Annotated in this window: 49 protein-coding genes, 1 pseudogene and 1 riboswitch; of the genes and pseudogenes, 27 read left to right on the plus strand and 23 right to left on the minus strand. The window is 40.4% G+C overall.

Annotation, left to right across the window (positions count from 1 at the left end; all coding sequences use genetic code 11):
* Positions 1-546: site-specific integrase (locus tag BM739_RS13600; RefSeq protein ID WP_175609530.1), on the minus strand; the 546-nt coding region annotated here is incomplete at its 3' end.
* 211 nt (positions 547-757) lie between these two features.
* On the opposite strand from BM739_RS13600, the gene BM739_RS13605 reads away from it, so the two are divergent.
* Positions 758-1,258, plus strand: a complete 501-nt coding sequence (locus BM739_RS13605; protein ID WP_076541523.1) for an Imm26 family immunity protein — start codon at positions 758-760, stop codon at positions 1,256-1,258.
* Positions 1,259-1,603: 345 nt separating this feature from the next.
* Here the strand turns inward: BM739_RS13605 and BM739_RS13610 are convergent, their stop codons facing one another.
* On the minus strand, positions 1,604-2,632 hold the full coding sequence (locus BM739_RS13610; protein ID WP_076541524.1) for an IS110 family transposase: 1,029 nt from the start codon (positions 2,630-2,632) through the stop codon (positions 1,604-1,606).
* Between the two features lie 100 nt (positions 2,633-2,732).
* On the opposite strand from BM739_RS13610, the gene BM739_RS13615 reads away from it, so the two are divergent.
* The 4 genes from BM739_RS13615 (at position 2,733) to BM739_RS13630 (ending at position 9,394) form a co-directional block, all read left to right on the plus strand.
* A complete protein-coding gene (locus BM739_RS13615) occupies positions 2,733-3,383 on the plus strand; it encodes an SMI1/KNR4 family protein (RefSeq protein WP_076541526.1) in 651 nt (216 codons plus the stop codon).
* Positions 3,384-4,442: 1,059 nt separating this feature from the next.
* Positions 4,443-5,036 (plus strand): bifunctional 2-polyprenyl-6-hydroxyphenol methylase/3-demethylubiquinol 3-O-methyltransferase UbiG, encoded by a 594-nt coding sequence (locus BM739_RS13620; RefSeq protein WP_076541528.1) that lies wholly within the window; start codon positions 4,443-4,445, stop codon positions 5,034-5,036.
* Entirely contained in the window at positions 4,999-8,094 is a 3,096-nt protein-coding gene (locus BM739_RS13625; RefSeq protein ID WP_175609531.1) for a DEAD/DEAH box helicase family protein, read from the plus strand. Before BM739_RS13620 ends, BM739_RS13625 begins: the two co-directional genes overlap by 38 nt.
* 316 nt (positions 8,095-8,410) lie before the next feature.
* Positions 8,411-9,394: an MDR family oxidoreductase gene (locus BM739_RS13630; protein WP_076541531.1), complete on the plus strand. Its 984-nt coding sequence runs from the start codon at positions 8,411-8,413 to the stop codon at positions 9,392-9,394.
* A gap of 108 nt (positions 9,395-9,502) precedes the next feature.
* On the opposite strand, the gene BM739_RS13635 is transcribed toward BM739_RS13630, so the two are convergent.
* The 5 genes from BM739_RS13635 to BM739_RS20365 form a co-directional block, all read right to left on the minus strand.
* The gene (locus tag BM739_RS13635) at positions 9,503-10,432 is read right to left on the minus strand and encodes a LysR family transcriptional regulator (protein ID WP_076541533.1); all 930 of its coding nucleotides are present in this window, start codon (positions 10,430-10,432) and stop codon (positions 9,503-9,505) included.
* 124 nt (positions 10,433-10,556) lie between these two features.
* On the minus strand, positions 10,557-10,937 hold the full coding sequence (locus tag BM739_RS13640) for a nuclear transport factor 2 family protein (protein ID WP_076541534.1): 381 nt from the start codon (positions 10,935-10,937) through the stop codon (positions 10,557-10,559).
* Between the two features lie 121 nt (positions 10,938-11,058).
* Complete coding sequence (locus tag BM739_RS13645) at positions 11,059-12,048, minus strand: L-histidine N(alpha)-methyltransferase (RefSeq protein ID WP_083698168.1); 990 nt, start codon at positions 12,046-12,048, stop codon at positions 11,059-11,061.
* The gene (egtB, locus tag BM739_RS13650) at positions 12,045-12,992 is read right to left on the minus strand and encodes an ergothioneine biosynthesis protein EgtB (protein WP_217697848.1); all 948 of its coding nucleotides are present in this window, start codon (positions 12,990-12,992) and stop codon (positions 12,045-12,047) included. Before egtB ends, BM739_RS13645 begins: the two co-directional genes overlap by 4 nt.
* Positions 12,993-13,307, minus strand: coding sequence for a DinB family protein (locus tag BM739_RS20365; protein WP_217697847.1), 315 nt, complete (start codon positions 13,305-13,307; stop codon positions 12,993-12,995).
* 438 nt (positions 13,308-13,745) lie between these two features.
* Here BM739_RS20365 and BM739_RS13655 point away from each other — a divergent pair, with 438 nt between their 5' ends.
* Complete coding sequence (locus BM739_RS13655; protein WP_076541536.1) at positions 13,746-14,270, plus strand: DUF3087 family protein; 525 nt, start codon at positions 13,746-13,748, stop codon at positions 14,268-14,270.
* 84 nt (positions 14,271-14,354) lie between these two features.
* On the opposite strand, the gene BM739_RS13660 is transcribed toward BM739_RS13655, so the two are convergent.
* Positions 14,355-14,777 carry an organic hydroperoxide resistance protein gene (locus BM739_RS13660; RefSeq protein WP_076541537.1) on the minus strand — a complete coding sequence of 141 codons (423 nt, stop codon included), beginning with the start codon at positions 14,775-14,777 and terminating at the stop codon, positions 14,355-14,357.
* Between the two features lie 420 nt (positions 14,778-15,197).
* Between BM739_RS13660 and BM739_RS13665 the strand changes: the two genes are divergently transcribed.
* Positions 15,198-15,797 carry a hypothetical protein gene (locus BM739_RS13665; protein ID WP_076541539.1) on the plus strand — a complete coding sequence of 200 codons (600 nt, stop codon included), beginning with the start codon at positions 15,198-15,200 and terminating at the stop codon, positions 15,795-15,797.
* Between the two features lie 127 nt (positions 15,798-15,924).
* Here BM739_RS13665 and BM739_RS13670 read toward each other — a convergent pair whose 3' ends face one another.
* Positions 15,925-16,824, minus strand: a complete 900-nt coding sequence (locus BM739_RS13670) for a TIGR03899 family protein (protein ID WP_076541541.1) — start codon at positions 16,822-16,824, stop codon at positions 15,925-15,927.
* 31 nt (positions 16,825-16,855) lie between these two features.
* On the minus strand, positions 16,856-18,055 hold the full coding sequence (locus BM739_RS13675; RefSeq protein WP_076541543.1) for an MFS transporter: 1,200 nt from the start codon (positions 18,053-18,055) through the stop codon (positions 16,856-16,858).
* Between the two features lie 370 nt (positions 18,056-18,425).
* On the opposite strand from BM739_RS13675, the gene hemG reads away from it, so the two are divergent.
* On the plus strand, positions 18,426-18,947 hold the full coding sequence (gene hemG / locus BM739_RS13680) for a menaquinone-dependent protoporphyrinogen IX dehydrogenase (protein ID WP_076541545.1): 522 nt from the start codon (positions 18,426-18,428) through the stop codon (positions 18,945-18,947).
* A gap of 57 nt (positions 18,948-19,004) precedes the next feature.
* Positions 19,005-19,535 carry a cytochrome b/b6 domain-containing protein gene (locus tag BM739_RS13685; protein ID WP_076541547.1) on the plus strand — a complete coding sequence of 177 codons (531 nt, stop codon included), beginning with the start codon at positions 19,005-19,007 and terminating at the stop codon, positions 19,533-19,535.
* 112 nt (positions 19,536-19,647) lie between these two features.
* Here the strand turns inward: BM739_RS13685 and BM739_RS13690 are convergent, their stop codons facing one another.
* The gene (locus tag BM739_RS13690) at positions 19,648-20,403 is read right to left on the minus strand and encodes a thiol:disulfide interchange protein DsbA/DsbL (protein ID WP_083698169.1); all 756 of its coding nucleotides are present in this window, start codon (positions 20,401-20,403) and stop codon (positions 19,648-19,650) included.
* 786 nt (positions 20,404-21,189) lie between these two features.
* Here BM739_RS13690 and BM739_RS13695 point away from each other — a divergent pair.
* The 6 genes from BM739_RS13695 to BM739_RS13720 all read left to right on the plus strand — a co-directional run bounded on the left by BM739_RS13695 (position 21,190) and on the right by BM739_RS13720 (position 28,538).
* Entirely contained in the window at positions 21,190-21,756 is a 567-nt protein-coding gene (locus BM739_RS13695) for a phosphoribosyltransferase (protein ID WP_076541549.1), read from the plus strand.
* A 141-nt stretch (positions 21,757-21,897) separates the two neighbouring features.
* Positions 21,898-23,868: a U32 family peptidase gene (locus tag BM739_RS13700; RefSeq protein WP_076541551.1), complete on the plus strand. Its 1,971-nt coding sequence runs from the start codon at positions 21,898-21,900 to the stop codon at positions 23,866-23,868.
* A 79-nt stretch (positions 23,869-23,947) separates the two neighbouring features.
* Positions 23,948-24,286, plus strand: coding sequence for a DUF3622 domain-containing protein (locus BM739_RS13705; RefSeq protein WP_076541553.1), 339 nt, complete (start codon positions 23,948-23,950; stop codon positions 24,284-24,286).
* Positions 24,287-24,395: 109 nt separating this feature from the next.
* A complete protein-coding gene (locus BM739_RS13710; protein ID WP_076541555.1) occupies positions 24,396-25,046 on the plus strand; it encodes a hypothetical protein in 651 nt (216 codons plus the stop codon).
* Positions 25,047-25,248: 202 nt separating this feature from the next.
* Positions 25,249-25,468: riboswitch (cobalamin riboswitch) on the plus strand.
* Positions 25,469-25,600: 132 nt separating this feature from the next.
* Complete coding sequence (locus BM739_RS13715; RefSeq protein ID WP_076541557.1) at positions 25,601-27,577, plus strand: TonB-dependent receptor; 1,977 nt, start codon at positions 25,601-25,603, stop codon at positions 27,575-27,577.
* Between the two features lie 217 nt (positions 27,578-27,794).
* Positions 27,795-28,538 (plus strand): HDOD domain-containing protein, encoded by a 744-nt coding sequence (locus BM739_RS13720; RefSeq protein WP_076541559.1) that lies wholly within the window; start codon positions 27,795-27,797, stop codon positions 28,536-28,538.
* 117 nt (positions 28,539-28,655) lie between these two features.
* On the opposite strand, the gene BM739_RS13725 is transcribed toward BM739_RS13720, so the two are convergent.
* Positions 28,656-29,567 carry a LysR family transcriptional regulator gene (locus BM739_RS13725; protein WP_076541561.1) on the minus strand — a complete coding sequence of 304 codons (912 nt, stop codon included), beginning with the start codon at positions 29,565-29,567 and terminating at the stop codon, positions 28,656-28,658.
* 346 nt (positions 29,568-29,913) lie between these two features.
* On the opposite strand from BM739_RS13725, the gene BM739_RS13730 reads away from it, so the two are divergent.
* On the plus strand, positions 29,914-30,132 hold the full coding sequence (locus BM739_RS13730; RefSeq protein ID WP_076541563.1) for a dodecin: 219 nt from the start codon (positions 29,914-29,916) through the stop codon (positions 30,130-30,132).
* A gap of 37 nt (positions 30,133-30,169) precedes the next feature.
* On the opposite strand, the gene queG is transcribed toward BM739_RS13730, so the two are convergent.
* From queG to BM739_RS13745, 3 genes are all read right to left on the minus strand, one after another.
* Positions 30,170-31,342 (minus strand): tRNA epoxyqueuosine(34) reductase QueG, encoded by a 1,173-nt coding sequence (gene queG / locus BM739_RS13735; protein WP_076541682.1) that lies wholly within the window; start codon positions 31,340-31,342, stop codon positions 30,170-30,172.
* A 179-nt stretch (positions 31,343-31,521) separates the two neighbouring features.
* On the minus strand, positions 31,522-33,477 hold the full coding sequence (locus BM739_RS13740) for a tetratricopeptide repeat-containing diguanylate cyclase (protein ID WP_076541565.1): 1,956 nt from the start codon (positions 33,475-33,477) through the stop codon (positions 31,522-31,524).
* A 3-nt stretch (positions 33,478-33,480) separates the two neighbouring features.
* Positions 33,481-35,376, minus strand: a complete 1,896-nt coding sequence (locus BM739_RS13745; protein ID WP_175609532.1) for a tetratricopeptide repeat-containing diguanylate cyclase — start codon at positions 35,374-35,376, stop codon at positions 33,481-33,483.
* Positions 35,377-36,571: 1,195 nt separating this feature from the next.
* On the opposite strand from BM739_RS13745, the gene BM739_RS13750 reads away from it, so the two are divergent.
* Together BM739_RS13750 and BM739_RS13755 are read left to right on the plus strand one after the other, a co-directional pair.
* Positions 36,572-37,006: a DUF3069 domain-containing protein gene (locus BM739_RS13750; protein ID WP_076541569.1), complete on the plus strand. Its 435-nt coding sequence runs from the start codon at positions 36,572-36,574 to the stop codon at positions 37,004-37,006.
* A 30-nt stretch (positions 37,007-37,036) separates the two neighbouring features.
* Positions 37,037-37,720: a Crp/Fnr family transcriptional regulator gene (locus BM739_RS13755; RefSeq protein ID WP_076541571.1), complete on the plus strand. Its 684-nt coding sequence runs from the start codon at positions 37,037-37,039 to the stop codon at positions 37,718-37,720.
* A gap of 289 nt (positions 37,721-38,009) precedes the next feature.
* Here the strand turns inward: BM739_RS13755 and BM739_RS13760 are convergent, their stop codons facing one another.
* From BM739_RS13760 to rpiA, 4 genes are all read right to left on the minus strand, one after another.
* Complete coding sequence (locus tag BM739_RS13760) at positions 38,010-38,981, minus strand: DUF4097 family beta strand repeat-containing protein (protein WP_083698171.1); 972 nt, start codon at positions 38,979-38,981, stop codon at positions 38,010-38,012.
* Positions 38,978-39,592: an anti-sigma factor gene (locus BM739_RS13765; RefSeq protein WP_076541573.1), complete on the minus strand. Its 615-nt coding sequence runs from the start codon at positions 39,590-39,592 to the stop codon at positions 38,978-38,980. The genes BM739_RS13760 and BM739_RS13765 overlap by 4 nt, the downstream gene beginning before the upstream one ends.
* Positions 39,589-40,134 carry an RNA polymerase sigma factor gene (locus BM739_RS13770; RefSeq protein WP_076541686.1) on the minus strand — a complete coding sequence of 182 codons (546 nt, stop codon included), beginning with the start codon at positions 40,132-40,134 and terminating at the stop codon, positions 39,589-39,591. The genes BM739_RS13765 and BM739_RS13770 overlap by 4 nt, the downstream gene beginning before the upstream one ends.
* A 335-nt stretch (positions 40,135-40,469) precedes the next feature.
* The gene (rpiA, locus tag BM739_RS13775) at positions 40,470-41,132 is read right to left on the minus strand and encodes a ribose-5-phosphate isomerase RpiA (protein WP_076541575.1); all 663 of its coding nucleotides are present in this window, start codon (positions 41,130-41,132) and stop codon (positions 40,470-40,472) included.
* A gap of 505 nt (positions 41,133-41,637) precedes the next feature.
* Between rpiA and BM739_RS13785 the strand changes: the two genes are divergently transcribed.
* The 4 genes from BM739_RS13785 to BM739_RS13800 all read left to right on the plus strand — a co-directional run bounded on the left by BM739_RS13785 (position 41,638) and on the right by BM739_RS13800 (position 45,563).
* Positions 41,638-42,627, plus strand: coding sequence for a cytochrome-c peroxidase (locus tag BM739_RS13785; protein WP_076541579.1), 990 nt, complete (start codon positions 41,638-41,640; stop codon positions 42,625-42,627).
* 197 nt (positions 42,628-42,824) lie between these two features.
* On the plus strand, positions 42,825-43,481 hold the full coding sequence (locus tag BM739_RS13790) for a cupin domain-containing protein (protein WP_076541581.1): 657 nt from the start codon (positions 42,825-42,827) through the stop codon (positions 43,479-43,481).
* Between the two features lie 102 nt (positions 43,482-43,583).
* Positions 43,584-43,955: a HopJ type III effector protein gene (locus BM739_RS13795; RefSeq protein ID WP_083698172.1), complete on the plus strand. Its 372-nt coding sequence runs from the start codon at positions 43,584-43,586 to the stop codon at positions 43,953-43,955.
* 321 nt (positions 43,956-44,276) lie between these two features.
* Positions 44,277-45,563, plus strand: coding sequence for an MFS transporter (locus tag BM739_RS13800; RefSeq protein ID WP_076541583.1), 1,287 nt, complete (start codon positions 44,277-44,279; stop codon positions 45,561-45,563).
* A 150-nt stretch (positions 45,564-45,713) separates the two neighbouring features.
* Here BM739_RS13800 and BM739_RS13805 read toward each other — a convergent pair.
* Positions 45,714-46,292: pseudogene (locus BM739_RS13805) on the minus strand (NapC/NirT family cytochrome c).
* Positions 46,293-46,900: 608 nt separating this feature from the next.
* Between BM739_RS13805 and BM739_RS13810 the strand changes: the two are divergent.
* Positions 46,901-47,656, plus strand: coding sequence for an outer membrane protein OmpK (locus BM739_RS13810; protein ID WP_076541585.1), 756 nt, complete (start codon positions 46,901-46,903; stop codon positions 47,654-47,656).
* Positions 47,657-47,910: 254 nt separating this feature from the next.
* Here the strand turns inward: BM739_RS13810 and BM739_RS13815 are convergent, their stop codons facing one another.
* On the minus strand, positions 47,911-51,465 hold the full coding sequence (locus BM739_RS13815) for a pilus assembly protein (protein ID WP_076541587.1): 3,555 nt from the start codon (positions 51,463-51,465) through the stop codon (positions 47,911-47,913).
* 326 nt (positions 51,466-51,791) lie between these two features.
* On the opposite strand from BM739_RS13815, the gene BM739_RS13820 reads away from it, so the two are divergent.
* The 3 genes from BM739_RS13820 to BM739_RS13830 all read left to right on the plus strand — a co-directional run bounded on the left by BM739_RS13820 (position 51,792) and on the right by BM739_RS13830 (position 55,077).
* Complete coding sequence (locus BM739_RS13820) at positions 51,792-52,751, plus strand: GGDEF domain-containing protein (RefSeq protein WP_076541589.1); 960 nt, start codon at positions 51,792-51,794, stop codon at positions 52,749-52,751.
* A gap of 453 nt (positions 52,752-53,204) precedes the next feature.
* Positions 53,205-54,317: a hypothetical protein gene (locus BM739_RS13825; protein WP_076541591.1), complete on the plus strand. Its 1,113-nt coding sequence runs from the start codon at positions 53,205-53,207 to the stop codon at positions 54,315-54,317.
* Between the two features lie 211 nt (positions 54,318-54,528).
* Complete coding sequence (locus BM739_RS13830) at positions 54,529-55,077, plus strand: type II secretion system protein (RefSeq protein WP_076541593.1); 549 nt, start codon at positions 54,529-54,531, stop codon at positions 55,075-55,077.
* Positions 55,078-55,237: 160 nt separating this feature from the next.
* On the opposite strand, the gene BM739_RS13835 is transcribed toward BM739_RS13830, so the two are convergent.
* Complete coding sequence (locus BM739_RS13835) at positions 55,238-55,678, minus strand: PACE efflux transporter (protein WP_076541595.1); 441 nt, start codon at positions 55,676-55,678, stop codon at positions 55,238-55,240.
* A 94-nt stretch (positions 55,679-55,772) separates the two neighbouring features.
* Here BM739_RS13835 and BM739_RS13840 point away from each other — a divergent pair, with 94 nt between their 5' ends.
* Positions 55,773-56,651, plus strand: coding sequence for a LysR family transcriptional regulator (locus BM739_RS13840; protein ID WP_076541597.1), 879 nt, complete (start codon positions 55,773-55,775; stop codon positions 56,649-56,651).
* 83 nt (positions 56,652-56,734) lie between these two features.
* Here BM739_RS13840 and BM739_RS13845 read toward each other — a convergent pair whose 3' ends face one another.
* Positions 56,735-57,079 (minus strand): TM2 domain-containing protein, encoded by a 345-nt coding sequence (locus tag BM739_RS13845; RefSeq protein WP_076541599.1) that lies wholly within the window; start codon positions 57,077-57,079, stop codon positions 56,735-56,737.
* Between the last annotated feature and the right edge of the window lie 592 nt (positions 57,080-57,671).

The following is a 57,671-nucleotide window of genomic DNA, read 5'->3' on the forward strand; positions in this document are numbered from 1 at the left end:
AAGGTACGTTGTGAAGGTACGTTGTGGTAGCGGAACTAACCTGTCCTTACCGCCTTTAGCGTTACGAATGTGCACCTGCATCATCTGTGAATCGATATCGCCAACCTGCAGTGAAATGGCCTCACCGAGGCGCAATCCCATACTGTATAAGGCGAGAAAGCACACTTGATATCGCAGCTTATGGGTAAGGCTAATGACGATAGAAACTTCAGCAGGGGTAAGAATATCAGGCAGTCTTTGGACTTGTGGTGGCTTAACAATATTAAGCCACTCCCAGTGTTGATTAAGCACATGTCGATAGAAAAACTGTAAGCCATTACGGTCGAGTTTTACGGTGCTCCATGAATGTGAATCAATCAAACTGGCAAAGTAGCGCTTCAAATCATCAGTTGAAAGGTTATCAGGACAAGCGTCGAAATAAGCACTAATGCGCCTAACGGCGCGGCTGTAGGCATCGATGGTCGCAGGCCGCTTGCCTTGCAGTGTTAAGTTGGTAAGATGTTGTTCATAAAGAAAATCAAAGCGTTGTTGCTCGTGAGTGTTCATCGTAATACTCCTAGATAACTGCCAGAGTAGGCAGGGTCTAGTAAGTATTTAGGATGGATGAATAAAGGTGAGCTTTTATCTTTTCTGCCGCAGAGCGGCTTCGTTCAACAAGGCATTAAAGCAGGACAAAAAACAGTTTGCTGTTTTCGTTCCTCAACATTTTAGCAAACTATTTTTAGCCTCTTAATGAGGCGTTAAGAGGCAAAGGGAAGTGGCTAAGAAAACTTGGGATATAGGAAATATCTTTAGTGTTGAGTTAAGTGATGGGACATTTTCTATTGGCCAAGTTGTTGGACGTGAGGCGGAAGTCCTTAACTCAATTACATGTGCTTTTTTTAAGATTAGGTTTCAGCATTATCCTTCAATGGATGAAATTTTTGAGCTAAATGAAACGAAGTTAATAGCTTGCCAATTTACAACTAAGGACCTTCTTACTAAACGTATTTGGAAAGTGCTAGGAAATAGGAAACCAGTTATATCCAGTATTTCATTTCCACATGAAGATTGCAGAGATAATGGGTGGATCGGTGCAGAAATACACGGTTCAGGAATTATGAACCAGTTTCTTAATGCGTACTATGCTCTTGAGTTTTGGGATGATTGGTTCGAACCTGATTATCTCGATACTATATTATGGAAATATGCCAAAAAACCTGAGAATTTGACGTATAAATTGCCTCTTAACAAGCTGCTAAATCCAGATTTACCATAGCTGTCATGCCATTTGCTGCGCAAATCGCCCGCCAGCACATGGTTCACTGATTAGCAGGGCTACATGGACTCCCCTTTGTCAAGCAATAGTAATCCGACAACAACAGTGGATCTGACAGCAGCTCTACATTCGGCGTTTGATTAGCTTGCTGCCTAAACAGCTTTTGGCTATCGCCCTGATGATTTGCGCTTGAGCAAAGATCTCATTCGTTAAACAGTATTACTGACTCTTTCAAGCAAGATGTACTTCCCAACTAACCAGATTTAATTGCTCTCGGTCTGACCGTGTTATCGTCAATTGCTAATGCGTCGACTCGGTGGGGTTAACCGTGTGGGTTAAACCTTTTTACGTTTTTACATAGTTAACTTGGTATTCATTACCTGATTGAAGTAATGACCAAATTAATCGTGCATTCTTTGCTGCTAGGGCGATGACAGCCCGTTTAAAGCCTCTACGCTCGATAAGCGCTTTAATCCATAAACTGGTTCTATCCATTTTGTTAGTACAGTTTGCGATGACAGCGCGAGCACCGTGTATTAATGAGGTGCGGATATGCTTCTCACCGCGTTTACTTATTCTGCCTAACGTCGGCTTGCCGCCTGTTGAATATTGCTTAGGGACTAAGCCTATCCAAGCTGCAAATTGGCGGCTAGTTGAAAAGTGTTTCGCATCACTCACTGTGGCTACAACGGCTGTAGCGGTGACTTCACCAATGCCTGGAATAGTCATTAAACGCTTCGCGTCTTTCATTTGATTAGCAAGGGCATAAAGCTTCCTATCAGACTTTAATATGTCTTGGTTTTGTAGCTTGATGCTTTGCCATAAGTCATTGAGTAGCTCTCTTGCTAAAGTGGGTAATGCGTTGTCGGTATCTTCTAAGATTCCAACAATATGCTTTTGTGCTGGATAGCGACCTTTAGGCATGATGATGCCGAATTCTGATAGCAAGCCGCGTAAACGATTAATCATGGCAGTACGGTCTTTGATTTGACCTTGCCTAATACGATGTAAGCATAAAACAGCTTGTTGTTCTTCGCTTTTAATACTGACAAAGCGTGTTTTGGGTCTTGTTACTGCTTCACATATTGCTTCAGCATCATTGGCATCGTTCTTTTCACTTTGACGGTAAGGGATAACAAATTTAGATGCCATGATACGTACGTCGTGGCCGTATTTTGTAAATTCCCTTGCCCAGTAGTGAGCACCAGAGCATGCTTCCATGCCGATAATACAAGGTGGAATGTTAGCGATTTTCTCTAACAGCTTGTTTCTTTTAACTGTTTGCTTTAGTTTGGTTTTACCGTATTCATCTACACCATGAATACTAAAAACTAATTTGGCTAAATCGATGCCAATTGCTTTAATTAAGGACATATGGACTCTCCTTGATTGAATGTTTGCACTTTCAATATGGCACATAGTGGCCATTTGGTAAGGGGAGTCCATATCATTCGTTATGCCTATGGTGTCAACTATGGAATATTGCAAAGTTGTTGAGAATTGGAAGCTCTTTGCCGACGCAGTAAAAAAGCTCGGTGGTGAAGCTAGCGTGTTGTCGATTCATGAACCTGCTACAGAAGCAGAACTCACAATTGTAGAAAGCAAGATTGGTTGCCAAATACCGCCTTCTTTAAAAGAAGTTTTAATTAACTTTTCTAAAAAAGTAGAGTTTAGGTGGTTCATGCCAGATGATTATGAATTTGAGAGCCCGCTTTCAGAAATATTTTCTGGTGACAGACATTGGTCTTTAGAGTGGTTAATTCAATTTAACGAAGAAAAAAATGGTTGGAAAGATGAAGTATTTCCAAACATTGAAGATCCATATGATGCTGTTTGGCATGGCAAGTTTGCGTTTCAGGAAGTAGGTAATGGTGATTACTTAGCCATTGATATTTCCCAAGCCGGAAAGGAGCCTGTTGTGTATCTGAGTCACGACGATGGTGATGGCCATGGAATAGAAATAGCAAAAAACTTTAAAGAGTTTCTGTTCCTATCTAGTCGTTTAGGCTGTGTTGGAGCTGAAGATTGGCAATGGTTACCATTTGTTGAAGAATCACAAGCGTACATTAACCCTGATTGTGAAAATGCAAAAAAATTCATGTTAGCATTGGGTGTTAAGGCATAACAGATAAGGATAGGCCGCGCGTAGCCGCGTCCTTATCCCAAGTGTTGAACAAGCCCGAGTGATACCTTTATAGTGTAAATATCGGCGTAAGAGCTTACGCTTTTTAGGTGTGTGCTGAGCAGTAACACTTTTTGCCAGTCTCATTGTAATGCGCTGTGAGATTGGCTACTAATTTGTAATTGAACACACTCTTTGCATAGAAAAAGTTATCTGAAAATTTTCAGTATTTCAGAAATACGTAACTCGGAAATGTCCAAAAACGAGTTACGAAGCTACTTTTACCTTACCATCATTACTCAGGATACTTTGGCAGAGTGATGGTTTCACGCATTGATGCCATCGTCTTACAAAGCCTACAGAAAAGAAATTTGATAGAGCAGTCATTTTAAATTTTCTACTATTTTGTAAAGAATAACTGGTGTCATTTTGTATGGATTTCAGCCGACAAAGCACTAAGTTTATAAATCTTACTCTTTTCATAAAGCAAAATTTGGAAGATAAAGCATTGTAAACCACGGCACGCGGTTAATTTTACTCACCCACTGAGTTGAATTTATTTTTGGTAAATATAAGTTGAATATATTCAAAAAACCGACTAAACGATACGTATTTGTGTAGAAAAAGTTTAGGCAGACTTAATGAAAACAATAGTATAAAGCAGAGTTTTTAGCTGTTATTATTCTACAGGTATTAACTATGTTATTGAATTTATTGCTATATATAGCGGTCTCCAAAACCGATGGTTGCGAGTTCGAGTCTTGCTACCCCTGCCAAATTTAGAAGGCCTAGCAGAAATGCTAGGCCTTTGTCTTTTCTGGCTTTTAATCAAATTAATTATTTTTGAATATTAGCAACAGTGTTATGTTGATCGCTATTTAACGTTCAAAGTCCAATATCAATAAATTAGTCTAAACATTTCTTCGATTAGCGTATCACCCTTCAATTTCAATTATCTTTCTTAATTAATTTTTGCTATGAGTTAAGTTGCTTGATGCAGATATACAATATATCTTGCTGCTTATGGTAGTCTGTTGAAAATTGCTTATATAATCCAAGCCTATGATAAATAACTTTTATAACATCAATGCTGAATCATTTTATAATGATACCGTCAATGTAGATTTATCCCTTTTGTATGAAATCTTCATTCCTCTATTAAAGCCGAATGGTCATATTATTGATGCTGGCTGTGGAAGCGGGCGAGATAGCTTGTATTTTTTAAAGCAAGGCTTCGAAGTGAGTGCATTTGATGCAAGTGAGAGTTTAGTGCTAAAAGCATCTGAACTAACGGGGATTGATGTTGAACTAAACACTTTTGATTGTTTTAAAGCTTCATCTTTGGCTGATGGTATTTGGGCTTGCGCCTCTTTATTGCATGTAGCTAGTAATTTACTGCCAGCTTCATTCACTAATTTATCTAGAAGTTTAAAGGATGGTGGTTATCTTTATTGTTCTTTTAAGTATGGTGTTAGTGATGTAGAGAGAGGCGGGCGCTATTTTACGAATGCAGATGAAAAAAGACTTAACGACTTCATAGATGGAAGTGATTTTAATGTTATAAAAACTTGGATCACTGATGATGCCCGGCCTGAACGACAGGATGAAAAGTGGCTTAATGCAATACTTATCAAAGGCCATCGCAATGGGGCTTGATGGGGTTGCAGTTGATCAGGTTTTAACTAGTTTTGGGTATAAGTTAGAAAATGTGGTTGATGTTGGCCGCTTATATACTTTTATCGGCAATAATGATTCTAATTTGTGGAATCAGCCTTCAGCAATTTTGGTCGATAATTCATTATATTCCCTTCAAGCTTCTGATTTTCATTATGTTGATTACACTAGCTATCAGAATCAGCTGATGCACCATTATCAAGGATTACTCCGTTTTTGTGCACTTGAAATACAGCAGTTAATTGATGATATAAACCACTTTTTATCCTCCGAAATTGAGAGCATTGAACTCAAAAAGTTTGGCTCGAATCGTGAGGAACAACATATTGATCCTACTCCCCCCGAATTTAAGTTTGCAGAAATATTTGAGAGTGTGTTTGGGCCAGCATCTATACATGCTTTGCAAGCGGAAGCTCCTTATATCGATAGGCAAGGACATAAGCGATTTATTGATTACATTTTGCATCGTAAAACATCACCTATAGCGATAGAGCTAAATGGTGAAACCTATCATCATCCTTTATCTCGGATAGTGTCTCAGAAGCAATATCGATCGCAACTATTTAAACAAAACTCATTAGTAAATGATGGTTACCTTGTATATCGCTGGTCAGATAGGGGCATGAGTGATTCTTTTAAATTTGAAGACCAAATGAAAGATTATTTTGGCCAACCTGAACATTTCTTAAAATCTCCATTATATAGAGCTGAACGTTCCGTTGATTTTAGTTTATATGCCCATCAACAGGATGCTGTAAACACCCTAATTGAAAAAAGAAAAGTAGGCCAGAATAGATTTTTAGTGGTATTGCCTACTGGTTCGGGTAAAACAGAAGTGTTTATTGAAGATGTTAGGCAGCAATTACAGCAATCTAATGCCAAACAAGTGTTAGCTGTTGTGCCGACAGTTGCGCTAAAAATGCAGCTAATTAAAAGGTTAGAGGCGCAAATTCCAGAGATAAGGGTTGGTGAGTTACTTAATAATTCACAACTCGATATTACAGTGCAAACTAGTGCCTATGTATTACGGCATTATCGTAAACTCGCTAGAAACCATTTCGATTATATTCTTATAGATGAAGCGCACCGGGCTGCTGCAGATGGTCTACGCCAAGTTTTAAATTACTTTTCACCTAAGAGTCTTTTGGGCTTAACTGCTACGGATGAGCGTCTTGATAAGCGTTCTCTGAACGATATTTTTGGTCATTACGAAGTTGAGATGACCTTAGAACAAGCTATTCAGAAAAAGTTAGTGCCGCAAATTCGAGCTTTCAGATTAGAATCAAATATTGATTTTTCGAAGGTAAGATTTAACGGCAAAGAATTCGTTAAAACCGATTTACAGAAAACTGTGATCATTCCTTCGCGTGACCAACTGATTGCAGATGTTTTACTTAAATACTTTTTCAATCAACAAGCACAATCAATCAGCACACAGCAGGGCATAGTGTTTTGTGTCGATATCAAACACAGCCAAAGAATGGCCAAGCTATTAAATCAATCAGGTATAAAAGCGGCTTCGGTAAGTGGTAAAGAACGTACTGGCCTTGATTTATATCACAGGGGTGAGGTTCAAATGCTATGTGCTTGCGATTTAATAAACGAAGGCTGGGATTCGCCTCAAACCAGTATCCTTGTTATGGCAAGGCCAACAATGTCGAAAGTGCTTTATACCCAGCAATTAGGGCGAGGAACACGAAATTATCCAGGCAAAGAAGCGCTGTATGTAATTGATGTGGTTGATAGTTATGGAGCAGCTATTACACCTTGGTCATTACATGGCTTATTTAATTTGAGTCACTATCAATCTTTTGGTGATCTGGTAAAAGATGTTCAAGGGACATCTCAGAATGAATTGATTATTTTAGATGGCTTATGGGAGTCAGAGCGAAGAATCGAACCGATTAATATCTTTAATTTTGAAAAAGAGTTTAGAGATCTACTAAATGAAGAGCAGCTAGCTAGAGAGCTGTTTATTTCAACAGGTACAGTAAAAGCTTGGATGAAAAAAGGTGATTTGGTTGCCGATAAAACGATTCCATTTGGTAGTAAAAATCTTAATTACTTTAGCTTCGAACAGCTAGAAAAAATAATAATCACCAAAAATATTCCACTTAGGACACAGGATACTCGAAAGGCTGACTTTATCGAGTTTATTGAAAAACGTGATTATACTTTCTCATACAAAATTGTTTTGCTTATTGTCATGGCGAACCACTGCAATAAACAAGGCGAATTGGATTTAGATGTAGTTGCTGGTTTATATGCAGGTTTCTATGAATCTTTATTGAGTAAATATGGTAAAGCAGAGAAAGGCGGTAACCCACTTAATATCAGTGAAAATTTATTGGATTCGGCGTATATCAAGCGTAATATTCTTATCAATCCATTTGAAAAATTCGAACGTAAGCGTTTCTTTTATCAGTGCCAAGAGTTGAATTTGATCGCATTTGATACCGTGTTATGGGACAAACTCAAACAATCTGATTTGAACGCGATTACCACTCAAATGCGGGAGGATCTAAGCCATTATTACAATAAGCTTGATATGACTATCACCGAAGAAGATATCGCTACTTTAAACCTGCCAAATCTTGAGGCAGAATTCGACAACCAAAACCTAGTTTCATTACCGTTTTTTGAAGATCTTAAAATTGCTTGCGGTCACTTTAAAACCAGTACGGCTGATAAGATAAGTTCTATACAAATCCCCACAGAATACGGAACAAATAACCCAGATAAACACTTCATTGCAAAAGCATCAGGTAACTCAATGAATGGTGGAAAATCCCCCATACTTGATGGTGACCTATTGCTATTTGAATGGATCACGCCAGTTAGTGCTGGCTCAATCTCAAATCAAATCCTAGCAATTGAGTTACTAGATGATATAGGGGAACCGCAGTATTTACTTAGAAAAGTAATTAAGCAATCACAAGGTAAATACACATTGATCGCAAATAATAAAGACTATCATCCCCTTAATACGTCCGAACAAATGAATACTTTCGCGCGTTTTAAAGGAGTTATTAAGAATTAAACTTGCCTGTTTTGTTATATTTAACAAGATAAAAAACAGAGTGGTTTTATATCTATGAGGCTTTAATTTGAGGGCATTTTAAGGCTACAATTTTCTTTATTTCTTCTCCTCCCTCACTAACGCTGAATTGCACCTATACTCATTTGATGGATTATTTGCTCGCAAATGATGTGTGATCAGCTAACAGCAAACATGCCCATCTCAACACCGGCCTTTGTGTATGACTTTTGCGCATGTGTGGCATGCAAAGTGTGCAGTGTATTCATGGTGGTTTTTACACTATGATTATTTTATCTAAAATGTAAGGAGCGCCACCATGTTTAACGCACTTGTATTAACCCAAAATGATAAGCAGACCCAAGCTGAGGTTCGCCAATTATCTGTTGCTGATCTTCCTGAAGGTGAAGTGTTAGTTGATGTAAGCTATTCATCGCTAAATTACAAAGATGGCTTAGCTGTTACTGGGTTAGGCAAAATTATTCGTCAGTTTCCTATGGTGCCTGGGATTGATTTTGCGGGTGTGGTGAGTGAGTCTGCAGATCCGCGTTATAAAGCTGGTGACCAAGTCATCCTAACGGGTTGGGGCGTTGGTGAAAACCATTGGGGCGGTATGGCCCAAAAGGCTCGTGTTAAAGCTGATTGGTTAGTGCCTACGCCACAAAATGCTGATGCTGCTAAAGCTATGATGATTGGTACTGCAGGGTTAACAGCGATGTTGTGTGTGCAAGCATTACAGCAGGCAGGTGTTACACCTGAACAAGGTGAAGTGCTAGTAACGGGTGCCAGTGGCGGCGTGGGCTCAGTTGCTGTGACGTTATTGTCAGCGCTTGGCTATCGCGTTGTGGCAAGTTCTGGCCGTGTTGAGTCTAATGGTGAGCTGCTTAAACAGCTTGGTGCCAGTGAAGTGATTGACCGAAGCGAGTTTGAACAAGCGGGTCGCCCTTTAGATAAACAGCGCTGGGCTGGGGTGGTTGATACCGTCGGTAATCAAGTGTTGGCTACCGCATTAACCCAAATCAATTATGGTGGTAGTGCCGCTATATGTGGTTTAGCCGGTGGCTTTGCCTTACCAACCACTGTGATGCCGTTTATTTTGCGCGGCGTTAATTTATTAGGTGTAGACTCTGTTGCTTGTCCGTTCGAAAAACGCGTCAAGGCATGGGAGCAAGTCATTGCCTTATTGCCAGACAGCTTTTATCAGCAAGCCTGTCAAACTGTTGCTCTTGAGCAAGTTCCAGAATTTGCACAGCAGATTGTTAAAGGTAAAGTCACTGGTCGGGTATTGGTTAATTGCCAATAATTGATTAACTTAAAGCTATTCATGTAAAGAGTATTTTTTAGCTCAAGCTTTTATTTAAAAGATCGTAAAGCGGCTTTAATAGCCGCTTTTTTGTATCTTTTTTTGTGCTCATTCTTGCCTGTTACTGCTAAGCAAAGGCTTAATTAAGTCGACTATTTTATCCCTTAGCCAGCGCTGACCTTTATCTAACTCACAGCGTGCATGCCAAAATAAATTGTAGTTTAGTGGCGCTATTGCAAACGGCAGTGGCTTTACAATCAAACCGTGTTTGGCTGCGGCGATTTCAGCCATGCCTTCTGGTAAGGTAATAATTAATGGATGCAGCTCAAGCAATGCCAGTGCACTGTCTAAATTTGGCGCCCTTAATAACTCTTTACGTTGCGGGAACTGTGCGATAGATGAGTCGACAATGGCTTTAACACCATCACTAATGGCAATGGTAGCGTGGGGAAAGTGTAGGTAATCTTGTAGTGATAGGGCTTTATCTGCCACAGGGTGGTGATTGGACACTAAGCAGCTAACGCCCACTAAACCTAACCTTGTTTGTTGTAATTGCTCTGTTTGCCCTATGGCGCGGCAAATTGCCATGTCAGCGCCTTGTAAACTTAGTTGCGAATGAAGGTATTGATGTTGCACCGGAATAACCTCAATGCCAATATTAGGTGCTAGTTGATAGAGCTTAGGTAACACCAGTGGCAGTAGACCTTGTGCGGCAAAGTCAGTGGTGGCAATGGTGAATTTCTGCTGACATTCTTTGGCAATAAATTCACTGGGGGTAAGTAGTTGCAATAATTGCCCAGTAGGGCCTTGCAGCTGTTGATAGCAATCTAGAGCATATTGGGTTGGTACTAATTGTTGGCCGACCCGTGAAAAGAGAGGGTCGTTGAGCATTTCTCGCAAGCGACTTAAGATTCGACTGGTGGCAGATTGACTCAAGTGCAGCCGTTTTGCCGCTTTTGTAACACTGCACTCTTCGACTAAGATTTGTAATGCGATAAGCAAACTAAGGTCTTGTCGGTAAATTTCTTCAAGTTTCATAAGGTTATTAGCAATTATTAGTCGATTTAGGTTTGATGATTAAGCTATCACGTTAATGATTTACTGGTTTTGAAAGACTTCTTTAGATAAGCAAGCAATAGCTTAATTTACGCCTTATGACGGCTTAATACATTGTATTACTATGTTTTGATTCAGCAGGTATTTGTTGAATAGAGTCCCAATGTTCGACAATCTTGCCTTGGTCATCAAATCGAAAGAAATCCATGGTGACATACTGATCGTTACCTGGCCACGCTTGATGGGTATGCAGCGCCACTAAATCATCTTCTGCTATGGCCCTGACAAACTCAATCGTCTTTCCTTTATATTCAGCCATCTCAATGAAGTAATCGATGAAAGCCTGTTTACCATCTGCCACAATCGGATTGTGCTGAATGTATTCTGCGCCAACATATTTTTCAACGGCTTTAACTGGGTCGCCTAAATAGGCGCTGCGGTAAAATGCGATAGCATTGTGTTTATTGGCTTGAAGATCTTGAGCCATTGTTCACCCCTGAGTGTGAATGGTTTTAAGTCTCTTTCATGCATGGTATTAAATTGCCATTACCAAAGCCTAGTTTGTCGCTGCTGTTATCGCAAGATGGCGTCATAGTATTGAAAAGGGGTTACTTGTTAACTCGCCACAATGAATCAATAAAATAGTCTCGCGGATCTGAAAAGTGTTTAATGACCTCAAAACCGGTATGTTGGCTAATAAAGTCAATATCACTTTTGAGAAACTTAAAGGAGTACTCTAAATGAATCGGTTCAAAGGCATCGAAATGAAATTGTCTTTTTAGCGCCGTTATATACACATTTTGAGGCTCTGAGGCGATGACGTAGCTTTCCATAGCGCCAAGAAGAGGGCTGTAAATGCCAAAGTGCTGGAAGTTATCTACCACAAAGTTAGCCCCAAGCTCGTTGTTGATCCGGGTTAATAAATTCAGGTTAAAGTCTTTGGTGAGTCCACTGGAGTCGTTATAAGCTCGGGTCAGTACATCGACATCTTTTTTTAGGTCAAAACCCACCAGTACATAGTCGCCAGCGTTCATGCTCATCCATAAGCGACGTAAAAAACCTTGGTTTTGAACTCGATCAAAATTGCCTATATTGGAGCCTAAAAACAATACCAGTTGTTTGTTGGTCGATTTTTCTCTCACCAGCCTTAAGCCTTCAAAATATTCCGCTACTATGCCGTGACATTCAACATTGGGATGATCGCAAATGTTGTCCTCTAGCATCAGCATGGCTTTTTCTGAAATATCGATGGGGTAGTAATTAACTTTGCAGTTGTGGTCCACAAATCCGTCAATGATTAATTGGCTTTTGTGGCCGTCGCCTGCGCCAAGTTCGATAATATCAATCTCCTGTTCAGCTATGAGCTCTGCCAGTTCATGTTTGATGGTGTTTAGGATTTCAAACTCAGTGCGAGTGGGGTAGTAATCTTCATGTTGGGTAATTTGCTGAAAAATCTTACTGCCAGCATCGTCGTAGAAGTATTTGGCTTGTAAGGTTTTTGGGCTAGCGCTGAGGCCCGTTAATACATCAATCGCAAATTGCTCTTTATTTATTGCGTCAATATTGTCACTTTTATAATCAATTTTAGAAATCTTCACACGATATCCTTTGCTAATCTGATCCCTGAAAACATCCATTGCTGGTGCGGTTGATAAAAATTTCTATAACTATGGCGATAGTGATGTAGCGGTGTGGCAATACAGCCGCCGCGAAGCACAAACTGATTACACATAAACTTGCCGTTGTATTCTTCTAGCTTGCCCTCGAAGGGCTTATAGCCGGGGTAGGCAGAATACTGGCTTTGGGTCCAGCACCAGACTTGGCCTGAAATATCGGCTGGGTTGATGGGGTGTAACTGAGGTTGATGATAACTTGCTGGTGGCAGGCCTTGGACTGAGGTTGAGGCTTGATGGTCGCTACTGCGTAAATAATGCTCTAACTCTTGATCTGTGGGTAAGCGGCATTGGCGCCAATTGGCAAAGGCGTTGGCCTCAAAGTAACTTACATGAACCACAGGTGCATTTAAGTCTAAAGGCGTTAGACCATGAAGGGTGTATTCAAACCATTTTCCATCGAGATTTCGCCAATACAAAGGCGATGTAATACCGCTCTCGTTAAGCCAATCCCAGCCCATACTTAACCAGTATTGTGGCGTTTGATAGCCTGCTGACTCAATAAAGGCTAAATACTCGCCATTAGTGATAAGAGTGTCAGAGATTGAGAAGTCCGTCAGGTAAGCTTTATGATGTGGTGATTCATTATCAAATGCGTAGCCTTCGCCACAATGACCAATGTCCACAAGTTGCTGAGTATAAGCATGCCATGAACCACTGACCGCTTGTGCGCTTAATAACGGTATTTTGCTGTAGCAAGGGCTGCTGGGATTGCAATGCAGAATAAACTTAATGTCCATATACAGAAGCTCTTGATGCTGCTGCTCATGATGAATACCAATTTCAATAATGGTAGCGATTTCTTCTGATATCCCGCCATTGAGTAAGCTTACAATTAACTCATCAATTTGCTGACGGTATTGGGTTATTTACGCAACCGTAGGCCTAGACAAGTTACCGCGATCTTTTTGGGTCCAATGCGGGCCTGCTGATTTATAGTAAGAGTTAAAAATTAAGCTGAAATGCTCATCAAAGCGCTGATAACCTGCGACAAACTGGCGTAATATCAGCTCTTCAAAAAACCAAGTATGCCCCAAATGCCATTTAGGTGGACTGACGTCAGCGCAGGGCTGAATACACAGATCTTCTATTTCTAATGGGGCGCATATTTCAGTTGTGGCGGCTCTGGTGGCAATATAGCGTTTAATTAACTGATCACACTCTACGCTAGTCTTGATATCCATCTATAAATCCCTTTCAGCAATGAGATGCTTAGAAACACTATGACTATAATTTCTTTCAAGCTGATGACAGGCAACAGCAATAGGCATCAATAATTCACCCTTAGGCTTTCATGTGTCTTTGATGACTTATCAATTGAGCAGGTTGTTTTTAATTTTTGCGAATGAGTGAAAATAACCACTAGTGTTAAGCCTAGTCAAAATAAACGCAGCTGAAAGGTTTTTTATCATAAAATCATCTAGGTAGCATTTTACTGAGTAGTTAAGTTAAATCTGAAAATATTGGCAATGGCTGTTAATGCGTGCTGATTAAAACTCAGGCTGAAGTTTGGCTACTGACACGATAAAGCTTTATTCCTTAACTAAAATAGTCTTAGCAATGACTACTTTGCGATTCTATTCAGTGTAAAATAACTCATCATATTTTTTTAAGGTTGTACCATGGAGTTAATGAAGGTTGATAAGGCGCAATATCGTCAACGTATGAATGTAGTTTTGGCCTCGTTAGTGGCAAGTTTAACTCTATTATCACTTGGTTTTGGTGCTGTACTAATTGAACTATTTGGCAATAAGTCACTGGTGAGTGGTGAATCCACAGGGCACTTTCACCTAAACTTGTTAGGAGTGATCCTTGCGGTACTAAGCTGCAGCCTAGTAATGAATTATTATAAAAAACATGAATACCTAAAAGAGATTTACTGGGTTTGGAAGTTAAAACAACTGCATAATCGAATTTATCGCAAACTGGCTAAAATCAAACTGGCCGCTAGCGACAATAACCCAGATGCGTTAACGGTTTTATTGTTTTATTTGACGACTCAAAAGCAAGTGTTTGAGTTAGATAATAACACCCTGACACTGGCCACTGTTCAAGCTGATATTGACGCTGTTGCGTTAACACTTGAAGGGTTAAATTTAGATATAACAGCGGCTGATTTTTCTGAAACCTTGCTCGATAAGTTTTAAACGCCGCTAAAAAAAGCCCCAACAGTCCTGTTAGTTAGGACTGTTGGGGCTTTTCGTTATCTGGCTTTAGCTATAGGTTTTCGATTAAATCAATGTGAGTTCGACGCGAATGTTACCGCGGGTGGCATTGGAATAAGGGCATACTTGATGGGCTTTTTCGATTAATGCTTGCGCAGCTTCTTTATCCATTTCTGGTAAATCAATGCGAAGTGCCACATCAATGGCAAACCCAACGCCTTGTGTATTAGCGCCAATGCCCACGGTCGCCCCTACTGACACATCTGCACTGAGGATTTTTTTATCTTGGGCTGCAACAAATTTCATCGCGCCAATAAAACAGGCTGAATAGCCGGCTGCAAAAAGTTGCTCTGGGTTGGTGCCTTCTCCGCCTGCGCCACCTAATTCTTTTGGTGTACTTAACTCAACAGAAAGTTTGTTGTCTGAAGATACTGAGCGTCCATCACGACCGCCGGTAGTTTTTGCTGATGCTGAATATATGATGTCCATTATTACTCCAAATTACATAATTAAAATTATTATCTTGTTATGCATACTTAAATTTAAGTTGCGCACAATTTAACTGGGAGTAACAACAAACCCAATTTGGATTGCGCGCAATCTAATTGTGGCTTATTTATTTCCCCAAGATTATTTTGAGAATGATATGGCGCTAAATAGCTGGCGCTAGATTTGCTCAGAGTGAGTGGATGACTTAAGTATTGTTGAGATAATTGATTCGAAAGTCGTTGAATCACCAGCCGGTTTCAAGTAGGTGGCTAACTCTTTCTAGGTATAGGCTAAATTTTGAAAGTCTATAATTTTATTGATTTTTATTAAAACTGAACATAGCTACATATTTGAACAATTGTTGCTTGCGTGTTAATGTTTTTAGGCTATCTTAAATATAGACATCAGGGAGGATTGACAATGACTTCAACATTAACCAAAGAAGAGTTAGCCTGTTTTAGTGAACTTTTTGCCAAGCAGCCTCCTGTTGTTAGTAAAAGTGATGCTGACTCCGTTGCCGTGACCACTGAAATGCCTGAAGCCTTAGCCAGTTTGTTAGGGAAAACTCAGATGACGTTATTGGCTGAAATTGGTCACTACCGTTTATGGTTTCCTTTCTCTTTAAAAATGGATGAACTGGGCCAATTTGTGTCTCAACTGGGGATCCCAGAAGTCGTAGATACCCGAGGTGCAGATAGAAGCTGGCGCATGAAAGAGTTAGATAATGTCAGAATTATTGATTTTGATACTAATTTAGCCATTGATGTGTTGTCGCTTTCAAGCACTGGTGTCACTTTAGATGCCCCGCAGATTATCGAGTCAAGCAAACCTAGACGTGGCACCTTGGTGCTTACCCATGAAATTAGTTTTGATATTGAATATAAAAAAGTGCGCTCAGACAATGGCGTTATTGCAGCAACAATTATTGTCGGAGAGGACTCAAGAGAAACTCTCAGACAATTTTTATTTTCGATGCATAAAGCTCAGCATTCTTCTCTTTATGAGCATGGTGAGATGTAAGCTGGTGTTCAAGCAGATGTTCAAGCAGATGTTCAAGCAGATGTTCAAGCAGATGTTCAAGCAGATGTTCAAGCCACAGTCGCCTCAACTAAAGACTCTGAATAATCTCGCATCTGTATCGCTACTATTAACTTTCTACCTTAAAGTCTCTGCTAAGTAGTACGGTTAAATCCTTTACAAAAGCACTATCAACCTTAGGGTGAACCAGTTGGCTGAGTTCGTCTCCAATGGGGGTGAAGCGGTAATAACTGAATAGTAAGTTATTGCTATTAGGCTCAATAGCTATTTTGTTATCTATCATATTTAATTGAATTTTAAAGCCTTTATCTAAGGTGCCTGTTTCAAATTCACTGCTGTGAAGTATTCCCGCATCAATTAAGGTCAATATGCTCGAATAGGGCAAACCATATTTCGATAGCCCGAAATTCATCAGAGTCGATTTTCTAAAATATTGCTTGATACCGCCATGTATACGATAGCCACTGAGCAGTTTATAACGTCTTTCGTGATTAAGTTTTACTGACATGCCCAAGGCTTTTTCAAGAATATGGGCTTCTCTTTGGGTCAGTTGTTTAAGGGTTGCCAATGTTCTTAGACTAAAATTACCCGGTTTAACGATTTCACTGGCTAAAATGCGTGCCCATAAATCTTGCATTCTGCGGCTATTAATTTGCTCAGCCATTTGAAAAAACTGGTAACTCCAATCAGGGTCTAAATCTTCTCCTGTCACATCGGTAGGCGTATAAGTGAGAGCCAATTTAAAGATGGTTTCCAGATTAAGCTGATGCTGAGAATGCAGTTTTCGTAGTCGAAACTCAGCTCGCTCAGCAATGGATGCACTAGAAGGGCGATAATCTTCTTCACTGGCTAATCCCAGCACTTTACCCAGCAAAAGTGCTTTTTTACTTGCTGAAACCTTAGCGCCGTTGTCGTTTGCCTGCGCTGGGTTTAGCGGCTTAGCCGAAGCTTTAGTTGAGCCCTTAGTAGAGACTTGGGCTTCAGCGATTTGCGGTTGAATGTTTGCCATTGTTTTATTCTTATTGTTTATTCTTATTATTTTATGGTGTTTTGAGTTTTGATGTTTTTGTAACAAAACGCCAATTAGTTTCATTGCCAGCAGCAGGAGATGTCGGGATGTTTAATGCCAATATTAACGAGCATATAGCAAAGCCGACTCCAATCATAAATACCCACTGAGGCGAACTTAACCATAATATGCCTAACAGTGCCGGAATAATCACCGCGGCAATATGATTAATGGTAAAGCTTACCGACATACTGGCGGCAATATCTTTAGGGTCAGCAATTTTTTGAAAGTAGGTTTTCATGGCGATAGCCATAGCAAATAATAGATGGTCAATCACATACAGGGCTGCTGCTAGGGTGGCGTGCTCAACGACGGCATAACTGGCAAAAATAATAATTAATCCAAGGTACTCAATCACTAAGGCGTTACGTTCACCGATGCGACTTATCAAGCGGCCGATGGCTGGGGCAAATAGCAAATTAACCACGTAATTGATTAAAAACAGTGAGGTGATTTGGGTGACTGAATAGCCAAACTTTTCCACCATCATAAAACCGGCAAAGACCATAAAGATTTGTCTTCTGGCGCCTGATAAAAACGTCAGTGCGTAGTAAAGCCAGTAACGCTGTCTAAAGATAAGCTTTTTGTGCTGCGGCTCTGCAATAGGGAAATGTGGGTAATACAGACTCATCATGATAACCGCAATTAACCCTAAGCCGCCGATGATGGCATACATCCACACATAATCGAGTTTTAGCCAGCTCATTACCAGCCAAATACTGCCATAACCCAGTAAAGCGGCGGCAGAGCGCCATGCTAACGCCTTACCTAAAAACTCAGCTGTTTTTGATTTATCCACCCATTGTAGCGTTAATGATTGATTAACGGTTTCAAAATAATGAAAGCCAATCGACATTAAAACGGTGGTGATATAAAGCCCTAATACACTAGGGAAAAAGCCGGTTATAGCAATGCCAATGGCCAATACCGCCAGTGACAACAACGCGAAGGTTTGCTCTCGAATTAACAGTAATACAAATATAGCGGTAAAGGCTAAAAAGCCAGGTACTTCACGCAAACTTTGCAGTAGGCCAATTTCAGCCCCAGTAAATGCCGCTTTCTCGATAACAAAATTATTGAGTAAGGCTTGCCATACGGCAAACACCATCGACATGATGAAGGTCATCCACAATAATAATTGCTGCGGATTTTTATCTGAAACTGCGGGCATTAAGGTCACTTTTCCTTGTCTCTCAATATTAGCCACATAGTTACATAATTTGCCGTTTAGCGCTAAGTGTAAAATGCGCTCTATTGAGAAACTATCCCTAGGGCTTTAGCGATATGCGTGCTTGAGCTGGACAGTTTGAATTGGTGTAGCAGTGCTAATCGCAGCTGACTTCGATTTGTATTTTTTACAAATTAAAAAACTTAAGTGAATGAAGCTTAGACTTTATCTAGCTTTTTGTGAGCTGGCCAAAACTCTTGATTATTAATGGCTGTTGCGACTGATTTGTCGTGATCTGATCCATGTAATTGTTGCGCTAATTCAATTAAGATGAGGTTAATAACAGATAACATTTGTCAATATTGAGGTTAACGTGAGTAGCATTTTAATTATTTATTCAACGGTTCACGGTCAAACCCGTAAGATTTGCGATTACATGCAGCAAAAGCTCATCGCTAAAGGCAACACAGTCACCTTAGCAGCGCTGCAAGATACGCCTGATATCAGTGCATTTGATAAAGTATTTATTGGTGCCAGTATCCGCCATGGTAAGCACCGCCCCGCACTCTATCAATTTGCTACCGACAATAAAGCAGTCCTTGATAGTAAACCCAATGGTTTTTTCTCTGTGAGTTTAGTGGCTAGGAAACCGGGTAAAAATACCCCAGACACCAATATGTATATGCAAGCTTTTTTAAAGCAAAGTGACTGGCAACCTAAAGTGCTGGAAGTGTTTGGTGGTAATTTAGATTATCAAGGCTACGGTCCAATGGATCGTAATATTATTCGCTTTATCATGTGGATGACCAAAGGGCCTACCGATCCTAATACCCAAGTTGAGTACACCGACTGGGAAAAAGTAGATGCCTATGTAGACCTAATTCACAGCGCTTAACGAGCTTAAGACTGAGAATAAGTTAAGTGCTTATCATTACAAAAGGAATGTAAATTCATGAGTCAAAAGTCATCTGCTTTGGTTAGTGCTATTGCCGAAAAGCTGCATGTCATTGTAATTGCCTTAAGCGTTTTTCTAGTGGTTACCAGCCCATGGATATTAATTGGCCGCCAATTGCGCGCTAATGCCAGTATTTGGGACAGCTTGCATGTGTATCTAGGCTTAGTGGCAGCCATATTTGGTTTGTTATTTATGCTGAAGAATCTGTTAAATGGCCACTGGCGTCAGTTCTTTCCGTGGTTAAGATTAGACTTTTCCCAATGTGTCGATGAAATTAAGCAGTTAAAGCAGGGCAAGTTACCGAGTTCTGGTGGCAAAGGTATTTTCAGTGTTGTGGAAGGTATTGGGCTAATTTTAATAGCGCTAGTGAGCATTACCGGTATCGCATGGTTTATCACTCAAGGTAGCAGTGATGCGTTAATGTGGCGTAAATACCACATCCTATTTGCCCAAGGCTTTGTGGGTTTCTTGATGGTACATATCGTGTTTGCCATGTTTCATATTATTGATATGGTCAGAAACTCTTAAGACTGTATAAATGCCATAATTTATTAAATATAATTAAAAGCCCAACCATGATTATCATGATTGGGCTTTTTAATACGCTAAATATTGTACTTAGAAATGATACTTTTCTAGCTTATTTCTTTTCTAACGCTAGGTAATTCATCACGTCAATTAGATCGTCAAGAGTACGCATTTCATTCATGTTGATAGCATATTTATCGTTAACGATGAAAGTCGGTACGCTTTGAACGCGGTACATGATTTGCTGTTGGCGCCATTGAGACAATTTCTTATCTGTAGCTTCGCTGTCAGCAATCTTGTCATAAGCGGCGCTATCGATACCGTGAGCTGCAAACACTTGTTTGATATCGTCACGATTGTTGATTTCAGGCTCGTCATGGCTATGACCTGGAGCACTGTGGTCGTGGTGTCCACCTTCGCCTTGAATCGCTTGGAACATGGCTTTATTTAATACATCCGCATTACCCACTTCATGAATAACGGCTAAGGCGCGCATGACTTCAGTGCCAATATCACTGTTCATAAAGTCAACGTGCTTTGTTTCAAAGTTAATCTCTTTATTCAAGTTACCTTTAATTTCTGGCAGGTACTGGGTTTCCATGTTGTAACAGTTATGGCAGTAAAAAGAGAAAAATTCAGAAATCTTAGGTTCACTTGATGCTGGTGCATCAGAAATTTGAGTGTAATGTTGACCTTCAACAAACCTAGATGGAGTTACAGCCGTTTTTTCAACAGTTTCTACAGCCGTTTCAACAGCAGTTTTTTCTGCTGTTGTAACCGTTGTATCAGCAGGTTTGCCACAGCCCGTTAGGGTTAATGTGAATGCAGCAACAGCCAGAGTGAATGCAATATGTTTAATCTTTATCATGTATGCCTCGACAAAGTGGGGTGATTTTGGCGATATATCGCGAGAGATAATTAAGCTTACGCAACTTAAATAACTCAAGCAACTTAAGCTCTTGCTTAACTGCCATAAAGTTAGCTGCGATTATGACTGAATCCGTTAGCAGTGTCAGCGCTAAAACTGTGATGGCCTAGTGCTTTTTAGCAAAAAAAACGGCAATAGAAAGCCGCGATTAGGGCTAGTTTAGGCGTTGGATTTGCCATGCTTCACAAATTTGGCAAAATTGCTCACTGACGACAAACTTGAATTAGCGTTTGCTCAGTGGTCACGACGCATCACCAAGAAAGCGCACTAATCCCTTAAGCGGCCATTTATCGGCCAGCAGCAACAATTCCTATGACTTAGGCGATTGTTTAATTAGTCAGATGATCAATTTTTAATGAAGCTTTGGCAGTGGTTTTAGCTGGGGTTAAAGCTGGTAATAAAACAGTAGCTTGGACGTAAAATTGTGCCCATGCTGGGGCTAAATTCACCTTATTGCAAGCGATATTAACCTGCTTTGGTTTAAGTTTAGCTTTTGATTCAGGTGTTTATATCATTTATATCGCCTTTGTTCTTTCTGTAAACCCCATTGATTTAAACTGCTACTTGAGTGAGTTATTGCTAACGTTTATTCGCGATAAGTGGTTTTACGGCCAGTAAGCATTGTGCAGCGTTAGGGCGATTTAATAAATATTTCTCTTCCTAACAGACAAGTTACCTATAATTGGTATAAAATCCGCCGCAATAAAATAATAGGGGCCTTATCCAATGACAGAAAAACATTATATTAGCGCACAGCAGTTGCTTGAAGACTCATTCAAACTTGCAGCACAAGTGTACGATAGCGGCTTTAGACCGCAATTTATTGTCGGGATATGGCGTGGCGGCGCTCCAATCGGTATTGCAGTGCAAGAATTTTATGATTTTAAGAATGTTGAAACCGATCATATCGCAGTAAGAACGTCATCTTATTATGGTATTGGCACTGATAAGCAAAGCAAAAAAATCAAAGTTCATGGCCTACATTACATCATTGAAAACGCTAATGCTGACGATGGTCTATTAATTGTGGATGATGTATTTGATTCTGGCCGCAGTGTTGATGCATTGATTGATAAATTGCAAAAATTCATGCGCAAAAATATCCCGACAGATATTCGAGTGGCTTGTCCTTATTACAAACCCAAAAATACTGCAGTTGATTTAAAGCCGGATTATTTTATCCATGAGTCTGAAGAGTGGCTTGTTTTTCCTCATGAAGTGTCAGGCTTAAACCCGCAAGAAATCGCTGAAGGCAAAACAGATTTTAAGAATATTCAGCATTTGTTTAAGTAAAAGCATCGATATTGGTTATTTTTTGCTAAACTAGCAGCTCAACAGTGCGTCAAGAGAGTGCCTGACACGTGGTTATTGTCCGTGTTTAATTCACCTTCTTGATGCATTTTTTATTATTACCCTGAAAAGATACTGCCCATTATGAGCTCTGTTGAGATATTTTCCCCACAACAAACCACTGATAAGACTCTAGATACTCAATCTCTAGGTTCTCAAAATCTAGCGAGCAAGTCGCAAGAGAAAAAGCAGCTTGAACTACTGGCACCCGCTAAAAATGCTGATTACGGCATCGAAGCAATTCGTCATGGTGCAGATGCTGTATATATTGGCGGACCTGCATTTGGTGCACGCCATAATGCCGGTAATAGTGTGGAAGACATTGCCAGACTGGCAGAGTTTGCTCATCGTTATCATGCTCAAGTGTTTGTGGCGTTAAATACCATTTTAATGGATGACGAAATTGCCAAAGCGCAGGCACTTATTTGGGAATTATACGAAGCAGGTGTGGATGCATTAATTATTCAAGATATGGGCTTGTTGCAGTTAGATTTACCGCCAATTGCACTGCACGCCAGTACCCAAATGGATAATCGCACCCCTGAAAAAGCAGTGTTTTTAGAACAGGTCGGTTTTTCACAGGTGGTATTAGCCCGTGAGCTGAATTTACCGCAAATTAAAGAGATTGCAGCCAGTACGCAACTTAAGCTTGAGTACTTTGTTCATGGCGCATTGTGCGTCAGTTATAGCGGCTTATGTAACATCAGCCATGCGTTTTCTAATCGCAGTGCTAACCGTGGTGAATGTTCACAAATGTGCCGTTTGCCTTGCGATTTATCCACCCGTGATGGTGAAGTCTTAGCTGAAAATCAGCATTTGTTATCATTAAAAGACAACAACCAAACTGAGAATTTAGAAGCATTAATTGATGCAGGCGTGACATCATTTAAAGTGGAGGGCCGTTTAAAAGATATTAGTTATCTTAAAAACGTCACTGCCCATTATCGCCAGCAGTTAGATGCGATTATTGATCGCCGCAGCGATCTTGAGTCAATGTCTCATGGTCGAAGCGAATTTACTTTTACGCCAGATCCTGAAAAAAGCTTTAACCGCGGCAAAACAGATTACTTTATTAATCAACGTACTGAGCAAATTGAGCATTTTAGCTCGCCAAAGTACATTGGTGAAAAAGTGGGGGTTATTACTAGTGTTGGCCGCGATTTTATTAAAGTCGATAGCAGTAAAGCGGGTAAAGCCGTTGAGTTTAATAACGGTGATGGCTTGTGCTTCTTTATTGATGGTTATCAAAAGCAGCGTTTATCTGATAAAAAAACCAAAGGCTTAAGGGTTAACCGCGCTGATGGTAATACTTTATATCTGACCGATGTGTCGAAAGACTTAAAAGTCGGTGTGGAGTTATTTAGAAACTTCGATCATCAATTTGATGCGCTGTTATCTAAAGACTCTGCTAGCCGTAACATTGCGGTTGATATGGTATTGGCTGATACGCCGCAAGGCATTTCACTGACTATCAGTGACAAGCATGCCCATAGCGTTACCGTAGAGCTTGAGTGGGCAAAAGAGCCGGCAAAAGATTATGCCAAAGCAGATGCAAGCCTGCGAACGCAGCTCGGCAAACTGGGTAACAGTGACTATCAGTTACAGCAGTTAACGATTGAATGTGCTAATCGTTGGTTTTTACCAGCGTCAGTGATTAATGGTTTAAGACGAGATGCCATTGCCGCTTTTGATGACGCCAGAGTCAAAGGTTACCAGCGACCACAGCGAGCTGAGCATGATAAGTCAGCCCGTTTTCCGCAAAAGTATTTAAGTTTTTTATCTAATGTTGCAAACGATAAGTCTCGTGAATTTTATGAGCAACACGGTGTGGTTCAAATTGAAGACACTTACGAGAAAAACAAACTATTAACCGATGCACCATTAATGGTGACTAAGCATTGCTTACGTTACAGCTTTAATTTATGCCCTAAAGAAGTTGAAGGCATTAAAGCTGACCCAATGGTGCTCGATATTGGCAAAGACCGCTTAAAGCTGGTTTTCGATTGCCTAAAATGTGAAATGATGATCGTTGGATCAAATCAATTAGTAAAGTAATCAGGTGATGTCATCTTATTACTCAATAACCACTATCACGCGCGATGCGTGGCGATAAATTTGTAGGAAAAAGCCCAAAATGACTAAAGCAAAAAAATATGATTTTAGAGTAGTGCAAGTTGGTGAAACTTGGAAAACTGAAATCACGCGTCGTATGACTGCAACTAAGACTATCGTGTCTAAAAGTCATGACGGATTTGCATCAGAAGCAGAGGCTGAAGCTTGGGGTAAGCAAGAGCTTCCCGCTTTTTTAACCACTCAAGCTGAACGCAATAAACGTAAAACAGAAAAACAGCTTAAGGCTAAATCAATTGCAGATGCAATTGCTGCAGAAGCATTAACCGATGAAGCAGATGCATTATCAGATGATGCTCAGCAAATAGATGCTGCCGATAGCGCAGATGTTGTTGAAGATTAAGCGTTAAAACATTACAGTAATGCAACAACTTGGTGACAAGGTTTGCCGTATTTATTTTTGAATAAACCAAACTTCACCTTTCAGCACCAATACCAAGGACGAATTAGGTATGAAAGCTTGCTTTACGACAATAATATTTTCAGGGCTGTTGTTATTAGGCCCTGGAAATAAAGTAATGGCCAAAGAGCCACAGTCTTACCTCAACAGCATCACCAATCAATCAGCAGATGCAACTAACGCTGCAAAACGTGAGTTATCAATATTTTCCAAAAGCGTGTCTTTTGAGCTGCCTATCGGCTGGAATATGGCATTTAATTCTAGCAAAGGGAATATGTATAAAGCTGAGTTTGTTCCTGCAGGCGAAAGTTTAAATAATTGGTCTGATTTATTCTGTATTCAAGGTTTTGAGGGCTTGGCGGAAAATATCGAGCCTGAGCAATTTTTAAATAACTTTGCTAGCACCTACCAAGACAGCTGCCAAGGTGAGGTGGTTTATGATCAACTTGGAAAAACCCAAATTAGTAGTCAAGAAGCCTATCACGGCATTATCGGCTGTACCGTTATGGCTAACTTTTTACAGCAGGGTGGCTCAGTTAAACAGCAAGGTGAAATAGGTTATTACGCCGTAATTAAAGGCGTTAACGACTTGTATTTTATGCATAAGTCTATGCGCGGCGATGTTTTTAATAAAAACTCAGCGCCATTAAAGTCGACGAATCATCGTCAATTTATGTCGAATATTCAGCAGTTACGCTTCTAGCCATTCCTATTTATCAATAATCGGTATATCAATAAGCGACCGATTAATGAGTAATCATATTATTCAAACTATATTTCAATAAGTTGAATAATATGATTGATTCATTTTCGTTATATCAAAAATCCCCATAAGCACGTTATACTATATCAGCTTGTTATATGGCTGTTTTAAGTCGTCCTAGCAATTAAAAAGTTTATATAATTTATCGTCAATTTATAGTGGTGCCTGTGTATGACACGGGATAATCGGGAAACTAGTGAAAATCTAGTGCTGCCCCCGCAACGGTAATGGTGAGGACTGAGTGCGTTAAAGCTTGTAGCTGTGAAATTTAAGCTGCTATTTAACGTTAAAAATTCATGTTCGTCAGTAGCTTTGCTACTTTAACCTAAGTCCGGAGACCGGCCCTATAGATGATTTTGAGATTTCGGTGGGCAGATCTCGAAATGTAGCTCGTTGCTTGTAAATCATCATGGCTTATCGCTAACTGATAAATTTACGAGTACGACACGCTGCGGCAAATATGCCCCATTTTTCCTTTCAGGAGTTAAAGGTAAATGGGTACAAATCTAACAAAAATCGCATCAGCATTAAGCCTAGTATTAGGTCTAGCTGCTTCAACAACCTCAGTTGCTTACGCTGAAACCACAACAGACAACTCTGCCAACGCAGAGGTTGAAAAAATTGTGGTTATTGGTCGTCAAGATGCCAATCCTCTTAATATTGCTGCGAATGTAAATGTGATCGATCAAGCTGATATTCAGCTTAGTGGTGCGGTGAGCTTAACGGAGTTATTACGTTCTCAAGCGGGTATTCAAGTGTCTGATAATAACTCAGGTACGACATTTGCCATGCGCGGTTTTTCAGCGTCTCAAGCCGCCAGCAATACCCTTATTTTGATTGATGGTCGTCGTTTAAATAATATTGATATTGCCGCACCGAGCATCAATGCAGTGCCGTTAAATCAAGTTGAGCGGGTGGAAATATTATCAGGTAGTGCAGGGGTGCTTTATGGCGATCAAGCCGTAGGTGGGGTGATTAACATCATAACTAAAGCGCCGAATAAAGATGGCGGAGGACTTCAATTAAGTGCTGGCAGCTTTGATACTTATGAAGCTAAAGGGGATATCTCCGGCAAAATTAATGAAGCGTGGCACTATTATTTTGCGGGCAGTTACAATCAAAGTGACAACTATCGCGATAATAATGACAGTGAAACCGGCTCAATTCTAGGCCGTTTACAATACCAAACAGATGTGCAGAATTTCTTTGTTGAAGCCAACTACTTTGATAATCATCGTCAAGCACCCGGTGCACTTACACTGGAGCAGTTTAAAGACGATCCAACGCAGGCTGCGCCTTATACGGATGATGATTATGTCCATGAAATGACCACAGCGCTGCGCAGTGGCTATGAGTATCAATTAACTAAAGAGTGGGCGCTAGCAGCTGATTTAACTTACTCAGATACCCTAACCACTAACTTCCTTTGGGGCAGTACTGGGCGTATTGAGCGTAATTTATTAAGCTTTTCACCGAAAGCAACCGCAAATTACCAGTTAGATAATGGTGATTTAGACATTGTTGCCGGGATTGATTTAAGTATCGGTGAGGCCGATTTTGATCTAGCTTATATCCAGCGTAACAATGAACAGAAAGTGACTAGTGCTTATGTGCAAGCCTCAGTACCGTTAACGCCGTCATTATCTTATGTTGTTGGTGGGCGCTACTCAAAAGTCACCGATGATTTGTACGATCAAACACTTTATCCAAATCGCACCGAATTAGATAATGATGCCCATGCATTTGAGTTAGGGTTAAATTATCGTCCAAGCCTTGCGCATCGTTTTTACATTCGCGCCAATGACAACTTCCGTTTTGCCAAAGTGGATGAACAAGCTTATACCCCAATCAATACCATAGGACTTGATCCACAAACCGGTCGCTCCTATGAAGCCGGTTGGGACTGGACGACCACCACTCAAAGCTTCAAATTAAACCTTTACCGTTTAGATTTGGAAGATGAAATTGTGTATGACGCAGGGCGCACTGATGGTCCACAGGGCGGCGGTGCTAACGTTAATGCCGATGCATCAACCCGTTATGGGGTTAATGCAGCTTATGACGTGCAAATCGCGACTGATTGGCTGCTAGGTGCATCATACGATTACATTGATGCAGAATTTACTGAGGGCGAGAACGAAGGTAAGGCTTTGTCTTGGGTTGCTAAGCATAATGCCCGTGCGTATGTCAGTTATGATATTGCTCAGCAGTGGCAAGTCTTTGCTGAAGGTATATATACAGGCAAGCGCTTTATTGAGGGCGATAACGCCAATGTTGACCCTAAGTTATCCAGCTATGTGTTAGCGAACTTAGCGATTAATTATACTCGTAATGACTGGAGTGCCAGTTTACGGGCTGACAACTTGTTAGATAAAGACTATGTCAGCGCGGGGTACTACTCGGCTTGGGGTAATGGTTATTACTCGGGTAATGGTCGCTCAATTCGCTTAACCTTAGGTTATCGTTTTTAAAACCCCCTTTGTAATGAGCTAGCAGGTAATAAGTGAAGTGTCTGATTTTTAGACGATAATGCCTTATTACCCAGCGAATTACACTGAAGATACTAAAGCCGACAAAGCACTTGTCGGCTTTTTGCTTTAATCAGCATTAATCACTTGACCTTTGTAGGGCTTCTATGGATAAATTCGTTAATCGAGAACGAAGAATTATACAGGGAAGCATCGCTTTATGACCTACCTTGAGCAGCAAGTACTCACTCAAGTCAAAGCTATTATTGGCAACGAAGAACAAGTCATTGGGCGCCGTGGTATTTTGATCCCTTTAAAAAAGGCCTTAATTAATGAAGCTGATATCCGCATTATTATCGATATCATTGCCAGCGATCCCGCGCTTGCCGCTCATTTACTTTGGCGCAGTAATACCGCACAAGCTGGTGGCGTAATTGCGACAAAAAATCGCAGCATCAAAGATGCGCTTATCCGTTTAGGCCAAGTCAATATTTATCGCTATAGCTTCTCGTTTTATCTAAAAGAACGCTTAGATGAATTGCCTGAACCATATTGTAAATTGGTTAAAGGCTATTGGGCGCTTACTGAAAATATCGCCACCGATGCAGTGCATTATTTACGTGAGCTTGAAGACAATAAACAAGCTATTGATATTGATGCAGATGAACTGCAAACTTTGGCGCTATTTAGTGTGTTTGGTCAAGTGATTACCTTAAGTGCGTTTGCATTTTTAAATGCTGCCTCTGAAAAGCCTGTAGCATTACAGGTGATTAAAAACCTCATAGATACCCAGCAGCAAAGTTTATCTATAGAAGCATTTGAGGCCCTTGGTTTAGATGATGAGTTACGCAATGAATTTATGGTGGCCCATAATATTAACCAAACTCGCAATGCAAACTCTGCAGGTTTAGTGCTTAGAGCTGTGCTGAGCAAACGTAATGTTTTGATAAACCCAATTAATTAACCCAATTAATGAAGCTAGTATGGCGAGTTGATTAATCCCATGACATAAAAATGCCACGCTAATCGTGGCATTTTTTATGGCTTTTTCGCAGCTTGTACGCGCTCATTCTAAAAGCGCTTAGTGCTTTTGACTTAATCTTTGTAACTTTAACCCTTCAGCAGCCACTAAGGTGAGCCATTTTTGAATTAAATGGGTATTTGATGTGTTACGGCGATAGGCTGCAAATAACGGCCTTTTTAAACCTTCGCTGCCAAGTTTTACTGAACTTAAATTAAGTCCATGTCCTTCATTAATTGACCAGCTTGGCAGCGCTGCGACGCCATCATTACAGGCAATACGTTGAAGTAGCATTGCTGTTAAGTCACATTGCTTTTGTTCACCAGCCTCCACACCAGCAGGTTCTAAAAAGTGCTTATAAATATCAAGGCGCTGCAATGGTACAGGGTAAGTGATCAGTGTTTGCTTGGCGAGCTGCTCAGGTTTAATGAATGGCTGTTTTGCTAGAGGATGCTCATTTGAAACCACTAATTTCACTTCAAAATCAAACAAATGTTGATAGGCAAGTGCATGCCCTGGTACTGGATCTGAAGTGAGTACAATATCCAATTCACCAAGTTCTAAGGCATTTAATGAATCAAATAAATGACGGCTAGATAAATCAATGCGGCCATCAGGTGCAATTTGTTTAAAGGCCTCGGTCACCGGCATTAACCAGCGAAAGCAGCTATGGCATTCAATACCCAATTTTAAAGATTGCGCTTCTCCATCAAGGCCTTTTTTCAGATCTGATTCTGTCACCATCACTTTAGGGAGAATTTCCTCCGCCAAATTAAGTAGTCGAGCGCCTTCTTGAGTAAAAGATAATGGTTTGCTCTTTCGAATAAAAATAGACGAATTAATGCGTGTTTCTAATTCTTTTATTTGATGAGATAGCGCTGATTGAGTTACGAAGCGTTTTTTCGCAGCACCAGCAAGGCTACCACTTTCTTTTAGTGCCATCAGAGTTCGAAGGTGTCTCAGCTCTATCATATTATCCTCACATGAATTTTGCTCAACTTACGGGTGAAATCAATTCGGTTGCTTGTATCAAGACTATCACAACAAACTTCTAGACGTCCAGACGCCTGTGTAATTTATTTACACAAATGTGGCTTGCTTGTTAATTTTATGGTTGTTTTTGATGTAAAAATTACAGCTTTTGATTTTATAAAAAGTGACTTTTAAAGGTGATTATTAGCTTAAACGTCATTGAGAAAGGACTTTTTGAGGTTTTTTATCTGTGACTAGGCAGTTTTGCTAGGCTTATCTATACTCAGACAGGTATTGCTTTACAGAATGTCGATGGTGATTGAGTTTAAAATGACAGGAGTGACAAATGAGCCACACTTATAAAATTATTGAGTTAACAGGATCGTCTCCTATTAGCTCTGATGATGCGATAAAAAATGCAATTGCAGCAGCTAATGAATCGCTGAAACATTTACGTTGGTTTCAGGTTGTTGAGACCAGAGGCCACCTCGAAGAAGGTTTAATTGCTCACTGGCAAGTCACTATTAAAGTCGGTTTTACTTTAGATCAGAAATCACCTCACTGAATAAGTGAGGTTTGAAGAATGACCATAAACAAAAGTGTTAAGCGTCTCTAGGTAAGCCTTTTTCAACACTGCGGATCACCCGCAGGGTTTTACGGCTTAAATGACTTTTAGGCGCCGTTTGTGTTTTATCGTTAGAGGTTAAATCTTGCTGTTTAAGTGCTTGTTGCGCCAGTGCCCAATCAATATGTTCTATGACCATTTCATCGACTTCATCACTAGATCTGCGTAGGTTAAGCGCATCAATAATTTGCTGATTATACGGCGCGTTACCTAAGGCAATTGCAATGTTTCTTAACCAGCTTTTATGGCCAATTCGGCGTATAGGGCTGCCTTCAGTGAGTGATAGAAATTGCTTTTCAGTCCAAGCAAATAATTCGAGTAAATCAGGTTGAATAAGCTGGCTGCGGATATGAAAATCGCTCTGCTGAGTTAGCGGCGCTTTACTGTTAACAGGGCACACTAATTGGCAATCATCACAACCATAAATGCGATTGCCAATGGCTTGACGAAACTCTTCGGGTATCGCGCCTTGTAATTCAATGGTGAGGTAAGAGATACAGCGGCGACCATCGACGATATTGTTGTCTAATATGGCATTAGTCGGGCATGACTTTATGCAAGCCACACAGGTATTACAGCTTTGAACAATAGGAATATCCACCGGCAAAGGTAAGTTAATTAACACTTCACCTAAAAAGAACCAACTGCCAGCCTCAGGGTTTAGTAATAATGAATGTTTACCTGTCCAGCCCAGACCTGCTTTTTCAGCTAATGGCCGCTCAAGGATTGGGGCAGAGTCCACAAATGGTCTAAAATCAATGCCATCAAGCCCTAAGTCATGGCAGTGTGACACGATTTTATCACCTAGTTTTTTAAGCTGTTTACGAATCAGTTTGTGGTAATCCCTGCCGCCAGCATAACGAGAAATATAACCTAAGTTTGGGTCTGATAAGTTAGTGGCAAAGCCCGCTTGTGGCGGTAAATAGTCCATCCTGGCGCTGAGTACGCGAACGGTACCAGGGTGAAGTTCATGGGGGCGTGCACGCATCATGCCGTGGCTAGCCATATAGCCCATTTCTCCGTGATAACCATTATCAAGCCATTGCTGCAATTTGCTTTCTTCAGTTTTAAGATCGGTATCGGTGATCCCAAGTTGAGAAAACCCTAACTCAATCGCCCAGCTCTTGATTAAGTATGCTAATTCCGCCATCTCAGTGGCTGAAAGCTCATGGGCTAATGGCTGTACTCGCTCTGAGGGGCTTGTGGCAGACTCCTTTGCTCTAGCATTAACCGCTGTATTAGCATTAGCCGCTGGATTAGCATTAGGAGGTATATTTGAATTAGGCATGATGACAGCTATTTACGCTAGGTTAGTGATCCACAGTTTTATTATAACCTCTGTGAGTCATCATGGTAATACGATAGCTGATTTCGGCCATTTCTTTTGGCTTGGTAAAGTGCCATGTCTGATTTTTTTATCAGTTCAGATAAGGTTTGTTCATCATAATAAGTGCTCACTCCGGCGCTGATGGTCACTTTTAGCTCGGAGTTAATTGCTGAGAAATCATGACTTGATACGTGCTCGATGATCGCTTGTGTGAGTGATATCGCAGCAGTGGAGCGAATTTGCGGTAATAACACTAAGAACTCTTCACCACCTACTCTGCCAATGACTGCGTTTGCTGGTAATTTGTTAGTGCAAATCCTTGCTAATGTTTTAAGGACTGTATCACCAGCATCATGACCATAGGTGTCATTTACTTGCTTAAAATGATCGACATCAAAAGACACAATAGCCAAAGTTTGTTGCTTGATTAAGGCATTATTAAATAATTGATTTGCCTGTTGATACAAGGCTAAGCGATTAGGTAATTGGGTTAATAAATCTGTTAATGCTAACAGCTTAAACTGTTTAGATTTTTTGTTTGAATATAGGGTAAATATAAACAGTAATATTAATGATGCCCCAGCTAGCATTAATGCAATATATTGTAATCTTTCATTGTCTTGTTGGGTGGCTAGCTGCTGCTCTTTTAGTAATTGGAATGCGATCAATTCTGCATTTTCAGCTTCAATTTTTTCACTATCAAATTTAACTAGCATTTCAGTGCTGCTTTGATTTTCCATCGCCTTATCGATTAATTGATGTATCTCATATAGGCTAATTTGCGCATCATAGGCTTGCTGCCAATCTTGTAAGGATTCATATATATCTACTTTGGCATTTAGCAGCATTTCATGGCCGCGCTTATTGTGATTGCGTTTAAACCCTGCGGTGGCCTTGTTTAAGTAGGGTATCGCTTGTTCCGTTAGCCCTAATCCATGTTTTGCTTGAGCGAAAAACAATTGCATAAAACTATAATGGGTATCAACATTGGGGCCGATGACATCTTCATATTCTTTCAAGTAATCAAGAGCCTGTTGATATTTTCCCAGTTCAATAAGTGGGTAAGACATATCTACAGCCACCCGCGCAGGGTAAGTCGGATCTGTGTAGATGTCCTGAAAATAGTTAAGAATAGTCAAATAATAATCGGCAGCTTTTTGATACTGGCGTAAATCTTCATAGGCATAGGCCATGTCCATTTTTACCAACATTACCAAATCAAGTTGGTTGCTCTTGGTAAAGGCTTTTTCAAGCTGGAGATAATATTTTAAGGCGGTGTCCGTTTCGCCCATACGGCGATAAGTGACCGCTAAATCTAATAGGCTGAGGCGCTGTCTGGTAGGTAAATCAAACTCTTTATATAACTCATGAGCCAGCATTAGGTTTTTTAGCGCCATCGCGAAATCAGCGGTATAGGAGGCGATTTGACCAAGCTGTGAATAGGCATCAGCCATTAAGCGGCGATTGTTAATCCCTTCTGCTGCTAACAAACTTTCACGAATAAGGGCGTTTGCTGCTGAGGTATCGCCGCGATAGCGCATGATAGTTGCTTCACAGAGTTTTAACTCTATTCGAGTGCTTGCCGGCATTGCTGGGTAAGTTTTTATGGCATCAATAATGAACTGATCGGCTAACTTATTTTGCTCACCATGAAATACATTATGGCTAAGGCATTGTTTAGGAAGTAGTAAATAGGTGCGTTCGATATCTGCTACATCGAGCAAGCTTTCAAGGTCTTTCACCATTTGCGGAAAACTAGGATCGTTAATATCGGTTTGATCGGCAGCGTTAAAGAGTATATCAAACTCAGGGTTTTCTATTTGGGCAAAGCTTGAAAAACTCATACTGAGCATAGTTAAACCTAAGCCAATAATGAGCAATGGCTTACGTACTAGCATTTGGATAAACCGGTTTTTATTAATGCCGAGGAAAAGGCTTTTTTGATTGCCGCTATACATATATCAATGGTCTCCCTTAATGATGTCTGGGAGATTTTGATAATGCCTATAGCAGTCTCTGCCGTTATTTTTGGCCTCATAGAGGGCAATATCAGCTTGTTTCAAAATAGTAGAAATACTGCTTTCATCAATCACGCTAGTTATGCCGATACTGACTGAAAATATCAAGTTATCGTTTAACTGCGGCGAGTTCACAAGTTTCATTTTATGATTAATTCGCTCAGCGAAAATCATCGATTGCTCGATATTTGTCTTTGGCATGATGATTAGAAACTCTTCACCACCAATACGCGCCACAGTATCCTTCTCACGACAATTTTGCTGACAGGTTTGCGCAATGAGTTGTAATGCTATATCACCGATGTCATGGCCGAATCGGTCATTGACACTCTTAAAGTGATCTACGTCGATAAGTAAGATGGAAAATTGCACTTTTTGCTTTAGCAGCTTTTGCATGACCTCGTAGGCATGTAAGCGATTAGGGATGTTGGTGAGTGGATCTTTTAATGCCATTTGTCGATATTGTTGTGATTTTTTTTGCAGCTTTATAATTGAAATTATCAGTATTAACAGAAAAATAACTGTCATTGCGAGGGCGATATATTGTAATTTTTGCTGAGTCTTGGTGGCATTAAGCTGAATGTCTTTAAGCGCTTGGAACTCAATTAACTGTGCTTGTTTGTCTTCTAGGTTGTCTGAGTCAAACTTGAGTCTCATGTCAGAATTATAGGTGTCTAGCCTTAACTGATCGAGCTGTTTATGAATGCTTAAGAACTGATGGTGCCAGTAATTAGCAGACTTATAATCAGCTTGGAGAGCAAATAACTGACTGGCTAGCTGATAACTAATAGCTAAACCTTTTTGAAGGTTATACTTTTGAAAGTTAGCTGTTGCTGCATTGAAATGCTCAAAGGCGCTAGCATAGTCGCCTTGTAACATGCGCAGTTCTAAATAATAACTATGCATGTAGCCATAGTGAGAGTACATCTCGGGGGTCATGTAAGGTCGAGCTTGATTTAGCCACTTTTCTGCTTCTGCTAATCGGCCAAGTTTAATCAGTGGCGCTGACATATCAATCGCAACTCTAGAGGTATAAAGCGGATCATTGATCCCCTCGATGACCTGATAGACTTTGTCAAAGTATTCCAGTGCCTGCTGGTATTCGCCGCTATCTAATTTTATATAAGCAAGTGAGTTTTCAACGTTGGCAAGTAACATTAAGTCTCTGGTTTTATTAAGGTAACCCTTTATTCTGTTGTAGTAATAAAGGGCTTTTTCGTTATCGCCTGAGCGCCGGTAAATACCTGCTAAATTCAGTAAGTCTAAGCTAGCAGCATGCTGTAAACCTGTTTGTTGATTGAGCTCAAAAGACTGAGTGAAGCTATCAATCGCTTTGGAAAACTGACCTTGATAAAGTGCTTGTTTGGCAATGTTATTATGGGCTTTGGCGATGATACGCTTGTCATTTAGCGCTAAGGCTTGTTCAAGTGCTGCCTGGTTTAGCTTAATTGCGCTGCTATGTTGGTCAAGGTATCTGAATGCTTTTGAACGACATAAATTCAGCAAAATTGGAATTTGTGGGCTAAAAAATGATTGCTGCTCAATTTGGTTTGTCGTGGTAATAAAGTTGTTGTTTTGTTCGCTGTCACTGGAACTAAAGGTTTTACATTGCTCAGTAAGTAACAGCTGCTGGCGCTCAATGTCGTCACTGGCAATAATGTTCTCGAGTTTGAGTAATGTTTGCTCTATGACAAGTAAATCTGTGATCTGTTCTGTTTTTAATTGATGAAACAAGTCATCAGCTGCCTTGTTATCAAAAGTAAAAGCAGTTACTGAAGCACTATTCAGTAAACCGACTAATACCAACAATAACAGCAGCTGATTGATGTAACGACTCACCTTGTGACAGTAAAGGCCGTTAAAATCGCTAATTGTTGAATTATAATTATTATGCAATTTTTTATACTTGCTTTACGCAGTTCCTTCATGCTGTTTTTGTTCGTTAACTAAGGCTGTAAACTGAGCTAGTTAACTCGCAACAATTCTTTTAGGGCAACTTTTATAAAAATGCTAATCAACTTGAGCAAAGCTGTGCTCAGTGTTTTATATTTTTAAGCTGCAGGTTAAAAATTGGCCATTTGGCTTAATATCGGCCATGCAACTTTTTCCTGAATTAATTTTTGTATTTTATTATTTAGTATTTGATAACAATATAAAAATTTTAATTTTTCACTACTATATATAATATCTTTTTTCTGCAGGTGAGTATCAATAAATTTACTTAACTTTACTAACTTATTGTTATCGGTTTGGTAACATTTGCTGGTACAGGTATCTGGGTATGTCGAATTACGTAAAGCTGCATAAATCGTTAAGCAGGCATAAAAGTTAATAAAAAAGCGATAAGATCTATATCAAAGATTGCTAATTTACTTTACTAGCTTCACAACATTATGACAGAAAATTTGGTTTGTTCAATCAAAGCTGTATAAGTAGCGTTGTTGTGGCTAAACTTCTGTTTAAAAAGGGTAAATTATTAAGTCTTTGTCACGCAAAGAACACTTTGGCTTGTGATTTTGTTAATATTTACTCGTGTTTTTTTGTTTAAATGCACCCTTGGGTAATCTGATTAATTGTTTATTTCATCTTTTTAAAGTAGTCGTTGCTAATATAGTTTGTTAAGTGTTTTTACCATGGTGAAAACGCCTTAAAAAAGTCGGTAAATGTTAAAGGCATCATCATTCATGAGTAAGTTATTTGCATTCATAAGTAAGTTATTTGTATTCATTTTATGTAATTAACAGCCATTTTTAATCTAACTGGTTAAGATCACATTATTGACTGGATAGGTATTTGCAGCTTCACAAAAACAACCAATATATATGCCTATAACGTATAAAGGCGTTGATAATATCGTTTATACTAGTCTGTTAGTAAATAACATAAGGTTAAAGGTTAAATAGCAGAATTTTCTGCGATAGATACCTTGTGCCTGTGCCATTTTTAGTGCTGTTAATGCGACTTAGTTACTCAAACTGCGTTAATCAGATGAATTCTTGGCGCTAACTTAATCATTGAAATAGAGAACAAACTAATGAGTCAACTAAGCGAAGAGTATAGAGCAACAGCAAAGCAGATTTCTTTTAATGTCGCTAATAAAGTGCTGCCGATGGATAAATTACCAGAGACTTTACTTGAGGCTTATGAAGGTTTGTTTAATGAGCTAATTGAAGACAAGGCTGAGTTATTTGCTAAAAGCTGGCAAGCAATGCCCGCGAGTGCACAAAAATTACTGCCCAAGGCGGAGTTTCATGGTTTTTATATTGCTAATGCGTGGATGCAGTTAAGCCGTGTTGCCCAAGAAATTGCAGATGAGGCTGAGTCAGAAAAAGAAATTGATGAAAAAGAATATGATGGTGTGTTTGGCCGCTTGGCAGAGCAATCATTAAAAGAAAGTATTAGAAAATTAAAAAAAGCACGTACAGATCGCTCAATGCTTAATAGCTTTAAACAAGTTATGTCTGCTTAACGCTTGCTGAAATGTTTGATTGGAGAATAAATGACACTCGCGTTACGTAAACAGATAAATTGGCCTTGTGAACTGAGCGAAAGAACCAAAGCTGAGATCATGGATATTGCTGTCGATAATCAAGGTATTGAGAAATACAGTAGCCTACTGGCTGATGACAGTGAACGGGGGTATTTTTACTGTATCAATGGTCTGGGCACATTTGCCACCACCAGTGCGGATAACCGCCCTTTAGCGAGTTTTATATTTGGTAAAGAAATGTGGATTGGGGCTGTAGCGGTTGAGATTTTCCCTAAAATCAGTCTTTATACCAATGAACTGGAACCGATCAACAGCTTGTTTTTCCCTAAATGTGAATTAACTGAGTTAGCTAACATTAACCCTGAGATTTATAAGTTTATTTATAGCATTATGCGCCGCAATACTCCTAAACTGGTTCAAGGTATGCACTTGTCATTTTATGGTATTGAAGAACGTATCATCCATTTTTTATTGGAATTAGTACGTGCTAAACGCATGATTGATTTACCTGCTATCGAACTAAAAATCACCCAGCAGCAACTCAGTGAAATTGCCAATGTAAGCCGCCCTCGAGTCAATGAAGTACTCAACAAGTTGGCTGAAGATGGCTATATTGATTTAGTCAGAGGCAAGATGATTATTTTAGATTATACAAGGTTATCAGAGTTATTAGCGCTAAGAGTGACTATGTAATACGAGTGATTATGTAAAACGAATGACTATGTAATACGAGTAAATTGGCACAAAATTGACGCCTTTATCCTTGCTTTTAGGGTTGTTTTGAGCTGGCGTTAAGTGAAAAAAAAGGGCCTTCTTTGTAGAAGGCCCAAACACTAGTTTGGAACGCTATTCTAGTGTAGTTTACGACGACGCGATGCGCCTAATGCGCCGAGTAATATCAGACTTAAGATCCCCATGCTAGCGTAGCTGCAGCCTCTATATGTAGCCTGAAGATAAAAAATGTAGCCTGAAGATAAAAACGCTACTTCAATTCGATATTGCCGCTTATGGTATTAACGCTAAATTTACCCGTGGCATCGCCGGTTGTAAATTGGATGCTTTCTCTTGCTGAATACTTAGCTTCTAACGGTTTATCATCGGTTAATTCGTTATTAATATCGCCACCAGGGCCGCCATCAATCTCAAATGTCAGGTTAGGCATTTGGGTGAATTTGACTTCAACATCACCGCTAACCGTATCAAATGATGCCTTAGTGACTTTGGCGCTTAAACTGATGTCGATATCGCCACTGACACTGACAATTTTGATTTTTTCTACCGCGCTAAAGTTGCCTTCAATATCACCTGATACTTGATCGATACTAAGCTTAGTGACTTGGTTATCTTTAGACTCTAACTCGCCACTGACGAGGCGATACTGAGCTTTGCCTGCAGAGCTTTTGTCTTTGATATCGCCAGAAACGGTTTCTAATTCAAGTTTGCCATTGAGCTTGTCTGACTCAATATTGCCAGACACCGTATGCAGTTTTATGTCGCCATCCATTTGCTCAGCTTTTAAGTTACCACTGACTAATGCCAAGTCTATTTGGCCTGACAGATTTTCAACCTTGTAATCTGCTGAAACCCCTTCAGCTTCAAGCATTAGCTTTATGGGTAATTTGATGACTAAATTTGAGCCATCTTCATTATTACCCCGATAGCTTTTGGGTAGCTTATCTTCAATAGTGATTTGATTGCCTTTTTGCTCAAAGATAAACCCTTCAGACAATTCATCTAACTGGCCGGAAACTGTGATGAGGTCTTTGTCCCAGCCGACGAGCTCAACTTTGCCGCGCTGCACCTTTAGCTCTATTTGTGGCTTTGCATTAACCGTCATTTCTTTTTCAATAGATTGCGCTGCAAAGGCCATTGTTGATGTTATGAGTGTTGTCGTGAATAGCAGACTGCGGCCAATGATAAGTCGGCTGATAAACTGACTAGTTTGATTGTTCATATGGTATTTCCTTGAGTCGATGGAGTCGTGTTAATTGGGGTGCGTTGCTGTTGTTGTAATAGCTGTATTTCGCGCTTCATTACCCATAACCATAAATCCCACATTTGCTTGTTATTGGGATCGCTTCTAAGGGTTTTTTGGATCTCTTTTGATGCAAGCTGCAGTTCGCTATAACCTTTATTGAACGGATTAGTCAGATCATCAAGCTGCATACCTACAGTAAATTTGTTGTCATCAAAGCCATTAACTTGCTGTTGATGGGTCAGGGCTATTTGATCTACCAAGGCAATTAAATCTTCAGTGGATTGATTGCTAAGGGCATGAGTGACGGTAATAGGCTCAAGGCTTGGGTTTTGTGCTGTAGGGCTTGTTAATAGCCAACCAAATAGCAGCACAAAGCCAACACTTGCGGCAGCGGCAAGATGTCGCCAGTATTGCGACTTAGGGCTGCGGTACTGAGTTGTTGCATCAGTTTGGTTTGCTGCCACTGAAGAATTTGTGGGGGCGCTTATTTGCGCCTCAATATCTTGCCATAGATCTTTGTTTGGTGAGATCTCTTTTGGCAAGCTATCAATGAGCCTTGTTAATTGTTGTTGATTGCTATTTTTCATGCCAACATCTCCTGCAGCATCTGCTTTGCTCTGTGGTACTGGGCTTTACTGGTGCCGACGGCAATATCCAAAATTTGCGAAACTTCATCATGTTGATAGCCTTCAATGGCGCACAGTACAAACACCACGCGGGTGCGTTGTGGCAGTTGCATAATTAATTTATCAAGGCGGTGATACTCTTGATGGCCGTTTTGCGTTTGATGATTTTCGCTGAGACTTTGATGGTGTTCACTCAAGCTTGATTCTGGTAAAAACCGATGCCAAAAGCGCTGCTTTGCTTTCATGCTGTTAATGGCTTGGTGAACACACAGCTTATATAACCAAGTCGTAAACTGACTGTCGCCATTAAACTGATCGAGCTTTTGCCATAACCTGACAAAGCAGTCTTGGCAAATTTCATCGGCATGATCGGCGCTGCCACTTAAGCGCAAACAAATTGCATACACACGGCCTTGATGGCGCTGATAAAGTCGCTTAAACGCTGCTTTATCGCCGGTCTTAGCCTTCGCCACTAAAGCGTCATCTAAGCTGACACTATTGATTGCATCAGCTTCAGCAGCGCCAGTATTGCTGCTGAATTGACTATCAATGTCTGTGATATTGTTTGGGGTTAAGTTCACCAATCATTCCAATTTGATGTGAGTTACTAGATTAGACATTAGCAAGTTGCTAAAAGGTTTACTCGATTAAATAAAATATTTTTGATGATGGCATGGCGGAGTCAAAAGCTGAAGAGCTGCTTGAGTGAGGTTATTTGTGAAAGCTTAACAGTGAAAAGTTGCAGGATAGGGAAGTCGCGCAATTTAAATGGGGTATATAAAAACAAAAATGCCCAATGATGAATTGGGCATTTAATGAATCTGGCTAGTCAGTTGAGCTATTTGGCAATAATCGTGTTAACGCCATCTGGGCTACCCACTAACAATACATCAGCGCCGCGGTTAGCAAATAAACCATTAGTGACCACACCAACAATATCATTTAATTGCTTTTCTAAGGTTTTAGGATCAAGAATGCGGTAGTTGTACATGTCTAAAATCACATTACCATTGTCAGTGACGACACCTTCACGGTAAACCGGGTCACCACCTAATTTTACTAATTCACGGGCAACGTAAGAGCGCGCCATTGGGATCACTTCAATAGGCAGTGGAAACTCACCTAAAATCTCAACTTGCTTGGTATTATCAACAATACAAACAAACTTTTTAGCCACAGCCGCGACAATTTTTTCACGGGTTAATGCCGCGCCGCCGCCTTTAATCATGTCCATATGGTCATTGATTTCATCGGCGCCATCAACGTAGACAGATAGATCTGAGACACTATTGAGATCAAATACTTCAATGCCTAAATCTTTTAGTTTTTGGGTTGAGGCTTCAGAGCTTGATACCGCGCCCTCAATGTCATCTTTCATTGTCGCTAACGCATCAATAAAGTGATTAACCGTTGAACCTGTTCCAACACCAACAATTGAACCTTCTTCAACATATTTTAGTGCAGCCCATCCAGCGGCTTTTTTCATTTCGTCTTGGGTCATATCAACATCCTGAGGTGGCAATCTACCAATGGTAAGTAATAAATTTGGTTAAGTATAACAAATGCTAAGCCATAGCAGGTACGTTGTTGGCTGATTTTATTAACTGGCAGTTACACGAATCGTTACACTCAAGAGTTATAAGCGTATTGCCATATGGCCGAGAAAATCAGCATGAAGGAGTGATAAAGCTTAATAGACAAGAAGAAGCTGCATTTTTTATCGCGATATTAAACTGGCAAAAAACCATTTGTATCAAAATCTGTGCAATGTTTGATACAAAACAATGTGACTTACCGCAACCTTAATCGCTATTGCTGGTGTGGGGGCTTAATTTAATCGAATGGCTCGTTAACCTATCTTATTTATATAAATAAACAGTGACTTAAGTCGCATAAATGGCATTTGTGATTACGATGGACTTAATCGGAATTTACCGTTTTAACCTTAGATATAGAGCAATTAAGATGGTTGCTATTAAACCATACAATAAACAAGGTTATTTATTATGACTAAGCTGACCACCGTTGCTGTAATGCTAGCTTCGATTTTTTCTATTTCAACTTCTCAGGCCAGCGAGCCCATTGAAGTCATTAAGCCTGCGGTGATCACCGAGCCTGAAAAAGTTGAGTTAGGTAAAATGCTTTTCTTTGAGCCACGCCTATCAATGTCTGGTTTTATCTCATGTAACTCATGTCATAACTTGTCTCTTGGTGGTGTTGATGCCCTACCAACATCGATTGGTCACGAGTGGCAACAAGGCCCAATAAACTCGCCTACAGTTTTAAATGCTGATTATATGTTGGCACAATTTTGGGATGGCCGCGCTGCAACCTTAAAAGAGCAAGCGGCGGGTCCTATCGATAATCCAAAAGAAATGGGCTATACCCATGAACTCGCGGTAGATACGATTGCATCAATGCCAGCATATGTTGCCCGCTTTAACGACATTTATGGTTCAAACGAAGTCAACATCGACCGTATTACTGATGCTATAGCGACATTTGAAAAAACCTTAGTAACCCCAAATAGCCCATTTGATAAATACTTAGAAGGCGATAAAAAAGCCATCTCTGCTGATGCGCAAACGGGTTATCAGTTATTTAAAGACAAAGGTTGTGTCGCATGTCATAACGGCCCTGCAGTTGGCGGCACTATGTACATGAAAATGGGCTTAATCAAACCATTCCACACTGACAACCCAGCGGAAGGGCGTAAAGGGGTAACCGGTAAAGAAGCTGATAAGTTCGTCTTTAAAGTACCAACCTTACGTAACATTGAGCTTACCTACCCATACTTCCATGACGGTAGCGTATGGAACCTGGATGAAGCGGTTAATACCATGGCCGACATTCAACTAGGGCAAAAAATGTCAGCTAAAGAAACTGCACAAATGGTTGAGTTTTTGAAGAGTTTAACCGGTGAGCAGCCACAAATTATGTTGCCGATTTTACCGCCTTCAAATGCGAAGACACCGCGTCCAGTTCCGTTTAAATAATAGCGGCGTTTAAACAGTATTGAAGTCGCGATATCGCTTCAGCTTAACTTTATCGCCTAGCTGAACATTATCTGCAACTCCCTCAAACCTGCGCTAGTAATAGTGCAGGTTTTTTATTTCCCCCGCTAGTTAAGTGTGCGCTATTCATTTAGTTTAAGTGCCATTACACTGATATAAAAAAGTAGCAGGAACTCATTATGCTTAACATGGACTTTTCTCAGCGGGTTGTAATTGATAGCAATAAACTTCAATGGGACAAAAGCCCCGCTCAAGGAGTGTGGCGTAAACGATTGGCCAGAGAAGAAGCTGAACGCGGTCATGCTACTAGCGTGGTGAAGTATGATGCAGGCGCCAGTTTTTCATCACATCCGCATCCATTAGGTGAAGAAATATTAGTGTTATCTGGGGTGTTTTCTGATGAAACGGGTGATTATCCTGCAGGGACTTATATTCGTAATCCCGAAGGCTTTAGCCACGCGCCATTTAGCGTTCAAGGCTGTGAGTTACTGGTAAAGCTACACCAATTTCAAACCTCTGATAGCGCGCAAGTTCGTATTGATACTCACAATACACCATGGTCAGCTGGCCAAGGTGAATTAAAGGTGATGCCGCTGCATCAACACCTTATCGAATCGACAGCATTAGTGTTTTGGCCTGCAGGTTGCCAATTTCAGCCTCATCGTCATTTTGGTGGTGAAGAAATTTACGTTATTAGCGGTGAGTTTATTGATGAATTAGGCCGTTATCCCGCAGGAACTTGGAGCCGTAGCCCGCACCTAAGTCAGCATAATCCTTATGTTGAGCAAGATACGCTTATTTGGGTGAAAGTAGGGCATTTGCTGGTGGATGAGTAAGTTACGCATTTTATAAGGACGATTGGTTACGATTTTTATAGTTTTTTTATAGTATGCATATAGGTTTTTTACGCTGTTTATGACAGCAAAACAGGATTTAACATGACTGAACTGACAAATACCCAAGCTGATATTGTTAGCTTTATTGAAACACTGTCTCAATCAACTTCTGAACAAGCTCGCTTTGAAGATACGATGGCAATCATCGACGCCCATTATGATTTCACCCCAAGCGCTTTTACCAATGGTAAACAAGTCAATGAAGCCGGTGAAAATTCAGGTTCTTGTAAGGTGTTTTCATTCGCGCAAATTCACCAGTTAACCCAGACTCAAACGCTGCAATTATTTGGTCAATATTATCGTGATGTTTTAGCCACACCTGAGGGCAGTGATCATCAAAATATTCGACAATTTATGCTTAATGGTTGGCAAGGGCTTGAGTTTAGTAAAATCGCGTTGGTGCAAAAAGCTTAATATCCTTATTCCATTGGCTTTCACAAGTCGCTATGGGATATTTAATCACTCAAGGGAAATCATTTGCCTTTGAGTGAATGAATTTAATTTCAATGAGTTTCTCGAATTTCAGTTTTAAACTTCCTAAAGCACTCAGCTTAATGTAATCGCATTGATCTTTATCATCTTCAATTTGCTTAACCATTTTTGAGTCAGGTATGCAGGCACGGTTGTATTAGCCATAATTAGCTATATTTGTTATTTTTTTGTTGCGCTGAGGTCGCTAACTCTTTAGGTTTGGTCAAGATCATTTCTGTTAGGCTTTCCTTTAAAGGTTTTACAATGCAAAGCGATGTCTCTATAGCCCGTGTTAAGCAGTTTCCATTACTCATGTGGGTATTGTTGTTTGGCTCGTTTATTACTCGTGGCAGCTATTATATGGTGTGGCCGTTTCTAGCGGTCATTTTATATGACAGGTTTGCGTTAAGTGCCACTGAAGTGGGGGTGATTTTATCCAGTGCTGCACTGGTGTCTGTATTCACTAGTTTTATCGGTAGTGCATTGTCAGATCGTATTGGTCGGCACAAATTGATGTACATGACTGGTGTGCTTTATATCATTTCATTTTCATTGTTAGCAGAAGTCGACACCGTCACTGGTTATGTAGTGGTGATGACCTTATGTTCAATCGCGACCTCGATATGGCGACCTCTCACCTCTGCCGTTATTGGTGACATAATCTATAATAAGCAAACACGGGAATTGGCGATGCAATCATGGTATTTCATCGTCAATGTCGGCTGCGCTGTTGGGCCCATGCTTGGCATTTGGTTAGGACTAACGGGTGAGCAATCGAGTTTTTATATAACAGCCGGTGCCTTTGTGGTTTTACTGATAATGCTTTATTGGGGTTTTAGTCATCAGTCAAATATTGATTCCGCTAAAAATGGGTCTGATAAAGAGGGTCATTCCGTAGAGCTTAGGTCTGCGGTGACTATGCCTACTGCTAAGCAGACTCGCCAGCAAATTTTATCGATTTTAAAACAAGATAAATTGTTTCAATGTTTAATATTGGCCAATACCTTATGCATGTTTATTTATGCTCAAATGGACAGTTCGCTCATTCAGTATTTAACCCGATCACAAGCGCCTCAATTACTCACGTTGATATCTAGTATGATCTTTACCAATGCCTTGGTGATTATTTCAACGCAATTTATTCTGTTAAAATTGATGGCCAAACATAGTTTAATTAAGCGGATCCAATTTGGATTGTTCTTGCTCATGTGCTCACAAATGTGGCTGGCATTAAACCCAGTGGATTTATTTTGGGGCTGGATAGGGGCCGTTGTGGTGATGAGTCTTGCTGAGACGATTTTATTTCCGACCATGAATGTGCATATTGATCGCTTAGCCCCGCAACATCTTCGAGGCGCTTATTTTGGTGCTGCATCATTTAGTGAACTAGGCTTTGCTTTAGCCCCATTAGGTGGTGGAATCATTCTTGACTTACTAGGTGGACCCTCGTTATTTATGATGGGCGCAGTGCTATGTTTGGTGGTGATGTATCTCTACCGGATACTTACTAGGCTTTCTCGTCCCGATATCGCAGAAATGAGACTAAGTTAAAGAAGCAATCGATTTGTGATGTTTTGTGGTCACCTGACTGAGTTTTTGGGGTTACACTCAACCGTAGTTTTACACAGAAAATACCAAGTTGAGTAAATTTATGTTTTTAGCTTTAAGTCGCCCCAACGACTCAGTTACGCGACTTCTGCTTTACCAGCCCTCAATGCCTTCCATATCAGGTAGTTGGTGAGCAATGCCTTTGTGGCAATCAATACAGGTTTTTTCGCCGCTAGCTAAATACTTTGAGTGAAGCGGCTTGATTGATGGGTAAAGTCCATGTAGTCGAGCTCGTGACAGTTTCGACACTCTAATGAGTTGTTGGTTTTTAATCGATGTCATTCATGCCCAGCAAGCTCTCGATCTTTGGCTTCAAATTTTTCAGGAGTATCAATACTGCCTACTAAGTCTGCCCAAATTTCTTTCGACGCTTGCATTTTTCGGGCTATTTTATCAGTCAATTTATGGGGGACGTGACAGTCATGACAGGTGACTCTTACGCCACTGGGATTGGTAAAATGAATGGTGGGTTTCATTTCTTGGTAAACATTTTTATGACAACTACCACAAAACTCTTCGGTGCTGGACAGTTCCAGCGCGGTATTAAATGCCCCCCCAAAAAAATGCCCCTGCAATAAAGTCACCGATAACTAAAAAACCTAAACTGTAATGAACACTCGGCTTTTAAATCACTTGCCATACGGTCCTAAGCAGTGTTTTTAGCTTTTCCATTGAACCAGCGTGTTGGAATGTATGGGGCAAACTCGAAGAGGCACAGAATCATTATTCGTCAATGATTAAGTATAAATATAGCTTAGGCAGACCTAAGTGGTACTTTTCGTTTCGCTTTTGTTTTTACGAGGCATAAAATAGCTGAGTTGTCGTTCTATTAGATACGCTACAGCAGCTTTAAATGAGCATTTCTCACTGTTTTCAGTTGCTGTGACAGAACTTCCGCCGGCGCAATCGTCATTTTATATTGAGTCACTTATGGGGATGGCTGTTTTAATCTTGATAAGGTTTATTGGCCGACAAAATCTAATTTCTTTTCAGTGAACGCTGCAAGTTTTAACGTCCTTTATTCAGAACTCACTTATTAAGCGATTTACTAATGTAACGCTTAAGTATCTAAAAGGTTACTGGCATAATCTCCACCGTTGTCATTGCACTATTATTAAGGTCGCTTCGTGATATTGACTTGAAAGCGATAAAATTGTTATCACAGCAAGAATCATAATACGCTGTTACCTCATGAGAAACCTATTGCACTAATGCTGAAATCATTCAAGGCTAATCCCTTAATGGCTTATATCAATTAAACTAATTTAAAAGGATGTAATATGAAACGCCTGCTCATAGCCTTGTTAGCGAGTTACGCTCCGTTTACTACTGCCAATGATGTTGTTCAGTGGCAAGATAACAGCTTAACCTACCTTTACGGTGACGACTTTAAAGTTAACCCTGAAATTCAACAAACCCTTACTTTTGAGCATGTTAGTGGTTGGGGTGTTGGCGATTTATTTATGTTTGTCGATGTCACTAAATACAATGGTGAAGAAGACTTTTTAAACGGTAAAAGCACCTATTATGGTGAATTTAGCCCGCGCTTTAGCTTCAGTAAAATGCTTGGCGAACCGGTTGAAATCGGTTTTGTTAAGGACGTATTATTGGCAACCACCATTGAGTTTGGTGAAGGCGATGTCGAGTCATTTCTACTTGGTGCAGGTGTTGATTTAGCCATTCCTGGTTTTGATTTTTTTCAGCTTAATATGTATAGACGCATGCCTGATGGACGCGATGGCGACACTTGGCAAATTACCCCAACCTGGAAGGTTACTTGGCCAGTGGGTGAGTCCAATATTGTCTTTGATGGCTTTATTGACTGGGTAGTTGATTCTGATGGCAGTTATGAAAAGAACTTTCATTTCAATCCACAACTTAAATATGATTTAGGTAAGCAAGTCGGTATGCGAGACAGTGCACTTTATGTGGGTATTGAGTACGACTATTGGAAAAACAAGTACGGTATCAAGAGCAGCTCTGGCTTTAATACTAATCAAAACGTCACAAGCTTGTTGGTGAAGTACCACTTTTAACCTCATGCTTTAACCAATTGTAAGGCTCGCTAGTAGAGCTTTGTAATAAGGGTTAACCTTAATAGTTCGAATTAGCAAAGGGGCGGCATAACCCCCATCAGCTAGTAGCAGCATATATTTAAAATCTTACTCAGCTAGAGAGTAAAGTTTTCTTACAAATACAATCAAGCCGCGATGTTGTACTCAACAGTTTCGCGGCTTGATGCTGCTTAGCTTATGTTATTAACAATATTTATTGCTGTTTTAATTGGCAATTACTCCATGTAATAGTAAATGCGGTTTGACTGCAAACCACTGGCAACACACTTGCCATCACCTTCTGGGCAGCCATCATTTCCATCGGCTTTTTCCATATTGTTACCAATGTCTCCAATTCCTATCAGGTACATGGTATCGGTATTAGCCGGTACTATTATGCCAGGAGTGTCTGGTATGCCTTCTCCCAGTTCATAATACAGTTGGGAGTATGAACGAATACCTCTATGTAAATCAAAGCCATACAACTTACCTTGACCAGAAAAGTTACATTGATCATCTGTTGCTGTAGTCGTTGGAATGTAAGAGGTAAAAAACACTCGACCGTTGACAATTAAGCCTGCCGATAAGCTTTTCTCGCCTTCACCGGTAAAGCTATAAAACCAGCCACGTTTCGTAGCGAAAGTAATATTATCATTTTGATCTGCTGGTGCTGCATTAGTGACATCATATAAGTCATCTAACAGTAAAGCATCTGGTATGGTTTGTCCTGAATCCCCTGTAAAAGAGCGGGTTACAACATTTCTATCTTGCAAAACAAAAAACTTATCTGAACGGGTTTTATCTAAAGGATTGGCCCTGTGACCACTCCCAACGGCAACCGCATCATAGGGGATATTTTGATAACTTAATGTCAATTCACCATTTATGTCAGTTTGGTGAGTGGCAGAAATGATTGTTTGAGCGACAACCGGTTCAGCAAAAAAACGTCGGTCATTTGCTAGCGACTCTCCCGCTAATTCTGCAAACTTAAATGCTGTCCATGGATTTTCACTATCGTTAGGATCTGCTGAAGGTAAATCCATACGCCAGATATTTGCACCAGTATCGGTGGCATAAATACGGTCGGTGATGCCATCACTGTTGCTGTCTAAAACTGCCACTTTATTGGGGATACTGTCGCGAATATTAGGCATTTTTGTCATTTTATCGCTATTATTGGGACCAAAACTGTGGATTACATCGCCCGTTTGGGCTGACATGATAAATACCCCACGGCCAATAGTATCGTCACTACCAAGGCCAGATACATCTTTTGTTGATGGGTTATATCCTGCGCCGATGATGATCACAGGGCTCTCGCTTTGGTCGCTGTCTTCTTCAAAACCAGGGATATAGGTGACCACAGGTTCAGACCAAGATTGGCCCAAGTTATCAAAATCGGTGCTATTGGCATTTTTATGCCACAACATTTGAGGGCTATTCGGGTTAGTGACATCCATAGCATAATAAGAGGTGCCGCCACGGCGCATGCCAAAAAATAACCATGCAGTTTCAATTGTGCCGCTGGCATTACGTTTGGTGTACGCCACAGGTGAGCTATCTAGGCCATAAATAGAGTGTGTGCCCGTAGGCAGGTTAACTGCAAGCTCGCGAATATTAGGTAATAATTCATAGGGCATGAAGGCCCAAGTTTCACTAATCGAATCACCAGCGTCGCTGAACATATGCATAAAGCCATGGTTGGTGCCCATAAACAGTTTTACATTCGGCGTTTCAGCTGTACCATAATTTATTGCCAGTGGTTTTGAATGCAGCGAATCACCTAACACATCTTGGCGAATATCTGTAATCGAGTTGTCATCATCTTCATCAAATACATCTTGGCCCATGGCCCAGTTGAACATCTTATCTAGTTCATCTTCAGATACGCCCATATAGCTTGCTAAGTCTTCAGCATCGCCAGCATGGCTTTGGGCATTGGCTTTGGTAAAATCAGTCAGCTCACCAGATAAGCTAAAGTTACCGTACAAGGTACGATCTGTATTTGATTGTAAGTGCTGCGCTGCGCCGCCATTGGTGACATTGCTACCATCACCGTTGCCGGTAAATGATGTACAGTTTTGGGTCCAAATAGTACAAGCTGAATCTTTAATTAAGCCACCGTCCGATAATGCTGGATTGCTATTGGCATCTAATACGTCACCATTCGCATTAAAGCTGAGCTTTTTAATATTACCGGCCCAGCGAGGGCCTTTATTGGGCAAAAACATCGAGTAATAAGCTGAGTTACCACTATCGACACGCGCTGATGAAACTGAAGGAGAGCTAAATGTTGCTGGCACACTAACAACTTCTGCAAATACTTGTTGCAGTGCTGTTTGTAAAGCTTCAGCGCTGTTGGCTGAATAATAATGCCCACCGCCTAGGTTTGCTGTTTCAGTTAAAATATCTTCCGGAGCATCTTCACTAAATCCAATGGTATAAGTGCGTACATTTTGAGTGCCGCTAACATCGGTATTTACATCATTATTATACATCCAGCCAGCCAGCTTTGGCATGGCATTATCATTATCGATAAGATCTAAAACTGGGTTGCCAACTAAGGTTGCAATTAAGTCATTCGTATAGTTATCACCGGTAGGAACGCCGTCGGTAATATAAACAATCGAGGCACTTGAGGAGCAGCTACTATCTTCAAATGGCGAGAGGTAATTACCATCAGATTCTATTGTGGTATCTCGTGTAGGATTGATATCTCCGGTGTCAATTTCTTCTCCTTCAGGTCTTGGTAGAGACTTAGGCACGACAGCATTGTCGCCAAAATGTATCGCTCCGCCACTAAAATATCGATATGCTTCATATAAGGTGTCACACAATGGTGTACGGTTTCGATAAGTCCCTCTTAACAAACTCACTTTCTCTAGTAAGCTTGTTTTATTGGTATTTGTCATTTCACGGATGCCTTGAATGATCCGGCCACCCTCATTATCATTATCATTACCATCACTTCTATTAAAAATAGCTAAGCCAAAATCTACACCTGGCGTTGCCAGTATCGCATCTTGTATCACTTGCCTCGCGACATCCATACGAACATATTCATTATTTATATCAGGATCAGAGTGGTACCAAGTAATGTATTCTTGGGTGTAAACAGTGAACGATTTACCTAAACCGAAATCTGTTTGTTTTGCACTTTCGATGGCGGCATCGATATCTAGTGAGGACTCACTATCGGGAGTTAGGTAGGCACTATCAGAGTCATCAACAGGGAAGCCATCAGGGTAATTAGCATTTCCATTGGATTTAGATAATGCATTATCTTGATTTTTTTCGCGTATATCTTCAAAGCAGTCGACGGTATCTAACTGATTTCCGCTATCTGGATTAGCTGGAAGCTCTTGCCATTCTCTATCATCGACATTGTAGTAACGGAGGTAGCCAGTAAACTTACCGTACGTTTCTAGGTAATCAATAGATAACTGACAACCGTTGAACTTATGCTCAAAAAATTGTGTGCTGCTTAACGTTGGGACGGTTTCAATGTCATCGCTGTAATATAACTTGGTGCTGTTTGCGACAGAGTCATTAGCGGCATTATAAAAAGTTCTAGTCGGAAAGAGTGCATCTTCAAGAGGATCTCTCCTACTATTTAGTGTTCCAGAGGTTTCCATACTCCCTGAGGTATCAAAAATAATCAGTACTTGAGGCACATCATTGGTGCGAACACTGGCTTCGGTTACATAAATTTCAGTATCATCAGCAAAACTACTTGATGCAATACCGCATAGTAAAAATACTATGCTAAAAATAATTTTTTTAAGTAACATTTGAACTCTAGCTCTCCGGCTAACTATAAAACACAACGTCCATGACACTGTACGTAATACATGTGGTTTTAATGTTATAAGTGTTTAAAAATAGTAAAGTTTGCGAGGTTAAGTTGTTAGTGGTTAAAGGTCAATAGTTATGCGGTGATTGTTTTTGCAGCAGCTTTTGTTTTGTCGGCACTAAATGTAGCGTTATCGTGAGCCAGTAAGCTCTGAGCCTAGTGATTACGGTGTTAGATAATTATTTCAATGATTTATAATCTTTACAAAATTTTATTCTGTAGTGTCTATACTCAAAGAGCATGATTTTTAACTAATGAGTAGCTATGGCCTTAATAGAACCTCTAGTCCCTTTCGATTTATTAGCTTTTATCAGCGCAGATAACCCTCTTTTGCAATTTACGATTGATACGCTACCAGTGCCTATTTTTTATAAAGATGCGAAAGGGGTTTATTTAGGCTGTAATCAAGCTTTTGAAGCGTTCATAAAAATTTCCAGACAACAACTGGTGGGCTACAGCGTGTATCAATTGTTTGATAAAGCCTTAGCGGATATTTATCAACAAGCGGATCAAGCCTTGTTTGATAATCCTGGTGTTCAAATTTACGAAAAAGAAATTCGTACCAATAGCGGAGATGTTGTATTTGTAAAGTTTCATAAAACCAGTTTTTTTGATGCAGAAGGTAATGCGGCTGGCTTAATCGGCGTCATATTTGACATAACCGAGCAAAAAGCCTTAGAAGCCAAGTTGACACAACATGCAACATTCGATGACTTAACTGGTTTTTATAATCGCCGTGAAGGCGCGGCTATCGCGGTAGAAAACATGGCATTAGCGGTAAATGGTGAAATTGAGTTTGGGGTGATAATGCTGGACATTGACCATTTTAAACGTGTGAATGATCAATTCGGACATGGCGTTGGTGATCAAGCCTTGCAGCATATCGCTGGCATTATTAAGCAATTAAAACCAGCTGAAAGCAGCGTTGTTCGCTGGGGTGGTGAAGAGTTTCTTATGTTAATCAAAGCGCCTTTTCACACTGTTGATGACAGCGCTAATGCTACGGCTGAAAGTGATTTTAAACGGGATGTTATCACCATTGCCAATCAGATTCGTGAGGCTATAGCTTCAACGCCAATAATACTGGAGTCGCAACAGGTTCACCTCAGCATAAGCTGTGGTGTAAGTTGTTATACTGAACAAAGTTTGCGCGCTCTGATTAATGAGGCCGATAAATTCCTATATCAAGCTAAAAATAACGGCCGTAATCAAGTTTGCGGTTAATTTAATGCCATGACCGCAAACTTATAACAAGCAAGAAGGTAGCTTTTTCTGAGGCCTATTTTCATACAATCGCTTTCGTATTTCGGGCTGAACAAACCTACTCCTCTATTTTTACTCCACACTCCTTAACCCACACTCCACAAACCTTAATCCACACACCCTAACCCACAAACCTTACGCCATACTCCACATGCCATCGTTTTAGTAGACCAGCTTGAAGATTATTGAGTTTAAGGGAGGGTTACAGACTGCCTCGCTGATTAATCTTTTTATCCATAACGCTAGTTGTTGCATAAAGGTTAAATGATGTTTACCTTAAAATATGTGATTAAAAATAATAAAAAATTTAGCTTGGCAGTTCTTGTGCTAATGAGAACTCGATAACAAAGTTGAACATAAGACTGAAAGAGTCAGCTGCAGCAGCTGATTCATAAAATAACAATGGACTCAAACATGACTAAGGTAATACAGATTTATTTTATCCCCGCAGCGGTATTTCTGTCAGTGCTTATTGGTGGTGGTTATGGGACGGGCAGAGAGGTTATCGAGTTTTTTACCCAATACGGCCAAACGGGAGGCGTATTAGCCATATGCATGGCAACGGTCATTTTTGCAATAGTATTAGGAATAACCTTTGAATTTGCACGGGTGTTTAAAGTTTATGATTACCGTCATTTCTTCAAAAAGTTAATTGGGCCTTTTTGGATCGTTTTTGAAATTTTATACATCTTACTGTTTCTGTTAGTGCTGGGAGTTGTGAGCGCCGCTGCGGGTAATACCTTGCAAGAGCGCTTTGATGTGCCAGCCACAATAGGGCTAACTTTAATGCCGATATTGGTGGCTTTGTTTGTGCTTTTTGGGCGACTATTGGTTGAGAAGGCGTTAGCCTTGTGGTCAGTGCTGATGTACGGGGTATTTATCACTTATTTCATCATTGTGGTAGGTCAATCTGATAGCGGTTTATTACCCGCTGCGGCGCTAACGGATATTGCGCCTGGCTGGTGGTTTGGCGGTGCATTGTATGCAATGTATAACTTGGCGATTGCACCCGGGTTATTATTTGCCACCCGTGACATTGAAACCCGCCAACAGGCGTTTGTGTCAGCAGCGATTGCCGCGGTTGCTATTATGGTTCCGGCTTTGCTGTTCCACTTAAGTTACAGCGTTGGCTATCCTGATGTGTTAGATAAACCGCTGCCAAATTATTGGATGATCCAGCAATTTGCCCCCGATTGGCTGTTAATGCTATTTATCATCGCTTTGTTTGGCACGCTTATCGAAACTGGTGTCGGCTTAGTGCAAAGTGTTATTGAACGTATCCCTGCCACCAGTGATGAGGCGAATGCAAAGCCTTGGTTAAGAGCACTCATCGCTTTTGGTACAGTGTCATTGGCTGCGCTGCTTGGCACCATAGGCATTGTCGATCTCATCGGTAAAGGTTACAGCTTGATGTCTTACGGATTTGCATGTGTTTATGTGCTGCCCATATGTACCCTGGGGGCTTATAAGATCGTTAAAGCACATAATGCTGGGGCGATAGCAATGCCACTGACTGAGGCTCAATAAACAGTACAATTTAACTAACTTTCATTACTGTGATTGGCTATCGCAATAGATGAATAAACAATTAAGGTCTATTTGCGAAATACCTTTGTATCATGTTAGCTGCAAGAATTACTCTTAAGTCACATATTTCAAATTATATGTTCAAAAAAATGAAGTTAAGCACTATGCTAATAAAACATAAGGTATTAGTAATAATAAGGTTTTATCTAAAATGATTAATTGGCAAAACAGTTCGCGCCTTTCGAGAGGATCAGGGTTTACTTTAATAGAATTGGTGGTCGTAATCATCATATTAGGTATTCTAGCTGTTGTCGCTCTGCCTAAATTTATCAATATAAAGTCAGATGCCAATATCGCCATTTTAGATGGCGCAACAGGCGCTATTAAAACAGGGGTAACATTATTTAAAGCTAAAACCCTGACATCAGGAAACGCACTGGCTGATATTGTTGAGTTTTCTGAGGTAAAAGGCAGTTATTATCAACCTTGGGCGGCGACAGCTAATGCTACAGGTAATGGTTTTACCGCTGGTTACACATCACCACCAGAGATATTTGAAGCTGCAGGGTTAGATGTCATCGACTGGTCTTATCGTATTTACGTATCAGCAGGCAGTTATGCGGTTGTAGCTGCACCTAAAGGGGTGCTAGATAGTGATCAGCCTTCAGAGGCAGAAGTGAAAGCCACTAATTGTTATTTTGAATATCACTGGAAAGTATCTGGTGTTCCTGATATCACTTCAATCAAAACGGGCTGTTAAGCACTATTCAGTGCAGCTTTCAGAATGAGGTTAAGAGCGAACTCTGTCGCTCTTAACTCCTAGCGCCTAACGCTTATCGTCAGCGTTACTCTAGTTTTATCACTTCATTTGACAGACTTGGGATATGTCTAGGTGTCTGTCGTCACATATACCAAATTTGCTATCTAACTGTAGTATTATTAGCTGAAGCATGGGCAAAGACAATACGCGCACGTACTAAGTCGTAGCACCAGTTGTAGATAATGGCGTATATTAAGAAGAATACGACCACGCTAATATTCATCAAAAATACTGTCCAGAAATCTAACTGCAATACCCACATCATAAAGGGCTGTGTGACAAACATGAGACCCAATTCAAAACCTAGGCCATGACCTAAGCGCATTTTAAAGGTGCGCTTAATTCGGTTATGACCAAATATATGGTCAAAGCCTAAGTTGTAAGCATAATTCCAGCACATTGCTATGAGTGACAAACCAATCCCTAAGCCTGTGGCTGATTTGGGGTCTACATCAGTAAAAAAAGTTGCGGCGCCGATAACAAATACTAAGGCAATCGCTTCAAATAATACGCTGTGAAAAATGCGTTCTTTGGTGTTCATGGTTACTCTCATTACCGTTGTTGATTGTTTCTTGGTTGCTATAATTATCAATTATTTAGAAAGAATATAGTTAGTTACTATCAGGAAAAGTGATATGTATAATTTAGAGCAGCTTAGAATGTTTGTTGAAACAGCGCAGTTGGGCTCATTTTCAGCCTGTGCCCGCCGCTTAGGTAAAGTGCAGTCGGCGGTAAGTCAGGGGATTGCTAATCTTGAAATTGAACTCAATACCACCTTGTTTGATCGCACCAGCCGTAAACCGTCTTTAACCGCTCATGGTGAAAGGTTGCTGCCTTTTGCTAAAGGGGTGTTACAGCAAACTTATGAGTTAGATTCAGTGACTCTTGCATTAAATTCATCTCACGAAACTATGATAAAAATAGCGGTAGATGATGCACTGCTTCCTTTAGTTACAAGTGTTTTCGATGATTTTTCAAATCGTTTTCCTGCCACGATATTAGAACTTTACGCGGTAGCAACGCCGGACGTATTAACCTTAGTTCATAGCGGGAGAGCAGATTTAGGCTTGATGTTTGCTAGTAGTGACTTTTCACAAGCGGTGGATTTAGGTTGTATCGGTAGCTTACCCTTCAGTGGGGTGGTGAGCTCTACGCATCCATTGGCAACCTTGGATGTCGTCAGCGTGGCTGATTTAACCCCATACCGTCAATTGTCTATTAAAGGTCTTGAAGGGGAGGTATTACCGCATTTCCCTAATATTTCTTCCCATGTTTGGTGGGGCAATAGCTTTAATGCTGTCAATGCCATGGTAAAAGATGGGCTAGGCTGGAGCTACATTCCCGCCCATATGGCCGATCAATATCAACAACAAGGCAGTATGGTGCGAATGAATTTAAGTTTTGATCATAAACCGTGGCGAGTACCAGTTGATCGGGTGATGGCAAAACAAAGCGCAAGAGGCCCAGCCTTGATGTGGCTGGCTGATGCGTTCGTGAACTTACTGGATGATTAAAAACAGCAAAATTTGCAATAGGAAGTTACGTAAAACTTCCTATTGCATATGAAGGCTTAAGCGTTTTGATAAACAAGTTTTAGTTATGCTGAGTATTGATCAACTTTACGTGAGTAACGCTGCTGAAAACTAAATGGGCTCATTTTAATAGTACGAATCGCATCAACCCAGCCTGCTACCATAGGCACTAATGTCCAGCTAAACAGCAAGTACAAGCTCCCTTTCAGGTACTGACCTAAATAGAATTTGTGCAAACCTAAGCCACCAAATAACACACTAAACCATATAGCAAGTTTTTGATTTTTGATGCGAACATCCGGGTCGACACCACCGAGGGCATCTAAGCCTAGCGCGGCATGACATTGTGGGCATGTCACTTGGTTAAGGTCGATTTTTTGGCTGCACTGTGGGCAATTAATCTGTTGCATCGCAAACTCCAATAGTCAAATACGCTGATAAGGCATTATGGGTACAAGTGTGCGCTGAATATAGGTGTGTAGTTCACAAAATTAAAATAAAGCGGCCGTAGCAAAGGGCACTAATTACATTCAATACTTGGAGCAAGAAATAAGCTCTTGATCATTTATAACTAATTAAGCTACTCGTCTGAAGAGTTAACTTCGATATTTGCTTTAAGGAATACCCATGTGGTTACCGCAGCGCGAAGCTAACTAAGTTGAACCTGTGTTTGTGTTAATAGGGGATATTTACAGCCGCTGACGCCTTGCAAATCAGCTTAGCTGCAGGGCGTTTTCAATGAAAAAGCATCCAATGACGAGCGTTATATTGATAAATGAATTCAGGGTTTAATTCAAACGGCCCCATTCATTAATCGTTACCACTTGCTGAGCTACATAATATTAACGCTTGATAACGTAAGCCCTCATCTGATTGCTAGACGTTTAATTGTGTATCATTTTGTATTGCCAGCTAAAAATAGCTTTTTAATAGCTGAAACTTATTTATAAACTCAGTACACTCGATACATCTCAAGCTCTTTATTTAAATTTTATTGATGCG

Origin of the sequence: Shewanella sp. UCD-KL21, assembly GCF_001957135.1 — a bacterium.
GTDB lineage: Bacteria > Pseudomonadota > Gammaproteobacteria > Enterobacterales > Shewanellaceae > Shewanella.

What these genes read in the sequence shown, in the direction of transcription:
- BM739_RS13690 (WP_083698169.1), bottom strand. Translation starts at nt 20,403, where the DNA reads ATGATAAAGATTAAACATATTGCATTCACTCTGGCTGTTGCTGCATTC.
- BM739_RS13700 (WP_076541551.1), top strand. Translation starts at nt 21,898, where the DNA reads ATGAGCTCTGTTGAGATATTTTCCCCACAACAAACCACTGATAAGACT.
- BM739_RS13810 (WP_076541585.1), top strand. Translation starts at nt 46,901, where the DNA reads ATGAAACGCCTGCTCATAGCCTTGTTAGCGAGTTACGCTCCGTTTACT.
- BM739_RS13795 (WP_083698172.1), top strand. Translation starts at nt 43,584, where the DNA reads ATGACTGAACTGACAAATACCCAAGCTGATATTGTTAGCTTTATTGAA.
- rpiA (WP_076541575.1), bottom strand. Translation starts at nt 41,132, where the DNA reads ATGACCCAAGACGAAATGAAAAAAGCCGCTGGATGGGCTGCACTAAAA.
- BM739_RS13765 (WP_076541573.1), bottom strand. Translation starts at nt 39,592, where the DNA reads ATGAAAAATAGCAATCAACAACAATTAACAAGGCTCATTGATAGCTTG.
- BM739_RS13615 (WP_076541526.1), top strand. Translation starts at nt 2,733, where the DNA reads ATGGAATATTGCAAAGTTGTTGAGAATTGGAAGCTCTTTGCCGACGCA.
- BM739_RS13610 (WP_076541524.1), bottom strand. Translation starts at nt 2,632, where the DNA reads ATGTCCTTAATTAAAGCAATTGGCATCGATTTAGCCAAATTAGTTTTT.
- BM739_RS13660 (WP_076541537.1), bottom strand. Translation starts at nt 14,777, where the DNA reads ATGGACATCATATATTCAGCATCAGCAAAAACTACCGGCGGTCGTGAT.
- BM739_RS13840 (WP_076541597.1), top strand. Translation starts at nt 55,773, where the DNA reads ATGTATAATTTAGAGCAGCTTAGAATGTTTGTTGAAACAGCGCAGTTG.
- BM739_RS13695 (WP_076541549.1), top strand. Translation starts at nt 21,190, where the DNA reads ATGACAGAAAAACATTATATTAGCGCACAGCAGTTGCTTGAAGACTCA.
- BM739_RS13710 (WP_076541555.1), top strand. Translation starts at nt 24,396, where the DNA reads ATGAAAGCTTGCTTTACGACAATAATATTTTCAGGGCTGTTGTTATTA.
- BM739_RS13760 (WP_083698171.1), bottom strand. Translation starts at nt 38,981, where the DNA reads ATGAACAATCAAACTAGTCAGTTTATCAGCCGACTTATCATTGGCCGC.
- BM739_RS13835 (WP_076541595.1), bottom strand. Translation starts at nt 55,678, where the DNA reads ATGAACACCAAAGAACGCATTTTTCACAGCGTATTATTTGAAGCGATT.
- BM739_RS13725 (WP_076541561.1), bottom strand. Translation starts at nt 29,567, where the DNA reads ATGATAGAGCTGAGACACCTTCGAACTCTGATGGCACTAAAAGAAAGT.
- BM739_RS13750 (WP_076541569.1), top strand. Translation starts at nt 36,572, where the DNA reads ATGAGTCAACTAAGCGAAGAGTATAGAGCAACAGCAAAGCAGATTTCT.
- BM739_RS13685 (WP_076541547.1), top strand. Translation starts at nt 19,005, where the DNA reads ATGAGTCAAAAGTCATCTGCTTTGGTTAGTGCTATTGCCGAAAAGCTG.
- BM739_RS13845 (WP_076541599.1), bottom strand. Translation starts at nt 57,079, where the DNA reads ATGCAACAGATTAATTGCCCACAGTGCAGCCAAAAAATCGACCTTAAC.
- BM739_RS13625 (WP_175609531.1), top strand. Translation starts at nt 4,999, where the DNA reads ATGCAATACTTATCAAAGGCCATCGCAATGGGGCTTGATGGGGTTGCA.
- BM739_RS13640 (WP_076541534.1), bottom strand. Translation starts at nt 10,937, where the DNA reads ATGGCTCAAGATCTTCAAGCCAATAAACACAATGCTATCGCATTTTAC.
- BM739_RS13825 (WP_076541591.1), top strand. Translation starts at nt 53,205, where the DNA reads ATGACTAAGGTAATACAGATTTATTTTATCCCCGCAGCGGTATTTCTG.
- BM739_RS20365 (WP_217697847.1), bottom strand. Translation starts at nt 13,307, where the DNA reads ATGGATATCAAGACTAGCGTAGAGTGTGATCAGTTAATTAAACGCTAT.
- queG (WP_076541682.1), bottom strand. Translation starts at nt 31,342, where the DNA reads ATGGCGGAATTAGCATACTTAATCAAGAGCTGGGCGATTGAGTTAGGG.
- BM739_RS13630 (WP_076541531.1), top strand. Translation starts at nt 8,411, where the DNA reads ATGTTTAACGCACTTGTATTAACCCAAAATGATAAGCAGACCCAAGCT.
- BM739_RS13800 (WP_076541583.1), top strand. Translation starts at nt 44,277, where the DNA reads ATGCAAAGCGATGTCTCTATAGCCCGTGTTAAGCAGTTTCCATTACTC.
- BM739_RS13620 (WP_076541528.1), top strand. Translation starts at nt 4,443, where the DNA reads ATGATAAATAACTTTTATAACATCAATGCTGAATCATTTTATAATGAT.
- BM739_RS13730 (WP_076541563.1), top strand. Translation starts at nt 29,914, where the DNA reads ATGAGCCACACTTATAAAATTATTGAGTTAACAGGATCGTCTCCTATT.
- BM739_RS13820 (WP_076541589.1), top strand. Translation starts at nt 51,792, where the DNA reads ATGGCCTTAATAGAACCTCTAGTCCCTTTCGATTTATTAGCTTTTATC.
- BM739_RS13790 (WP_076541581.1), top strand. Translation starts at nt 42,825, where the DNA reads ATGCTTAACATGGACTTTTCTCAGCGGGTTGTAATTGATAGCAATAAA.
- BM739_RS13755 (WP_076541571.1), top strand. Translation starts at nt 37,037, where the DNA reads ATGACACTCGCGTTACGTAAACAGATAAATTGGCCTTGTGAACTGAGC.
- BM739_RS13655 (WP_076541536.1), top strand. Translation starts at nt 13,746, where the DNA reads ATGGAGTTAATGAAGGTTGATAAGGCGCAATATCGTCAACGTATGAAT.
- BM739_RS13720 (WP_076541559.1), top strand. Translation starts at nt 27,795, where the DNA reads ATGACCTACCTTGAGCAGCAAGTACTCACTCAAGTCAAAGCTATTATT.
- BM739_RS13705 (WP_076541553.1), top strand. Translation starts at nt 23,948, where the DNA reads ATGACTAAAGCAAAAAAATATGATTTTAGAGTAGTGCAAGTTGGTGAA.
- BM739_RS13830 (WP_076541593.1), top strand. Translation starts at nt 54,529, where the DNA reads ATGATTAATTGGCAAAACAGTTCGCGCCTTTCGAGAGGATCAGGGTTT.
- BM739_RS13665 (WP_076541539.1), top strand. Translation starts at nt 15,198, where the DNA reads ATGACTTCAACATTAACCAAAGAAGAGTTAGCCTGTTTTAGTGAACTT.
- BM739_RS13715 (WP_076541557.1), top strand. Translation starts at nt 25,601, where the DNA reads ATGGGTACAAATCTAACAAAAATCGCATCAGCATTAAGCCTAGTATTA.
- BM739_RS13675 (WP_076541543.1), bottom strand. Translation starts at nt 18,055, where the DNA reads ATGCCCGCAGTTTCAGATAAAAATCCGCAGCAATTATTATTGTGGATG.
- BM739_RS13740 (WP_076541565.1), bottom strand. Translation starts at nt 33,477, where the DNA reads ATGTATAGCGGCAATCAAAAAAGCCTTTTCCTCGGCATTAATAAAAAC.
- BM739_RS13670 (WP_076541541.1), bottom strand. Translation starts at nt 16,824, where the DNA reads ATGGCAAACATTCAACCGCAAATCGCTGAAGCCCAAGTCTCTACTAAG.
- BM739_RS13635 (WP_076541533.1), bottom strand. Translation starts at nt 10,432, where the DNA reads ATGAAACTTGAAGAAATTTACCGACAAGACCTTAGTTTGCTTATCGCA.
- BM739_RS13785 (WP_076541579.1), top strand. Translation starts at nt 41,638, where the DNA reads ATGACTAAGCTGACCACCGTTGCTGTAATGCTAGCTTCGATTTTTTCT.
- BM739_RS13815 (WP_076541587.1), bottom strand. Translation starts at nt 51,465, where the DNA reads ATGTTACTTAAAAAAATTATTTTTAGCATAGTATTTTTACTATGCGGT.